53 protein-coding genes and 2 pseudogenes (2 of these 55 cut by a window edge) are annotated in these 56044 nt (G+C 65.1%); 34 read left to right on the plus strand and 21 right to left on the minus strand.

The features are described 5' to 3' along the window. A protein-coding gene (locus K410_RS0112750; protein WP_028135219.1) for an alpha/beta fold hydrolase crosses the window boundary here: on the minus strand, positions 1-645 show its 5' portion. 270 nt of this gene lie to the left of the window's left edge; only the first 645 of its 915 coding nucleotides appear in the window; the start codon lies at positions 643-645; its stop codon lies off the left edge, out of view. 160 nt (positions 646-805) lie between these two features. Here K410_RS0112750 and K410_RS0112755 point away from each other — a divergent pair, with 160 nt between their 5' ends. The 16 genes from K410_RS0112755 to K410_RS0112830 all read left to right on the plus strand — a co-directional run bounded on the left by K410_RS0112755 (position 806) and on the right by K410_RS0112830 (position 14960). Continuing rightward, positions 806-1189, plus strand: a complete 384-nt coding sequence (locus K410_RS0112755; RefSeq protein WP_028135220.1) for a hypothetical protein — start codon at positions 806-808, stop codon at positions 1187-1189. Next, positions 1186-2268 (plus strand): PHA/PHB synthase family protein, encoded by a 1083-nt coding sequence (locus K410_RS0112760; RefSeq protein WP_028135221.1) that lies wholly within the window; start codon positions 1186-1188, stop codon positions 2266-2268. The genes K410_RS0112755 and K410_RS0112760 overlap by 4 nt, the downstream gene beginning before the upstream one ends. Then, a complete protein-coding gene (locus tag K410_RS0112765) occupies positions 2265-2858 on the plus strand; it encodes a GNAT family N-acetyltransferase (RefSeq protein ID WP_028135222.1) in 594 nt (197 codons plus the stop codon). Before K410_RS0112760 ends, K410_RS0112765 begins: the two co-directional genes overlap by 4 nt. A gap of 203 nt (positions 2859-3061) precedes the next feature. Next, positions 3062-3517 (plus strand): phasin, encoded by a 456-nt coding sequence (locus tag K410_RS0112770; protein WP_028135223.1) that lies wholly within the window; start codon positions 3062-3064, stop codon positions 3515-3517. 187 nt (positions 3518-3704) lie between these two features. Beyond that, the gene (locus K410_RS0112775; RefSeq protein WP_028135224.1) at positions 3705-4991 is read left to right on the plus strand and encodes a DUF445 domain-containing protein; all 1287 of its coding nucleotides are present in this window, start codon (positions 3705-3707) and stop codon (positions 4989-4991) included. A gap of 199 nt (positions 4992-5190) precedes the next feature. Beyond that, positions 5191-5961: a lipase family alpha/beta hydrolase gene (locus K410_RS0112780; protein WP_028135225.1), complete on the plus strand. Its 771-nt coding sequence runs from the start codon at positions 5191-5193 to the stop codon at positions 5959-5961. Between the two features lie 194 nt (positions 5962-6155). Beyond that, positions 6156-7022: a phenylacetic acid degradation operon negative regulatory protein PaaX gene (paaX, locus tag K410_RS0112785; RefSeq protein WP_028135226.1), complete on the plus strand. Its 867-nt coding sequence runs from the start codon at positions 6156-6158 to the stop codon at positions 7020-7022. Positions 7023-7098: 76 nt separating this feature from the next. Next, complete coding sequence (paaA, locus tag K410_RS0112790) at positions 7099-8091, plus strand: 1,2-phenylacetyl-CoA epoxidase subunit PaaA (RefSeq protein WP_028135227.1); 993 nt, start codon at positions 7099-7101, stop codon at positions 8089-8091. Between the two features lie 10 nt (positions 8092-8101). Then, positions 8102-8389, plus strand: coding sequence for a 1,2-phenylacetyl-CoA epoxidase subunit PaaB (gene paaB / locus K410_RS0112795; protein WP_028135228.1), 288 nt, complete (start codon positions 8102-8104; stop codon positions 8387-8389). Then, positions 8389-9165, plus strand: coding sequence for a 1,2-phenylacetyl-CoA epoxidase subunit PaaC (paaC, locus tag K410_RS0112800; protein ID WP_028135229.1), 777 nt, complete (start codon positions 8389-8391; stop codon positions 9163-9165). The genes paaB and paaC overlap by 1 nt, the downstream gene beginning before the upstream one ends. Beyond that, a complete protein-coding gene (gene paaD, locus K410_RS0112805) occupies positions 9159-9662 on the plus strand; it encodes a 1,2-phenylacetyl-CoA epoxidase subunit PaaD (protein ID WP_028135230.1) in 504 nt (167 codons plus the stop codon). Before paaC ends, paaD begins: the two co-directional genes overlap by 7 nt. A gap of 137 nt (positions 9663-9799) precedes the next feature. After that, positions 9800-10882 (plus strand): 1,2-phenylacetyl-CoA epoxidase subunit PaaE, encoded by a 1083-nt coding sequence (gene paaE / locus K410_RS0112810; RefSeq protein WP_028135231.1) that lies wholly within the window; start codon positions 9800-9802, stop codon positions 10880-10882. Between the two features lie 101 nt (positions 10883-10983). After that, on the plus strand, positions 10984-11433 hold the full coding sequence (paaI, locus tag K410_RS0112815; protein ID WP_028135232.1) for a hydroxyphenylacetyl-CoA thioesterase PaaI: 450 nt from the start codon (positions 10984-10986) through the stop codon (positions 11431-11433). Between the two features lie 47 nt (positions 11434-11480). Beyond that, positions 11481-12812 (plus strand): phenylacetate--CoA ligase PaaK, encoded by a 1332-nt coding sequence (gene paaK, locus K410_RS0112820; protein WP_028135233.1) that lies wholly within the window; start codon positions 11481-11483, stop codon positions 12810-12812. Positions 12813-12876: 64 nt separating this feature from the next. After that, positions 12877-13881, plus strand: a complete 1005-nt coding sequence (locus tag K410_RS0112825) for a quinone oxidoreductase family protein (RefSeq protein ID WP_028135234.1) — start codon at positions 12877-12879, stop codon at positions 13879-13881. Between the two features lie 2 nt (positions 13882-13883). After that, on the plus strand, positions 13884-14960 hold the full coding sequence (locus tag K410_RS0112830; RefSeq protein ID WP_028135235.1) for a YeeE/YedE family protein: 1077 nt from the start codon (positions 13884-13886) through the stop codon (positions 14958-14960). A 1-nt stretch (position 14961) separates the two neighbouring features. Here K410_RS0112830 and K410_RS0112835 read toward each other — a convergent pair whose 3' ends face one another. Genes K410_RS0112835 through K410_RS0112850 form a run of 4 tightly spaced genes read right to left on the minus strand, consistent with a single transcriptional unit; the run spans position 14962 to position 18396 of the window. After that, a complete protein-coding gene (locus K410_RS0112835) occupies positions 14962-16185 on the minus strand; it encodes a bifunctional alpha/beta hydrolase/OsmC family protein (RefSeq protein WP_028135236.1) in 1224 nt (407 codons plus the stop codon). 26 nt (positions 16186-16211) lie between these two features. Continuing rightward, the gene (locus K410_RS0112840; protein ID WP_028135237.1) at positions 16212-16874 is read right to left on the minus strand and encodes a sulfite oxidase-like oxidoreductase; all 663 of its coding nucleotides are present in this window, start codon (positions 16872-16874) and stop codon (positions 16212-16214) included. A 36-nt stretch (positions 16875-16910) separates the two neighbouring features. Beyond that, positions 16911-18131, minus strand: a complete 1221-nt coding sequence (locus K410_RS0112845; RefSeq protein WP_028135238.1) for a cytochrome P450 — start codon at positions 18129-18131, stop codon at positions 16911-16913. Positions 18132-18186: 55 nt separating this feature from the next. After that, entirely contained in the window at positions 18187-18396 is a 210-nt protein-coding gene (locus tag K410_RS0112850; RefSeq protein ID WP_028135239.1) for a ferredoxin, read from the minus strand. Between the two features lie 158 nt (positions 18397-18554). On the opposite strand from K410_RS0112850, the gene K410_RS0112855 reads away from it, so the two are divergent. Next, complete coding sequence (locus tag K410_RS0112855) at positions 18555-19202, plus strand: TetR/AcrR family transcriptional regulator (RefSeq protein ID WP_028135240.1); 648 nt, start codon at positions 18555-18557, stop codon at positions 19200-19202. Here K410_RS0112855 and K410_RS0112860 read toward each other — a convergent pair. From K410_RS0112860 to K410_RS0112870, 3 genes are all read right to left on the minus strand, one after another. Continuing rightward, positions 19199-19849 (minus strand): aspartate/glutamate racemase family protein, encoded by a 651-nt coding sequence (locus K410_RS0112860; protein ID WP_028135241.1) that lies wholly within the window; start codon positions 19847-19849, stop codon positions 19199-19201. The two genes, K410_RS0112855 and K410_RS0112860, sit on opposite strands and share 4 nt — an antisense overlap. 164 nt (positions 19850-20013) lie before the next feature. Next, the gene (locus tag K410_RS0112865) at positions 20014-21432 is read right to left on the minus strand and encodes an amidase (RefSeq protein WP_028135242.1); all 1419 of its coding nucleotides are present in this window, start codon (positions 21430-21432) and stop codon (positions 20014-20016) included. A gap of 126 nt (positions 21433-21558) precedes the next feature. Continuing rightward, positions 21559-22335: an SDR family oxidoreductase gene (locus K410_RS0112870; protein ID WP_028135243.1), complete on the minus strand. Its 777-nt coding sequence runs from the start codon at positions 22333-22335 to the stop codon at positions 21559-21561. A gap of 155 nt (positions 22336-22490) precedes the next feature. On the opposite strand from K410_RS0112870, the gene K410_RS0112875 reads away from it, so the two are divergent. Then, complete coding sequence (locus K410_RS0112875) at positions 22491-23564, plus strand: tartrate dehydrogenase (protein ID WP_028135244.1); 1074 nt, start codon at positions 22491-22493, stop codon at positions 23562-23564. A 112-nt stretch (positions 23565-23676) separates the two neighbouring features. Here the strand turns inward: K410_RS0112875 and K410_RS0112880 are convergent, their stop codons facing one another. From K410_RS0112880 to K410_RS0112895, 4 genes are all read right to left on the minus strand, one after another. Next, a complete protein-coding gene (locus K410_RS0112880; protein WP_028135245.1) occupies positions 23677-24750 on the minus strand; it encodes a malate/lactate/ureidoglycolate dehydrogenase in 1074 nt (357 codons plus the stop codon). A 146-nt stretch (positions 24751-24896) separates the two neighbouring features. Continuing rightward, positions 24897-25808 carry an NAD(P)-dependent oxidoreductase gene (locus tag K410_RS0112885; protein WP_028135246.1) on the minus strand — a complete coding sequence of 304 codons (912 nt, stop codon included), beginning with the start codon at positions 25806-25808 and terminating at the stop codon, positions 24897-24899. 12 nt (positions 25809-25820) lie between these two features. Then, positions 25821-27071 (minus strand): Zn-dependent hydrolase, encoded by a 1251-nt coding sequence (locus K410_RS0112890; RefSeq protein WP_028135247.1) that lies wholly within the window; start codon positions 27069-27071, stop codon positions 25821-25823. A 122-nt stretch (positions 27072-27193) separates the two neighbouring features. Next, positions 27194-28111 carry a LysR family transcriptional regulator gene (locus K410_RS0112895; RefSeq protein WP_028135248.1) on the minus strand — a complete coding sequence of 306 codons (918 nt, stop codon included), beginning with the start codon at positions 28109-28111 and terminating at the stop codon, positions 27194-27196. Positions 28112-28230: 119 nt separating this feature from the next. Between K410_RS0112895 and K410_RS0112900 the strand changes: the two genes are divergently transcribed. The 6 genes from K410_RS0112900 to K410_RS0112925 all read left to right on the plus strand — a co-directional run bounded on the left by K410_RS0112900 (position 28231) and on the right by K410_RS0112925 (position 33823). Further along, on the plus strand, positions 28231-29046 hold the full coding sequence (locus tag K410_RS0112900) for a putative hydro-lyase (protein ID WP_028135249.1): 816 nt from the start codon (positions 28231-28233) through the stop codon (positions 29044-29046). 89 nt (positions 29047-29135) lie between these two features. Next, positions 29136-30380, plus strand: a complete 1245-nt coding sequence (locus K410_RS0112905; RefSeq protein WP_028135250.1) for an ABC transporter substrate-binding protein — start codon at positions 29136-29138, stop codon at positions 30378-30380. A gap of 165 nt (positions 30381-30545) precedes the next feature. Further along, positions 30546-31424, plus strand: a complete 879-nt coding sequence (locus K410_RS0112910) for a branched-chain amino acid ABC transporter permease (protein WP_028135251.1) — start codon at positions 30546-30548, stop codon at positions 31422-31424. Beyond that, on the plus strand, positions 31424-32407 hold the full coding sequence (locus tag K410_RS0112915) for a branched-chain amino acid ABC transporter permease (RefSeq protein WP_028135252.1): 984 nt from the start codon (positions 31424-31426) through the stop codon (positions 32405-32407). Before K410_RS0112910 ends, K410_RS0112915 begins: the two co-directional genes overlap by 1 nt. Further along, positions 32404-33135, plus strand: a complete 732-nt coding sequence (locus K410_RS0112920) for an ABC transporter ATP-binding protein (RefSeq protein WP_028135253.1) — start codon at positions 32404-32406, stop codon at positions 33133-33135. Before K410_RS0112915 ends, K410_RS0112920 begins: the two co-directional genes overlap by 4 nt. Further along, the gene (locus tag K410_RS0112925) at positions 33119-33823 is read left to right on the plus strand and encodes an ABC transporter ATP-binding protein (RefSeq protein WP_028135254.1); all 705 of its coding nucleotides are present in this window, start codon (positions 33119-33121) and stop codon (positions 33821-33823) included. The genes K410_RS0112920 and K410_RS0112925 overlap by 17 nt, the downstream gene beginning before the upstream one ends. Positions 33824-34111: 288 nt before the next feature. On the opposite strand, the pseudogene otnC reads toward K410_RS0112925, so the two are convergent. Beyond that, positions 34112-34795, minus strand: a pseudogene (gene otnC / locus K410_RS36800) (3-oxo-tetronate 4-phosphate decarboxylase); the annotation flags it as partial. A 105-nt stretch (positions 34796-34900) separates the two neighbouring features. On the opposite strand from otnC, the gene ltnD reads away from it, so the two are divergent. From ltnD to K410_RS0112965, 7 genes are all read left to right on the plus strand, one after another. Further along, complete coding sequence (gene ltnD, locus K410_RS0112935; protein ID WP_028135255.1) at positions 34901-35818, plus strand: L-threonate dehydrogenase; 918 nt, start codon at positions 34901-34903, stop codon at positions 35816-35818. A 17-nt stretch (positions 35819-35835) separates the two neighbouring features. Next, complete coding sequence (gene otnI, locus K410_RS0112940) at positions 35836-36618, plus strand: 2-oxo-tetronate isomerase (protein WP_028135256.1); 783 nt, start codon at positions 35836-35838, stop codon at positions 36616-36618. After that, the gene (gene otnK / locus K410_RS0112945; protein WP_028135257.1) at positions 36615-37904 is read left to right on the plus strand and encodes a 3-oxo-tetronate kinase; all 1290 of its coding nucleotides are present in this window, start codon (positions 36615-36617) and stop codon (positions 37902-37904) included. The genes otnI and otnK overlap by 4 nt, the downstream gene beginning before the upstream one ends. Before the next feature lie 171 nt (positions 37905-38075). Beyond that, a complete protein-coding gene (locus K410_RS0112950; protein WP_028135258.1) occupies positions 38076-39767 on the plus strand; it encodes a methyl-accepting chemotaxis protein in 1692 nt (563 codons plus the stop codon). A 291-nt stretch (positions 39768-40058) separates the two neighbouring features. Next, a complete protein-coding gene (locus K410_RS0112955) occupies positions 40059-41747 on the plus strand; it encodes a methyl-accepting chemotaxis protein (protein ID WP_028135259.1) in 1689 nt (562 codons plus the stop codon). 229 nt (positions 41748-41976) lie between these two features. Beyond that, positions 41977-43671 (plus strand): methyl-accepting chemotaxis protein, encoded by a 1695-nt coding sequence (locus K410_RS0112960; RefSeq protein ID WP_028135260.1) that lies wholly within the window; start codon positions 41977-41979, stop codon positions 43669-43671. Between the two features lie 245 nt (positions 43672-43916). Continuing rightward, entirely contained in the window at positions 43917-46013 is a 2097-nt protein-coding gene (locus tag K410_RS0112965; protein ID WP_028135261.1) for a methyl-accepting chemotaxis protein, read from the plus strand. Positions 46014-46021: 8 nt separating this feature from the next. Here K410_RS0112965 and K410_RS0112970 read toward each other — a convergent pair whose 3' ends face one another. Beyond that, positions 46022-47530 (minus strand): acetyl-CoA acetyltransferase, encoded by a 1509-nt coding sequence (locus tag K410_RS0112970; RefSeq protein WP_028135262.1) that lies wholly within the window; start codon positions 47528-47530, stop codon positions 46022-46024. 143 nt (positions 47531-47673) lie between these two features. Then, positions 47674-48807 (minus strand): nitronate monooxygenase, encoded by a 1134-nt coding sequence (locus K410_RS0112975; RefSeq protein WP_028135263.1) that lies wholly within the window; start codon positions 48805-48807, stop codon positions 47674-47676. 345 nt (positions 48808-49152) lie between these two features. On the opposite strand from K410_RS0112975, the gene yghU reads away from it, so the two are divergent. Then, positions 49153-50028 (plus strand): glutathione-dependent disulfide-bond oxidoreductase, encoded by an 876-nt coding sequence (yghU, locus tag K410_RS0112980; RefSeq protein WP_028135264.1) that lies wholly within the window; start codon positions 49153-49155, stop codon positions 50026-50028. 90 nt (positions 50029-50118) lie between these two features. On the opposite strand, the gene K410_RS0112985 is transcribed toward yghU, so the two are convergent. The 6 genes and pseudogenes from K410_RS0112985 to K410_RS0113005 all read right to left on the minus strand — a co-directional run bounded on the left by K410_RS0112985 (position 50119) and on the right by K410_RS0113005 (position 54407). Next, on the minus strand, positions 50119-50559 hold the full coding sequence (locus K410_RS0112985; RefSeq protein WP_028135265.1) for a GFA family protein: 441 nt from the start codon (positions 50557-50559) through the stop codon (positions 50119-50121). 30 nt (positions 50560-50589) lie between these two features. Continuing rightward, a pseudogene (locus K410_RS40995) lies at positions 50590-50847 on the minus strand (GNAT family N-acetyltransferase); the annotation flags it as partial. Further along, positions 50844-51482: a flavin reductase family protein gene (locus K410_RS0112990; RefSeq protein WP_028135266.1), complete on the minus strand. Its 639-nt coding sequence runs from the start codon at positions 51480-51482 to the stop codon at positions 50844-50846. The gene K410_RS0112990 and the pseudogene K410_RS40995, both read right to left, overlap by 4 nt. Positions 51483-51595: 113 nt before the next feature. After that, positions 51596-52873 carry an acyl-CoA dehydrogenase family protein gene (locus tag K410_RS0112995; protein WP_028135267.1) on the minus strand — a complete coding sequence of 426 codons (1278 nt, stop codon included), beginning with the start codon at positions 52871-52873 and terminating at the stop codon, positions 51596-51598. Positions 52874-53139: 266 nt separating this feature from the next. After that, positions 53140-53520 (minus strand): VOC family protein, encoded by a 381-nt coding sequence (locus K410_RS0113000; protein ID WP_028135268.1) that lies wholly within the window; start codon positions 53518-53520, stop codon positions 53140-53142. Between the two features lie 107 nt (positions 53521-53627). Further along, positions 53628-54407, minus strand: coding sequence for an SDR family NAD(P)-dependent oxidoreductase (locus tag K410_RS0113005; RefSeq protein WP_028135269.1), 780 nt, complete (start codon positions 54405-54407; stop codon positions 53628-53630). Positions 54408-54586: 179 nt separating this feature from the next. Between K410_RS0113005 and K410_RS0113010 the strand changes: the two genes are divergently transcribed. Next, positions 54587-55375 (plus strand): enoyl-CoA hydratase/isomerase, encoded by a 789-nt coding sequence (locus tag K410_RS0113010; protein WP_028135270.1) that lies wholly within the window; start codon positions 54587-54589, stop codon positions 55373-55375. Continuing rightward, positions 55372-56044, plus strand: partial view of a phosphotransferase family protein gene (locus K410_RS0113015; RefSeq protein WP_028135271.1) — the 5' portion only. Its footprint extends 314 nt past the window's final position; 673 of the gene's 987 nt are visible here — the first part of the coding sequence; it begins with the start codon at positions 55372-55374; its stop codon lies beyond the right edge, outside the window. The genes K410_RS0113010 and K410_RS0113015 overlap by 4 nt, the downstream gene beginning before the upstream one ends.

The raw sequence follows: 56044 nt of genomic DNA on the forward strand, positions 1-56044 counted from the left end.
CGGATTGAGTCCGCGCGCGAACACGCGCTCGGCACGCTCGAGATCGAGCGCTTCCTCCTCCGGAAAATGTCCGGCGCGCAACACTTTCCAGGTCTGGCCGTAGCGGACGATGAACTCCTCCTTGCTGCGCGGCGGCGGCGCCATCAGCATTGCGGCGGCCTCGCGCGAAGGCGGCGGAATGCGCGGATTGCCTGTGGTCGACATGATCGATGTCAGCGAACGCACGCGGTGCGGAAACGACAGCGCCACCTCCTGGGCGATCATGCCGCCCATGGACGCCCCGACCAGATGCGCCGATTTGATGCCGAGCGCATCCATCAGCCCGACCGTGTCCTTCGCCATGTCGATCAGCTTGTAGGTCGCGGCGACGGGAATCCTGAGGAAGCGCAGCTTCAGCAGCTCGAGCGGCGTCAGGCGCTTGCCGCCGGTGAGATGGCTGGACTTGCCGATATCGCGATTGTCGAAGCGGATCACGCGGAAACCCCGCGCGGCAAGCTGCTCGCAGAACGCATCGTCCCAGTGGATCATCTGCGCGCCGAGACCCATGATCAGCAGCAGCGGTTCGGCATTGTCGTTGCCAAAGATCTCGTAGCAGATGTCGATGCCGTTGGCGCGGACGGTCTGGGGCGGCTGATGGGTGGTCACGGGTCCCTCCTGCTGATCGGTGTTGTATCGCACGGTTTGTCGCCACAAAGAAGCGGCGTGCCGAGCAGCGCGTGCGCTTGCCGGTTGACCGGCACCGCGCAACGGTGTGGTATGGCGAGAAAAGAAGGGCATCGCAGCTCTCGTTTTCAGGAGGACGCCGATGACCGACAAGACCAACGACCCCGTTGCCATGTGGCAGAAGATGGTCGGCGAGATGGAGAAGGGGTTCAACTCTTTCGCCAACCAGGCCATGTCGTCGCCGGAATTTTCACAGGCGATGAACCGCGCCGGCGGAGTTGCTGCAGGTGCTCAGAAGCAGCTCGGCGAACTCATGGAGAAGTACCTCGTCTCGATGAACCTGCCGAGCCGGGAGCAGGTCACGGGTCTTGCGGAACGGCTTCAGTCGGTCGAGGCTCAGATCGGCGAGATCAAGACGATGCTGAGCCGGATGGCGGCGAATTCCGGCATCACGCAAGGCTTCGACAACACCCCGCGGCCGCCACGGACGAAGCGCCCGCCTTCCGAGCCCGGAGAGCAGACATGAACGGGCCGGCGGGACTCGATCTCGCGTCCATCCCGGAGCGGATCCAGACCGAGGTGCAGCGCGCCATCCAACGCAGCATCAAGGGCGTTGAATATTTCTCGACCTCGGGCCCTTCGCTCGGCTCGACGCCGAAGGACGTGCTGCATTCGCGCGGCACCATGAACCTTTATCATTATCGGCCGATGTCGGACGAGATCTACCGTGTGCCGGTGCTGATCGTGATGGCGACCACCAATCGCGGCTACATCCTCGACCTCGTCCCCGGGCAGAGCTTCATCGAGTTCCTGCTCAAGCGCGGATACGACGTCTACATGCTCGACTGGAGCGCGCCGCGGCCGGAGGAGAAGAGCCTGCGGATGGAGGACTATGTCCTCGACTTCATTCCGGATTGCGTCCGCCGCGTGCAGGCCGATTCCGGCGAGCAGGACGTCTCCGTCATCGGCTATTGCTTCGGCGGCGTGCTGTCGCTGCTGTACGGCTCGATCCACAAGGACGGGCCGATGAAGAACCTGATCTGCTTCACCACGCCGATCGACTTCCGCGAGATGAAGCTGTTCTCGAACTTTTCCGACTGCCGTTATTTCGACGTCGACCGTCTCGTCGACAGCGTCGGCAACGTGCCGCCGGAGATGATCCTGTCTTCGTTCGAGATGCTGCGCCCGGCCTCACGCACGGTGAGCCAGATCCAGCTCTGGGAGAACATCTGGAACGACGAGTTCGTCAAATCCTACCGCATGTTCGATCGCTGGGCGACCGACACGCTGCCGCTGGCCGGCGAATATTTCCGCACCATCACCAAGGACCTGATGTGGGACAACAAGCTGTTCAACGACACCATGTCGGTCGGCGGTCGCACGGCGAAGCTCGAGAACATCAAGGTGCCGATCCTCCATGCCGTCGCCGAGCACGACCACATCGTGCCGTATGAGGCCGCCAAGCACCTGATCGCGAAGATCGGATCTGCGGACAAGGAAGAGGTGATCCTGAAAGGCGGCCACGTCTCGCTGGTCGCGGGCGCCAACGCCGTGAAGCGGCTATGGCCGAAACTGGATTCCTGGCTGGGAAAGAGATCGACATGAGCAAGCAGCGTTCCTATCCGCGTCACGTCAAGACGGACGCCGGCGATATCGAGATTCGTCTGATGGCGCCTGCGGACGAGGCCGCGGTGCTCGCCTTCGGCAAGGGTCTGCCGACCCACGATTTGCTGTTCCTGCCGCGCAATATCAGCGAGCCGAAGGTACTGTCGGCCTGGGTCAAGGAGATCGAGCGGGGTGCGATCACGAGCCTGCTCGCGGTCAAGGACGGCAAGGTCGTCGGCTGCGGCACGCTGGTGCGCGATCCCCATTCGTGGTCGTCCCATGTCGGCGAGATCCGGATGGTGGTCTCGCTCGATGTGCGCGGGAAGGGGGTGGGGCGGGCGCTGTCGCAGGAGACCTTTGCCCTCGCGCTCGGGGCGGGCCTGGAAAAGCTCTCGGTTCAGATGACGGTCGACCAGCAGGCGGCAATCGCCGTGTTCGAAAGCCTTGGCTTCAAGGCGGAAGCGCTGCTGCGGGACCACGTCCGGGACGTCGACGGCAAGACCCATGACATCGTCGTGCTCGGTCACAACATCGCGCAGGTCCAGGCCCAGATGGAGGCCTACGGGCTCCCGGGCGCAGTGCAGCACTAGGGACCGCCAAAAAACGCGGTGGCGCTGTGAGGCCAAGGAGGCATCATGATGCCTCCTGTTCAAGCTAATCACGAGTTCGTGATATCGCAGTGCAATATCTATATTGCATCGCACAATTAACTATGCCATATAAGTGGTGCCCCGGGCCAACGCGGACGGGGTGAGCCCATAGCTCAGACCAATGAGGATGGAGAGAACCCCCCATGACCACTGAAACCAACAGCGCTTTCGAGGGCTTGAAGGACGCTTTCAAGAACATCCAGAATCTGGAAGTTCCCGAGGCCGCCCGCGAGTTCGTCAAGAAGACTGCCAACACTGCCAAGGACCGTGCTGCCGAGGCGTTCGCAGGCTCCGAGCGCGTGACCGCCGCCGTCGAGAACGCGGTGACCGAATCCGTCACGGAAGCCGGCAAGATCAGCCGCAACATCCAGCAGGCGATCTACGAGGACGCCGAGGCGTTCCTCTCGAGCATCGACAAGCTCGCCTCCGCCAAGTCGTTCAGCGAGGCCATCGAGATCCAGTCGGGCCTGCTCCGCTCGCGCGGCGAAGTGTTCGTCTCGCGTGCCAAGGCGACCGCCGACTATTTCGGCAAGCTCGCTGCCAACGGTGCGAAGTCCGCTCAGGACAATTTTGCCAAGGTCTACAACAAGACCGCCTGATCTGGCGCCCTGAGCAGAAACTGAATTTGAGGCCCGCTTCGGCGGGCCTTTTGTTCTTGCGCAGCAGCCGCCATCGTCTCCGCCGTCATTGCGAGGAGCCCCGGCGACGAAGCAATCTAGAGTCGTTCCGCGGAAAGATTCTGGATTGCTTCGCTTCGCTCGCAATGACGAGTATTGTGACGCAGTGATGACTCCACCCGCCACCTTCACCTTCGACACCCCTGGCGATGCCGAACGCGCGGCCGAGCTGCGCCGCGTCAAGGCGCTGGCGACGCTGGTGCTGGCCTCGACGCTTGCGCTTTTCATCGTGGCAAAATGGCTCCTGCCGGTGCACCCATTGTTCGGCTTCATCGCCGCCTTCGCGGAAGCCGCGACCATCGGCGGCCTCGCCGACTGGTATGCCGTGGTTGCGCTGTTCAAGCGGCCGCTCGGCCTGCCGATCCCGCATACCGCGATCATCCAGAGCAACCAGGCCCGCATCGCCGACAAGCTCGGCGAGTTCATCCAGGTGCATTTCCTCGAGGCCGGTCCCGTCGAGGCCAAGCTGAAGGAGATCGATTTCGGCTCCTTCATTGCCGACTGGCTGCGCGACCGTAAGCGCAGCGATGATCTGGCTCGCTTCGCGCTCCGCCTGTTGCCCGAAGCCTTCTCGGCGACGGAGACCTCCGGCTTGATGACCTTCATCATCCGCCGCATGTCATCGCAGCTCCAGGCGATCGACCTTGCGCCGCTTGCCGCCGGCACGCTGCGCGGCTTCGTGGCGGAAGGACGCCATCAGATCCTGTTCGACGATCTCCTGCGGGTGATGCACGAGACGCTGAATCAGAAAGAGACGATGGCGATGATCCGCGAGAAGGTGCGCGCGGAATTGCCGACCCTGCTCAGGCTCTATCGTGCCGACAAGTTTCTGGTGAACAAGATCGTGGCGTCCGCCACCGCGTTCTTCAACGAGGTGCGCAGCGATGCCACGCATCCGTTCCGCGGCGAGTTCGATCGCATGGTGCTGAGCTTCGTCGACCGGCTAGGCACCGATCAGGCCTATATCGACCGCATCGCCGGATTGAAGCGTGACCTGCTGGCGCGGCCCGAGCTCGCCGATCTTGCCCGCACGGTCTGGGCCAACACGCGCTCGTTCATCGAGCGCAGCGCGAGCGGCGAAACGCAAGTGCTGCAGCATCATCTCGCCGGCATGTTCGTCGCGGCAGGCGATGCGCTTGCCGGCGACGCCGAGCTGCGCGGCGAGATCAACAAGGGGCTGGTGACGGTGTTGCGCAGCTTCATTGCCGATCAGAAGAGCGGCGTGTCGATCTTCATCTCCGATCAGGTCAAGGCGTGGGATATGGCGCAGCTGATTTCGCTGATCGAAATCAATATCGGGCGCGACCTGCAATACATCCGCTTCAACGGCTCGCTAATCGGCGGCCTCGCCGGCCTGGCGCTCTACTCCGTAGAATTCCTGCTCAGATGGCTGTGACTTTTGCGTCACGACCTCCGCCATTAGCACACAGGCCTATTGTCGCCTCGGCTCGCCCCAGCTTGAATGCCGGGAACCGGCTGCGCAGCTGATTCATGCTGCAGTGCGGAACGATCAAGAAGCCGGAGCGTTGGAATTCAGATGCTTTGCCGGCCTTGTCCCGGCGTCCTTTATCCAGTTCTTCCCAGGGGAAACATTGATGACCGCTACTGCCCAGACGCTGCGTCCGCCGTCCCGCACCCTGATGTTTCTGGAGGGACGCGCGATCCACGAGTTCGGCGCATTCCTCGGCGCACTTCCGCTGCTGAGCCTCGCGCCGCGCGGCGATGGGCATCCCGTGCTGGTGCTGCCGGGCCTCGTGGCTTCGGACGCGTCCACACGTGCGCTGCGTTCGTTTCTGACCAGCAAGGGCTACGCGGTGAGCGGCTGGCGTCAGGGCCGCAATTATGGCCTGCGCGACGGCGTCCAGGATGCGATGGTCGATTTGGTCGACGAGCTCAGCGACAGGCATGGTCGCACGATCAGCCTGGTCGGCTGGAGTCTCGGCGGCCTCTATGCGCGCCAGCTCGCCAAGATGAGGCCGGAGCGCGTGCGTCAGGTCATCACGCTCGGAAGTCCTTTCGCCGGCACCCCCCATTCGACCAATGCCTGGCGCGTCTATGAATGGGCCAGCGGACGGAAGGCCGACGAGGTCGATCCGCAGTTCGGCGGCGACCTTGCCGTACCGCCACCGGTGCCGACCACCGCCATCTTCAGCCGCACCGACGGCGTCTGCGCCTGGCAGGGCTGCATGGAGAAAGCGGGAGCGCAGACCGAGAGCATCGAGGTCGAGAGCAGTCATTGCGGCATGGGCCATCATCCGGCCGTCGTCTATGCCGTGGCCGATCGCCTCGCGCAAAAGGAAGGCCAGTGGCGGCCGTTCGACCGCAGCGGCTGGCGCAGCCTGGCGTATCCCGATCCGCACAGGTGACGCTTCGCCGCTCCCCGCCTGCGGGAGAGGCCGACACGCGTCGAGCGATGCGAAGCATCGTCCGGACGTGGCAGGTGAGGAGACTCTCCGCGAGTCCATCGACCAGTGAGCTTGCGGTTGCAGCCCTCGCCCCGAGACCAAGAGCGTCGCCCCGTCCATTGTCGCGCCGCCACCAAACGCGCTATGCCTCGCGCATGGCGCATCCGCTCTCTCGCATCATCGACCAGCTCAAGCGCGAACCGTCGCGCACCGGCTCCATCGTCATCACCGTGTTCGGCGATGCCATCGTGCCGCGCGGCGGCGTGGTGTGGCTCGGCACGCTGCTCGAATTTTTCGAAGGTCTGGACATCGAGAGCGGCGTCGTCCGCACCGCGATGTCGCGCCTTGCAGCCGATGGCTGGCTCACCCGGGAGAAGGTCGGTCGCAATAGTTTCTATCGGCTTGCCGATAAGGGACGCCAGACATTCGAGGCTGCCACGCGCCACATCTACGATCCGCCGCCGTCGGACTGGACCGGGCGCTTCGAGCTGCTGCTGATCGGCAACGGCGAGGATCGTGACATCTCGCGCGAGGCGCTTCGCAACGCCGGCTTCGGCAGTCCTTTGCCGGGGGTGTGGGTCGCGCCGTCGGGCTTGCCCGTGCCGGAAGAAGCTGCGGGCGCCATCCGTCTCGAAGTCTCGGCGGAGGATGACAACGGGCGCCGCCTCCTCAGCGCGAGCTGGCCGCTGCAGCGCACCGCGGACGCCTATCTGAAATTCATGAAGACGTTCGAGCCGCTGCGCGCCGCAATCGCGCGTGGCACGGAGCTGTCCGAGGCCGACGCCTTCACCGCGCGCATCCTGCTGATCCACTATTATCGCCGTGTCGTGCTGCGCGATCCGCTGCTGCCCGAAAGCCTGTTGCCGGCGGACTGGCCGGGCAGGGCGGCGCGAGAGCTTTGCGGCGAAATCTATCGCGCGCTGCTCCCGCCGTCCGAGCAATGGCTCGATGGTCATGGAACCAATGAAAAGGGGCCATTGCCGCCGGCGCGGAAACTCCTGGAACGGAGGTTCGAGGCCTGAGTTTTATGTTACAGAAATATCTTGCATGAGATAATTCTTGTTATATATTGCCTCCCAATCAATCGGGAGGATGCGCATGTATACCCAGGCGCTGAACACGGCCGAGGCCGACGACCGCGGTCTTGAGGACGCGGCCAAGGCTGCGCAATTCCAGGCCCGCATCGACGCCGAGGAGCGCATCGAGCCGAACGACTGGATGCCGGCGGCCTACCGCAAGACGCTCACCCGCCAGATCTCCCAGCACGCCCATTCCGAAGTCGTCGGCATGCTGCCGGAAGGCAATTGGATCACGCGCGCGCCGACGCTGCGCCGCAAGGCCGCGCTGCTCGCCAAGGTGCAAGACGAGTGCGGCCACGGCCTTTATCTCTACGCCGCTGCCGAGACGCTTGGCGCCTCGCGCGAAGAGCTGGTCGACGCGATGCTCGCCGGCAAAGCCAAATACTCCTCGATCTTCAATTATCCGACGCTGACCTGGGCCGATATCGGGACCATCGGCTGGCTGGTCGACGGCGCCGCGATCATGAACCAGATTCCGCTGTGCCGCTGCTCCTATGGCCCCTATGCGCGCGCGATGATCAGGGTCTGCAAGGAGGAGTCCTTCCACCAGCGCCAGGGCTACGAGATCATGCTGACGCTGTGCCGGGGCTCGGACGAGCAGAAGGCGATGGCGCAGGACGCGCTGAATAGATGGTGGTGGCCGGTGCTGATGATGTTCGGCCCGCCCGATGCGGCCAGCCAGCACAGCGACACCTCGACGAAGTGGAAGATCAAACGCTTCTCCAACGACGAGCTGCGCCAGAAATTCGTCGATGCCACCGTGCCGCAGGCGCAATATCTCGGCCTCACCATTCCCGATCCCGGCATGACGCAGGATGCCGACGGACACTGGCGCTACAGCGACATCGACTGGGCCGAATTCAAGCAGGTGCTCGCCGGCAACGGCCCGTGCAATCGCGACCGTATGGCCGCGCGCCGCAAGGCCCATGCGGAGGGCGCCTGGGTTCGAGAGGCGGCCGCAGCCTATGCGGCGAAGCGCGCGCAACGCCAGACCGCGCAAGCCGCGGAATAGGGAGCTCAATATGACCACGCCGAACACGCCGCTGTGGGAAGTCTTCATTCGCAGCCGTAACGGGCTCGCGCACAAGCATGTGGGATCGTTGCATGCGAGCGATGCCACCATGGCCCTGCAAGCCGCCCGCGACATCTATACCCGCCGCGGCGAAGGCCTGTCGATCTGGGTCGTACCGTCCAGCGCGATCACCGCGAGCGATCCCGCCGAGAAGGGCATGATGTTCGAGCCGGCGGAATCGAAGATCTATCGCCACCCCACATTCTACGAGGTGCCCGAGGAAGTGGGGCATATGTGATGCCCGTCGCCAACATTGAAGTTTCCGAAACGCCGCTGGTGCTCTACACGCTGCGCCGCGCCGACGATGCACTGATCCTCGGCCACCGGCTGTCGGAATGGTGCGGGCATGCGCCGATGCTGGAAGAGGACATGGCGCTGTCCAACATCGCGCTCGATCTGATCGGCCAGGCGCGCGAGCTCTACAGCTACGCTGCCAAGGCCGAAGGCAAGGACAACGACGAGGACAAGCTCGCTTACTTGCGTGACGTCAGGCAGTATCGCAATTTGCTGCTGGTCGAGCAGCCCAACGGCGATTTTGCCCAGACTTTGGTGCGACAGTTGTTCTATTCCGCGTTCGCCGACCTCTACTGGCGCGCGATGATGACCTCGCGCGATACGACGCTGGCGGCGATTGCCGCCAAGTCGGAGAAGGAGAGCGCCTACCACCTGCGCCACGCTTCGGAGTGGCTCATCCGGCTCGGCGACGGCACCGATGAAAGCCACGCCCGCGCGCAGGCCGCGATCGATCATCTCTGGGCCTTCACCGGCGAGATGTTTGAGGTGGACGAAGGCGAGCGCGCCCTGATCCAGGCCGGTATCGCCATCGATCCCGGGCTGTTGCGCGATCGCTGGCTGCAGACGATCTCCGATGTCGTCAGCGAAGCCACGCTTGCCTTACCGCAGAATGACTGGATGCAGCAGGGCGGCCGTACCGGCCGGCACAGCGAGCATCTCGGCCATCTCCTGGCCGAGCTGCAATCGATGCAGCGCACCTTTCCGGGGCTGACATGGTGAGCGTGTTGGAGCGCGATAGCGAGCTGCACCGGCGCGCCTGGGACGCGGCGGCGAGCGTGGTCGACCCGGAAATTCCGGTCTTGACCATCGCCGATCTCGGCGTGCTCCGTGAGGTCGTTCTCGACGGCGACCAGGTCGAGGTCGAAATTACCCCGACTTACTCGGGTTGTCCGGCGATGAACATGATCGCGCTGGAAATCGAGCTGGCGCTGGAGCGCGCCGGTTTCCGTCATCCTAAGGTGCGAACCGTGCTGTCGCCGGCGTGGACCACCGATTGGATGAGCGAGGACGGGCGCCAGAAGCTGCGAGCCTACGGCATCGCGCCGCCGCAAGCGTCGAGCTCGCGCCGCGCGCTGTTCGGCGCGCAGGCCGTGGCCTGCCCGCAATGCGGCTCTGAGGACACCGAGCTGCTCTCCGAATTCGGCTCGACCTCTTGCAAGGCGCTGTGGCGCTGCAAGGCCTGCCGCGAACCCTTCGATTACTTCAAGTGTCATTGAGGCACACAAATGCCAACCCCATCGTCATTGCGAGGAGCTCTTGCGACGAAGCAATCCAGGCTGCTTCCGCGGAAGGATTCTGGATTGCTTCGCTTCGCTCGCAATGACGGCAGTGAGACCAATGTAGGGTGCCCGTGATGTCCGCCGCAGCACCACGCTTCCATCGCTTGGCCGTCAGCGACCTTCGCCGCGAGGCCTCCGACGCCGTATCGATGACCTTCGCCATTCCCGGCGAGCTCGCGCGGGACTACGCCTTCACGCCCGGCCAATATCTGACGCTCCGCACCATGCTGGACGGAGAGGAGGTGCGCCGCTCCTATTCGATCTGCTCCGGCCCTGACGACGGCGAGATCCGCATCGCCGTGAAGAAGGTCGATGGCGGCGCATTCTCGAGCTGGGCAGCCGAGGATCTCAAATGCGGCGACGAGCTCGACGTGATGACGCCGACCGGCCGCTTCGGCGTGGTCCCCCCGGCAGACCGGGCGCGCATTCATGTCGGCTTCGCCGCAGGCTCCGGCATCACCCCGATCCTGTCGATCGTGAAGGGCGTGCTCGCGCGCGAGCCGGACAGCCGCTTCTTCCTGTTCTACGGCAACCGCAGCACCGACAACATCATGTTCCTCGAAGCATTGGAGGAACTGAAGGACCGCTTCATCGATCGCCTCTCGCTGTTCCATGTCATCTCCGGCGAGGAGCAGGACATCCCGATCCTGCATGGCCGGCTCGACGGCGACAAGGTGAGGGTGTTGCTGCGCTCGCTGGTGCCGGCGGGAAGCGTCGATCATGTCTACATTTGCGGGCCGCTCGGCATGAGCGAGGACATCGAGGCCACCTGCCGCGCGCTCGGCATCGCGCAGGATTGCATCCACGTCGAGCGCTTCGTCTCCGAATTCGGCGGCAAGCCGCGGCCGAAGAAGGCGGTTGCCCCCGACGCGCCGCCGAAAGCGATCGCCTCGCTGATCATCGACGGCAAGCGCCGCGAGGTGCCGGTGGCCGAGGACGAGGCGATCCTCGACGCCGCGCTGCGCGCCGGCGTCGATCTGCCCTTTGCCTGCAAGGGCGGCATGTGCTCGACCTGCCGCGCCAAGCTGGTCGAAGGCGAAGCGCCCATGGACATCAACTATTCGCTGGAGCCGTGGGAGCTCAAGGCGGGCTTCGTCCTGACCTGCCAGGCCAAGCCGTCGTCGGAGCGCGTCGTGGTCGATTATGACCATGTCTGACAGGGCGTATCAGGGCCCGGCGATGCAAATGCGTCGCATTATTTGACAGTTTTGGCCAACCAGCAGAACATCATGTGCAAGCATTTGACCGGGAGAGGCGCGTGAACCTCAAAGCCGCTTTGTCGCCTGAGAATGTTGCTCGCGCCTGCGCCGAGGCGATGTGGGCGGAGGACGACGCCTCCAAGGGACTCGGCATGGAGATCGTCGAGATCGGTCCGGGCTTCGCGACGCTCGCGATGACGGTGCGGCCGGACATGGTCAACGGCCAGCGCATCGCCCATGGCGGCTTCATCTTCACGCTGGCCGATTCCGCGTTCGCCTTTGCCTGCAATTCGCACAACGACCGCGTCGTCGCGGCGCAGGGCCAGATCACCTTCATCAAGCCGGGCAGGCTCGGGGATCGCCTCGTCGCGAAGGCGCGTGAGGTCACGCGCGGCGGGCGCTCCGGCATCTATGACGTGCGGGTCACCGTCGGCGACGTCGTGATCGCGGAATTTCGCGGACATTCACGGGTCATTCCCGGAACCTGGCTGCCGACCCAGGAGCCCTAGAAAGAAAAAGACAACAAAAAGAAAACCGATGATGTGGGGAAACGAAGATGAATCTGACGAGGCTCGAGCAAGGCGGCAGCGCCTATAGCCCCGAGATGGACGCGCATGAGCGTGCCTCGCGCGACGAGATCATGGCGCTGCAGAAGCAGCGGCTGGCCTGGTCGCTGAAGCACGCCTACGACAACGTCACGCATTATCGCAAAGCCTTCGATGCGGCCGGGGTGCACCCGTCCGATTTTCGGGAACTATCCGATCTTGCGAAATTTCCGTTCACCGTGAAGACGGATCTGCGGGACAATTATCCTTTCAACATGTTCGCCGTGCCGCGCGAGAAGCTGGTGCGCGTGCATGCGTCCTCCGGCACGACGGGCAAGCCAATCGTCGTTGGTTATACGCAAGCCGACGTCGACACCTGGTCCGAGGTGATGGCGCGTTCGATACGCGCCGCCGGTGGCCGCACCGGCATGATCATCCACAACGCCTACGGCTATGGCCTCTTCACCGGGGGGTTAGGGGTGCACTACGGCGCCGAGAAGCTCGGCTGTACCGTGGTGCCGATCTCCGGCGGCATGACCGAGCGGCAGGTGCAGCTCATCAACGATTTCCGGCCCGACATCATCACGGTGACGCCGAGCTACATGCTGGCAATCCTCGACGAGTTCAAGCGCCAGAAGCTCGATCCGCGCCAGTGCTCGCTCAAGGTCGGCATCTTCGGCGCCGAGCCCTGGACCAACGCCATGCGCGGCGAGATCGAGGACGCCTTCGACATGGACGCGACCGACATCTATGGCCTGTCCGAGGTGATCGGTCCCGGCGTCGCGCAGGAATGCATCGAGACCAAGGACGGCCTGCATATCTGGGAGGATCATTTCTACCCCGAGGTGATCGATCCCGAGACCGGCGCGGTGCTGCCCGACGGCGAAAAGGGCGAATTGGTCTTCACCTCGCTCACCAAGGAGGCGTTCCCGGTGATCCGTTATCGCACCCGTGACCTGACGCGCCTGTTGCCGGGCACGGCACGGCCGGGCATGCGCCGCATGGAGAAGGTGACCGGCCGCTCCGACGACATGATCATCCTGCGCGGCGTCAATTTGTTCCCGACCCAGATCGAGGAGGTACTGCTCGCGACCGATTGGTGCGGCGGCCACTTCATTCTCGAGCTGACCCGCGAAGGCCGCATGGACGAACTGACCATCATCGCCGAGGCACGGCCTGAGAGCTGGGACGGCCGGGGCCTCGTCGACCACGCCGACCGGATCTCGACCCACATCAAGAACACGATCGGGATCAGCTCGAAGGTGAGGGTGGTCGCGCCCGACACGCTGGAACGCTCGCTCGGCAAGGCCAAGCGGCTCTACGACAAGCGGCCCAAGGACTGACCGGACGGATTGACTCGACCGGCTTCAGAGGCGACAAGGCCCGCGACAAATCGCGGGTCCTTTCATGTCGTCACTGGATGCCAAATCCGTCGAAGCGCGCTGCGTGCGCCTCGAGGCCAAGGCCGAAAATGCCGCCGCCCTTGCGCCGACGGTCGAGCGTCACGTGCTGACGCGGGGTCCGAACGATCTCCTGATCGAGGTGAAGGCTGCCGCCGTCAACCCATCGGATGTGAAGGCCGCGACCGGGCTGATGCCCTATGCCGTGTTCCCGCGCACGCCGGGCCGCGATTATGCCGGCATCGTCATCGACGGGCCGGCCGGTACGGTCGGCCGCGAGGTGTTCGGCTCCTCCGGCGATCTTGGCATCCGCCGCGACGGCACCCATGCCAGCCATCTCGTGGTCGAGGCCGATGCTGTGGTGGAGAAGCCGGAGACGGTGTCGTGGGAAGAGGCTGCCGGCATCGGCGTGCCCTTCGTCACCGCGATGGAAGGCTTTCGCCGCGCGGGCTTGCCGAAGAAGGGCGACACCGTGCTGGTGTTCGGCGTCAACGGCAAGGTCGGCCAGGCCGCGGTGCAGATCGCGACCTGGCAGGGCGCAAGCGTCATCGGCGTGGTCCGCAAGGCGGAGGCCTATCAAGGCCACAGCAACGCGTCGATCGAGGTGATCGATGCCTCCGCGACCGACGTCGCCGGGCGCGTGCGCGAAGTGACCGGCGGCAAGGGCGCCGACATCGTCTTCAACACGGTGGGCGATCCCTATTTCGAGGCAGCACACAAGTCGCTCGCCTTGCGCGGTCGCCAGATCCTGATCGCCGCGATCGACCGCATCGTGCAGTTCAACATCCTCGAATTCTACCGGGGACAGCACACCTATGTCGGCATCGATACGCTCGGCCTGTCCTCGACGGCGACCGGCGCAGTGCTGCGCGACCTCGGCCCGGGCTTTGCGAGCGGCCACCTCAAGCCGTTCCCGATCAAGGCGAATGCCGTCTATCCGCTGGAGCACGCCAAGGAGGCCTATGTCGCCGTCGCCGGCTCTTCGCGCGACCGGGTGATCCTGAAGCCGTAATCATGGAATCGCCCGAACTCGTCATCCTCGCCGGCCTCGGCATCGGTCTCGTCTACGGCGCGGTGGGTCTACTCAGCGGCTTCTGCCTGATGAGCAGCATGCGCGGCTGGCTGGCCGAGGGAGACGGGCGGCTGGTGCGGACCTATGCACTGGCGATCGCGGTGGCAATCACCGCGAGCCAATTCCTCGCCGGCAACGGTATCGTCGATCTCGGCAAGACCATCTACCTTCAACCATCCTTCTCGGCGCCGGTGCTGTTCCTCGGAGGCCTGCTGTTCGGTTACGGCATGGTGCTGTCGAACGGCTGCGGCTCGCGCGCGCTGGTGCTGCTCGGCCGCGGCAATCTCCGCTCGTTTCTCGTGGTGATCGTACTCGCCGTGGCTGCCCAGATGACGCTCAAGGGCCTGATCGCGCCGGCGCGCATCGCGCTGGTTCAGGCTTCGCAGACGACCGTCAATGCGAACTCGCTGCCGTCCTTGCTAGTGGCGCTCGGTCTGACGGAATCGCTCTCGCGCGTGGTCGCCGCTGCAGCGATGGTCGTCACGCTGATCTTGTTCGCTTTCGCGCACCCCGGGTTCCGCCGCTCGCCAGGCCAGATCGCAGCGGGGACCATCGTCGGCGTCCTCGTCGCCGGCGGCTGGGTCGTCACCGGCCATCTCGGCGCCGACGACTTCAATCCCATCCCCGTGACCTCCCTGACATTCATCGCGCCGATCGCCGACAGCCTGCAATACGCCATGCTCTCGACCGGCCTGACGCTGAACTTCGGCATTGCCACGGTCGCCGGCGTCTTCGCCGGCAGCCTGGCGACGGCGCTCGCAACCCGCCGCTTCAAGCTCGAAGGCTATTCCTCGCCACGCCACATGCTGCGCTCGGGCGGCGGCGCCGCACTGATGGGAATCGGCGGCGTGATGGCGTTCGGCTGTTCGATCGGGCAGGGGCTAACCGGCATGTCGACGCTCGCGCTGGGCTCGTTGGTCGCGCTCGCCGGAATCCTGCTCGGCACGACGGCGGGCCTGCGCGGCGCGCTACGGGTCCGGCCGGTCCAGGCGTCGGAAGCGGGCTCGACGATCGCCTGAGCTAATCCACCGCCTTCGTCACGATGCGGATCTCCGACGTCAGCGTCCGGTGCACCGGGCACTTGTCCGCGATCTCCATCAGCTTCTTGCGCTGCTCGGCATCGAGCGCGCCGTCGATCGTGATGTCCCGCTCGATCTGGTCGAGCATGCCCTCGCGCGTCTCGCACTCCGCACAATCCTTGGCATGGATCTTGGAGTGCTTCAGGGCGACGGTGACGCGCTCGAGCGGCAGCGATTTGCGGTCGGCATAGAGGCGCATGGTCATGGAGGTGCAGGCCCCCAAGCCCGCGAGGAGGAAATCGTATGGCCCGGGACCCGCATCCATACCGCCTGCCGCGGCCGGCTCGTCCGCCACCAGATGATGCGGACCGACTGTGATGATCTGGTTGAACTTGCTCTTGCGGGTCTCCTGGACCACGACCTGCCGCGGTGCCTCGGGCAGATCCATCGCCTTCGCAGGCTTCGCGGTGTCGATGTAGCGGCCCGCCCAGGCCGCGATCACGTCGGCCGAGTAGAGCGCGTCGGCTGGCTTGCTGAGCAGATGATCGGCGTGATCGAGCGAGACGAAGCTCTTGGGATGCCTGGCAGCAACGAAGAGCTTGGTGGCGTTGTCGATGCCGACGGTGTCGTCGACAGGCGAGTGCATCACCAGCAGCGCCTTGTGCAGGCCGGTGACATCGCTCATCAACTCGTGCTCCGCGATGTCCTCGAGGAATTCGCGCTTGATCCGGAACGGACGTCCCGCAAGCGAGACCTCAACCTCGCCCTGTGCGCGAATGTCGTCAAGATGCGCCTTGAAGAGGCCGGTTACGTGCGCCGGGTCGGATGGGGCCGCGATGGTCGCGACGGCCCTGGCTTCCGGAATCTGTCCGGCTGCCGCCAGGATCGCGGCGCCGCCGAGGCTGTGGCCGATCAGGATGGACGGCGCCTTGCGGATGCTACGCAGATGATCGGCCGCGTGCACGAGATCGGCGACGTTGGAGGAGAACGTCGAATTGGCGAAGTCGCCCTCGCTCGAGCCGAGCCCGGTGAAGTCGAAGCGCAGCACCGCGATGCCCTTGGCGGCGAGCGCGACCGCGATCCGCTTGGCTGCCAGCGTATCCTTGCCGCAGGTGAAGCAGTGCGCGAACAGCGCGTAGGCCGCGGGCTCGCCGTCCGGCAATTCCAGCGCGGCCGCCAGCTGATGGCCGCCTTCGCCCGCGAATTGAAAGCGTTCCGTCGGCATGGCTTTCCCTCGCTCCAATCTGAACCCTAATCGTCCGAATAGCGCTGCTCGGCCCAGGGATCGCCCCGGTTGTGATAGCCGCGGACCTCCCAGAAGCCCGGCGCGTCCTCGGTCCGGAATTCGATGGCCTGGAGCCATTTCGCGCTCTTCCAGAAATACAGATGCGGCACGACCAGCCGCACCGGGCCGCCATGCTCTTCCGCCAGCGGCCGGCCGGACCAGCTATGGGCGAGCAGGGCGTCCTCCGCAGCGAAGTCTTCCAGCGCGAGGTTGGTGGTGTAGCCGTCGTAGGAATGCAGCACAACGAAGCGCGCATCCTCGCGCGGCTGGCAGGCCGCCAACAATTCACGCGTGGCGAGCCCTTCCCACTCGTTGTCGTAGCGCGACCAGGTCGTGACGCAATGGATGTCAGAGGTGAATCGGGCCTGCTTTTGCGCCGCGAACTCCGCAAACGTCCAGAACACGGGGGTCTGGACTGCACCGTAGACGTCGAGCCGCCAGCGCTCGCGGGAAATCGGCGGGGTGACGCCGAGATCGAGCACCGGCCAATCCTTGGTGAGATGCTGGCCCGGCGGCAGGCGCTGGTCTTCCGGCCGCGTGATCCTGCCGGTGAGGAAGCGGCCCTCACGCGCCCATGCTTCCTTGGTGCGCGTCAATTTGCTGTCGGGCGGCTCGTTGTCGTCAGCCATGGCCGTCCAGCCTCTCCGTCCCCGTGTTGGAAAGGCTTACATCGCCTTTCCGAGCAGAAATGGCAACTGGCGGGGGCCTCGCACCGTGCCTTGCGACCAGGTCACGGTGCCTGCCGGATCGAGCCGGAAGTCCGGGATGCGCTTCAGCCATTCCTCCAGCGCAACCTGCATCTCCATACGCGCCAGGTTGGAACCGACGCAGCGGTGGATGCCGAGGCCGAAGGCGGCGTGGCGGTTCTCGCGGCGGTCGATCACGACTGTGTCGGCATCCGGAAACACGTTGGGATCACGATTGGCGGCTGGGAAGGACAACAGCACCATGTTGCCCGCCTTGACCGGACAGCCCGAGATCGTCGTGTCCTTGACCACCTCGCGGGCCATCGTCACCGGCGAATAGGCGCGCAGCAGCTCCTCCACCGCGATCGGCATCAGGCCGGGCTCGGCGATCAGCCGCTCGCGATCGGCCGGCGTCTTCGCCAAGTGCCAGAGCGAGGATCCGATCGCGCTCCAGGTGGTGTCGATGCCGGCGATCAGGAGCAGGCGCAGCGAGCCAAGGACGTGGGAGTCTTCGAGCGGATTGCCCTCCTTGTCCCTGGCGTTCATCAGGTACGAGATGAGATCGTCGGTCGGGTCGGTCTTGCGCTTCTCGATGTGCGCGGTGAAATAGGCGCTCATCTCCTGCACGGCCTGCAGCAGCTTGCTCTCGTCCTTGATGCCGAGCTCGAGGATCATGTGGATCCATTTGATGAAAAGATCGCTGTCGCTTTCGGGAATGCCCAGCATGTGCGCAATCGCGCGAACCGGAATGTACTTGCTGTAGCGCGCGGCGGCATCGACCTTGCCGTCGGCGATGAATCCGTCGATCAGCTCATTGCAGATCGCGCGCATCCGCGGTTCCAGCTTCTTCATCGCATCCGGCGTGAACGGCGGCAGCAGGAGCTGCTTGGCCGGCTTGTGCACGGGCGGGTCGGAGGTGATCGGCGGAGCTGCGTTCCTGGCGACTTCGGGCCGGACGTCGCGCACGATGATGCGGCGCGAGGAGAAATGCTCGGTGTCGTTGGCGATCTCGCGCACGGCCTCATAGGTCGTCGGCATGTAGCAGCCGAGGAAGCGATTGGTGTGCACGACCGGGCTCGCGGCGCGCATCTCCTCCCAGATCGAGAACGGGTCTTCCGTCCACTGCGGATCGGTGTGATCGAAATCGTTGACCCAGTCGGTGACGGGCGGATGGGCGACAGGTTGGCTGACGTCGGACATGACAGGGAATCCTCGGGCTGGCGGTCGAATCGCGCGGGCACACAGGGCGCCCGTGCTACTCCTCGATCACGTCGATTGCGATTTCCGGGCAATTGGCTTTGGCAAGCCAGGCCTTGTCTTCGAGCCCGGGCGGGACCGTGCCGTCGCCGGCTTCGTGCGCGTTGCCAAATTCGTCGAGCTCGAAGAGTTCCGGCGCCAGTGCTTTGCAGCGCGCGTGGCCCTGGCATTTGTCGGGATCGACGTGAACCCTCAGTCGCTCTGTCATGGCGGCATCCTTGGTCGTATCCGCGCGTGGCCCGCAGGGCGGCGCGTTCCTCATGTCAATTTATATCCACGGCATTTGCCGCGGGCTGTAAGTTATATGCTATTACATTCGCGGCAGGCTTTCCCTGTCAAGCGCAAACTTGTAGGCTTGGCCACAACATGCGCTCCCAACTCGCCCGCAAGCCCGAAAACACCTACCATCATGGCGATCTTCGCGATGCTTTGATCAAGGCCGCGCTACGCGAAGCGGAGCAGGGCGGCGCCGAGGCGATCAGCATCAAGGCGCTGGCCAGGCAGCTCGGTGTGTCTCAGCCGGCGCCGTATCGACACTTTGCCGATCGCGAGGCGCTGCTTGCGGCGGTGACGGCGGAGGCGTTCCGGCAGCTCTGCGCGATCCTGCGCGAGGCGATGGCCAGGCCGTCCAAGCAATCGAAATTGTCACGGCTGGCACAGGCGACCCTGGATTTCGGCCTGCGCCGCAACGGCATCTACCGCCTGATGTTCGCCTCGCGCACCGTCTCATGCGCGGCCAAGGGCAGCGAGCTGTACGAGGTCACGCGCGAGACCTTCGCGCTAGTGATCGAGGCGCTGGAAGCGCCTGCCGTCGGCTATTTGCGCGAGCGGCAAGCGCTCAAGATCTGGGCGGCGCTGCACGGCGTCGTGATGCTGGCCGAGCAGGGCCTGTTCACCGGCGAGGCGGCCCATGCCACGCGCGAGGAACTGGTCGAGGATTTCGTCAGCGAGACCAAGGCCGCGCTCGCGCTCGCAATCAGGGCCGCGCGGCGTCGAAAAGCGACGGGTGCCTAAGCCTTCGCTCCCAACAGCGTCATCAGTGTGTCGACGGCGCTTTCAGGCGTGGTCACGACGGGACGGCCGGTGGCGTCAGCGACCAGCGGTGCCGTCGCCGCGATGCTGAACTGCGCCAGCGCGATGACGTCGCAATCGCGCAGGTCCTGTGACGCTTCGACGACAAGCCGATCGTGCGTGGCGCGGTCGCCGCGGTCGAGCGCCGCCAGCGCGCCGTCGGCAAGTTTCGGAACGACCTGGACCGAGGCCGGAAACTCCGGCGGCATCGAGGCCAGCGTCGGCGGAAAGGTGGAGAGCAGGCCGATGCGCCTGCCCATCGTCACCGCGCGCTCGATCATCGCTTCGTTCGGCTTCAGCACCGGCATCGGCGCCTGCGCGCGCGCGACCGCTTCGATGCAGGGGCCGAAGGCCGAGCAGGTGAACAGGATTCCATCCGCGCCCGTCGCCGTCGCATAGTCGCCGAGTGCCAGGAAGCGCTCGGTCATGGCGTCGTTGAGCTGGCCGTCACGGGCCAGATCCGCCGACAAGCTGTCGTCAAGCAGGTTCATCAGCCGCGCCGCCGGCCACGCCTTCGCAAACGCGGCCTCGATCGGGGCGATGGAGTGCTTGAGGGCGTGGATCAGGGTGATGCGAGGGGGCGTCGTCATGGAGCGTGACTATCTGGGTTCTCGTGCCCCGGACGCAGCGCAATGCGAAGTATTGCGCTGCAGAGCCGGGGCCCATCTTTGGCATCAGAAGCCGTGGCCTCCTGGGCCCCGGCTCTGCAGCGCACCGCCGAAGAGGCGCTGCGCTGCGTCTGGGGCACGTCCGGCTACGTCTTCACCTTCGGATCGATCGGTGTCGTCCCGCGCAAGCCCAGAACATCCTCCAGCACCTTTGCGCCGGCGATCACCTGCGCGTCGGCGCGCGGTGCGCCGACCACCTGCACGCCGACCGGCAGGCCGGACGCCGTGAAGCCGCACGGCAGCGACAGCGAGGGGCAGCAGGCCAGCGTGATGGCGTAGACGATGCCGAGCCATTCGACGTAGTTCTCGAACGTCTTGCCGGCGCATTCGGCGACATAGCGGTGCTCGATCGGAAAGGGCGGCACGATCGTGGTCGGCGTCAGCAGCAGATCGTAGGTCTTGAAGAACTCGACCGCGCGCTCAGTCATGCCGACGCGCTGGGCCTCGGCGCGCGCGATCTGCTCCACCGTGAGCTTGAGCCCCTCCTCGATGTTCCAGATCACTTCGGGCTTGAGCAAATCGCGCTTGGTGCGCAGCAGATTGGCCTTGGTCATCGCGAAATCGAAGGCGCGCAGCACGTGGAAACATTCATGCGCCTCCCGCCAGTCGGGATGCGCCTCCTCGACGATGACGCCGGCCTCGGCGAAGCGTTCCGCCGCCTTCCGCGTGATCGCTTTTACTTCGGGATCAACAGGGGTGATGCCCAGATCGGGCGAGTAGGCGATGCGCTTCGGTTTCTTGCCCGCCTGCGCCGCCGACAGGAACGAGGTCGCAGGGGCGGGCAGCGACAGCGGATCGATGGCGTAGTCGCCGCTCATGGCATCCAGCAGCAGCGCGAGATCTTCGACGTTGCGCGCCATCGGGCCCTGCACGCCGAGATTGCGATCGATGCCCGCCTTCGGCGTATGCGCGACCCGGCCGATGCTCGGCCGCATGCCGACGATGCCGCAGAAAGCGGCGGGGCTGCGCAAGCTTCCGCCCATGTCCGAGCCCTGCGCCAGCCAGGCCATGCCAGTGGCCAAGGCCACCGCCGCGCCGCCGGAGGAGCCTGCCGCGGATTTCGTCGTATCCCAGGGATTGAGCGTCGCGCCGAACACCTCGTTGAAGGTGTTGGCACCGGCACCGAATTCCGGCGTGTTGGACTTGGCGTAGACGACCGCGCCGTTGGCCTCGAGGTTCTCGACCATGAGGTCGGACTTGGCGGGGACGTTATCCCTGAAGATCGGCGAGCCCTGCGTGTTCAACACGCCTGCAACGTCGGTCAGATCCTTGATCGGCACGGGCAGGCCCGCGAGCAACCCCCGCGCGCCCGCGGGCTTGTGCATCAAGGCCTTGGCGCTGTCCCGCGCGCGATCGAAACACAGGGTCGGCAGTGCATTGACCCTGCCATCGACTTCATTGATGCGCTTTTCCAGCACGTCCAGCAGTTCGAGCGGCGAGACGTCGCCGGAGCGCAGCTTGTCGACGACGGCGCATGCGGTTTGACGGATCAGGTCTTGGGACAATTGATTTACTCCTACCTCTAGCTTGTCATTCCGGGGCGCCCCGGAGGGCGAACCCGGAATCTCGAGGTTCCGGGGTCGATGCTTTGCCTCGCCCCGGAACGACGGTGTTAGAAAATTCTCGGGCAGCTAACCCCAACCCGCGCTGATGCCGCCGTCCACCGTGTAGATCACGCCCGACGTATAGCCGGCGCGGTCCGAGGCCAGGAATGCCATGAGGTCGCCGATCTCGCGCGCATGTGCGGGGCGGCCGAGCGGCAGGCCCTTCTGGAATTCCTTGTAGCGGCTTTCGTCGCCGAACTGGTGCTTTGCCCGCGTCTTGAGCTGGCTGATGTGGCGGTCAGTGCCGACAGGGCCCGGATTGATGCCGACAACGCGGATGTTGTCGGCGAGACTCTTGCTGCCGAGCGCGCGGGTGAAGGCCATCAGCGCGGCATTGCCGGCGCTGCCGCAGATGTAATTGGCGTCGAACTTCTCGCCGGCCGCGCCGATGTCGTTGACGATGACGCCGCCGCCCTTGGCCTTCATCTGCGCGTAGATATGCCGCGTCAGGTTGATATAGCCGAACACCTTCAATTCCCAGGCGTGGCGCCAGGCGGCCTCGTCGATCTTGTCGATCGAGCCGCCGGGAATGTCGCCGGCATTGTTGACGAGAATGTCGATGTCAGCAGCTTCCCTGGCGAGCCGCGCCACGTCCTCTTCCTTGCGCAGATCCACGATGCTCGTTGCGGCATCGATCTGGTGGGCGGCGCGCAGTCGGTCGGCCAGCGCCTTCAGCGCCTCGCCGCTGCGGGCGGCGAGCAGGAGATGTGCGCCTTCCTCGGCAAATGCCTCGGCGGCGGCAGCGCCAATGCCCTTGGACGCGCCCGTGATCAGGACGCGCTTGCCACGCAGATGCAGATCCATGAGGGGACTCGCAGGATAGGAACAGGATCAAATCAGTAGGCGCTTGGCCGCGCCACGGTCAACATTGCAGTGCAGCGTTGCACTGCCGACGCGTTTGGTCCATTGCAGTGCGGTCAAAAAGGCGGCGGCTGCCGGACCAACCAAGGACGTTCTCGATGAGCAAGAAACAATACCGGATCGCGGTCATTCCCGGCGACGGCATCGGCAAGGAAGTGATGCCCGAGGGCCTGCGTGTCCTGGAGGCGGCGGCGAAGAAGCACGGCGTCGCCCTGCATTTCGACCATTTCGACTTCTCGTCCTGGGACTATTACGAGAAGCACGGCCAGATGATGCCCGATGACTGGAAGGAGAAGATCGGCAAGCACGATGCGATCTATTTCGGTGCGGTCGGCTGGCCGGCTAAGATTCCGGACCACGTCTCGCTGTGGGGCTCGCTGATCAAGTTCCGCAGGGAGTTCGACCAATATGTGAACCTGCGCCCGGTGCGGCTGATGCCCGGCGTGCCGTCGCCGCTGGCGGGCCGTAAGCCCGGCGATATCGATTTCTGGGTGGTGCGCGAGAACACCGAAGGCGAATATTCCTCGGTCGGCGGCCGCATGTTCCCGGATACCGACCGCGAGTTCGTGACCCAGCAGACGGTAATGACCCGCACCGGCGTCGACCGCATCCTGAAATTCGCCTTCGAGCTCGCGCAGTCGCGGCCGAAGAAGCACCTGACCTCGGCGACCAAGTCCAACGGCATCTCGATCACCATGCCCTATTGGGACGAGCGCGTGGAGGCGATGGCCAAGAAATATCCGGGCGTAAAGTGGGACAAGTACCACATCGACATCCTGACCGCGAACTTCGTGCTGCATCCGGACTGGTTCGACGTCGTGGTCGGCTCCAACCTGTTCGGCGATATCCTGTCCGATCTCGGCCCGGCCTGCACCGGCACGATCGGCATCGCACCGTCAGGCAACATCAATCCCGAGGGGGACTTTCCCTCGGTGTTCGAGCCGGTGCACGGCTCGGCGCCCGATATTGCGGGGCAGGGGATTGCGAACCCGATCGGGGCGATCTGGTCCGGCGCAATGATGCTCGAGCATCTCGGTGAGAAGGAAGCCGGCAAGTCGATCGTCGAGGCGATCGAGCGCACGCTGGCCGAACGCACGCTGCGCACGAAGGATCTCGGCGGCAACGCCGACACCACGGCGTGCGGCAAGGCCGTTGCGGACATGGTGGATTAAGGCTGCGGAGCGAGGCAGGTAGCCGCGAGTCCTCGCCGAACCACGTCCTGTGATCATGGTCCCGGATCGGCGCGCCTGTCCGGGACGACAGCGGATAGATACCGGCTTCTACTTAGCCCGCGATCTTCTCGATCGCGGCCTGATCCAGGCCGAACTTTTTTCCGGCCTCCAGAATCTCCTGCCAGGTCGTTGGGTCGACCGGAATGCCTTCAGCGAGACGCTTTTTCTTGGTTTCGCGCTCGGGCTCGCCCGCGATTCTGACCTTGTCGACGCCGGGCGCGGGCGGCGAGCCGGTATGCCAGGCGACGAAACTCTCGACTTCGCGCGCGAGGTTCTCGCCGGTGCCAAGCTTGCCGGGATCGATGACGATCGAGAGCATGCCGTTGAGGACGTTGTGCTTGCCGTCCGACGAACCCTTCACCACCTGACCACCGGAGAGCGCGCCGCCGAGGATCTCGCACACAAGCGCGAGGCCCGAGCCCTTGTGCTCGCCGAAGGGGAGGATGGCGCCGTACGGCGGGACCACGGTGTAGCGCGGGTTGACGGTGGGTTTGCCCTCATGATCGATGATGGTGCCGGGCTCCAGCTCGACGCCCTTGTTGTGGGCGACGCGGGTCTTTCCCTGCGCGATCCTGCTGGTGGCGAAGTCCAGCACGATCGGGTCCTTGCCGCTTCGCGGAATGCCGACGCAGAACGGGTTGGTGCCATGGCGCGCATCGCTGCCGCCCCAGGGCGCCACGATCGGCCGCGAGATCACGTTGACGAAATGGATCGAGACCAGGCCGTGGTCGATGCACTGCTCGGCCCAATGGCCGATGCGGCCGATGTGATGCGCGTTGGAAAGGCCGACCAGGCACACGCCGTTGCGCTTGGCGCGCTCGGCCGCCAGCTCCATCGCTTCATGGCCGATCACCTGGCCGTAGCCGGTGAGGCCGTCGAGCGTGAGCAGCGGACCGGTATCGAGAACGATCTTGACGTGCTGGTTCACGGCGAGGCCGCCATTGGTGACGCTCTGGACATAGCGCGGAATCATGCCGACGCCGTGCGAGTCGTGGCCCTTGAGATTGGCTTCGACGAGATTGGTGGCGACCAGCTCGGCCTCGCGGTCGGATGAGCCGCCGGCCTTGACGATGGCGTGAATGGCACTGGTGAGCGGCTCAGCCTTGATGGTGCGGTAGTCGGCCATTGTTGTTGCTCTTGTCCTTTCACGATGTGGCGGGTTGTGTAGGGTGGGTTAGCGAAGCGTAACCCACCACTTCTTTCCCCACGGAAGCAGAAGAGGTGGGTTGCGCCGAGCCGATGCGCTTTGCGCATCTGCTCGGCTAACCCACCCTACGATTTTACGATGCGGCGGCAATGGACCAATGCCGCTTCGATCAGGTTCTCGCTCGCTTCCGGCGTGCGGAAGGCGGAATGCGCCGATAGCGTCACGTTCGGCAGCTTCGTCAGCGGATGATCGCCGGGCAAGGGCTCGGTGTTGAAGACGTCGAGGCCGGCATGGCGGATGTGGCCCGACTTCAGCGCCTCGATCATGGCGGCTTCGTCGACGATCGCGGCGCGCGCGGTGTTGACGAAGATGACGCCCGGCTTCATTTTGGCGATCTTCTCGCGCGTGATCATGCCGCGCGTCTCGTCGTTGAGCAGCAGATGCAGCGACACGACATCGCTCCTCGCCAGCACCGTGTCGAGATCGGTGAATTCGACGCCCGGATGGCTCTTCGGCGAGCGATTCCAGGCGATCACCTTCATGCCGCTGCCGGAGGCGATGCGCGCGACCTCCGCGGCGATGCCGCCGAAGCCGATCAGCCCGAGCGTCTTGCCGGTGAGCTGCATGCCGTCCTCGCGCAGCCAGTTGCCGACGCGCATCTCGCGGTCCATCATCGCGATGACGCGGGCGGAAGCCCACATCAGCGCAATCGCGGCTTCGGCGACCGCAGTGTCGCCGTAGCCCTTGATCAGATGCACGGAGATGCCGAGCTCGGCGAGCTCCTCCGGGTTCATGTAGCTGCGTGCGCCGGTGCCGAGGAACACGACGTGCTTGAGGCCGGTGCACTTCTTCGCAACCTCGGTCGGCAGCGCGGTGTGGTCGACGATCGCGATCTCGGCGCCGTCGAGGATTTCAGGGTATTGCTCCGGCTTGATGTCGGGGTCCCGGTGGATCCGCACCTTGGGATCGCCGGGCTTCCCCAGCCGCTCCATGATCACGGCAAGGGCTTCGTTGGCGTCGACGAAAACTCCGCGCATGGCTCTCTCCGATCAGGACGCGACGCCGGCGATCGCCAGCACGGTATGCATGAGGACGTTGGTACCTGCGGCGCAATCGCCCTGCGTGGCGTCCTCCAGCTCGTTGTGGCTGATGCCGTCCTTGCAGGGCACGAACACCATCGCCGCAGGCATCACGGTGTTGAGGTTGCAGGCGTCGTGGCCGGCGCCGGACGTGATGCGGCGCGAGGAATAGCCGAGCGTCTTCGCCGCGCTCTCCACCGCTGCGATCAGCTTGGGGTCGAAATGCGTCGGCGGCTTGCGCCAGACCAGATCGATCTTCACCTCGACCTTGCGGCGTGCGGCGATCTCGGCAATCGCGGCGCGCAAATCGCGGTCCAGCGCGTCCATGATCGCGCCATCCGCGCTGCGGCAATCCATGGTGAAGGCGATCTCGCCGGGAATGACGTTGCGCGAGGGGTTGGCGATCACGGCCTCGCCGATGGTGCCGACCGCCTTCGGCCCGTGCTTCTTCGCGATGGCCTCCATCGCCAGCACGATCTCCGACAATGTCGCGAGCGCATCGCGCCGCAGCGGCATCGGGGTCGAGCCGGCATGGCTCTCGAAGCCGGAGATCTTGCCGTCGTACCAAAGCACGCCCTGGCCGGAATCGACGACGCCGATGGTCTTGCCCTCGGCCTCCAGGATCGGGCCCTGCTCGATATGCAATTCGACGAAGCAGCCAAGCTTCTGGAAGCCGACCGGCCTGTCGCCGCGATAGCCGATGCTGTCGAGCGCCTGGCCGACGGTGGTGCCCTCGGCATCCTTGCGCGACAAAATGTCGTCGGTGGTGAAGTCGCCGACGTAAGCGGCGGAGGCCATCATTGCAGGTGCGAAGCGCGAGCCTTCCTCATTGGTCCAGTTGACGACGCAGATCGGCGCTTCGGTCTCGATCCCGGCATCGTTCAGGGTACGGATCACCTCCAGCGCGCCGAGCGTGCCCAGGATGCCGTCATACTTGCCGCCGGTCGGCTGGGTGTCGAGATGCGAGCCGATGCCGACCGGCAGTTTCGACATGTCGCGGCCCTTGCGCAGACCGAATTGCGAACCGAGCGCATCGGTGTGCACCTCGAGGCCAGCCTCCTCGCAGGCCTTGCGGAACCAGTCGCGCACCTGCTTGTCCTCGGCACTCAACGTCAGTCGCCGCACGCCGCCCTTGGCCGTCGCGCCGAATTGCGCGGTCTCGTGGATGGAGCCCCAGAGGCGGGCGGAATCGATCTGCAAATTGGTGGCGGCTCGGCTCATGCGGTCAGTCTCTCAGTTGTCATTCCGGGGCGGCCCGAAGAGTCGAACCCGGAATCTCGAGATTCCGGGTCTGGTGCTGCGCACCATCCCGGAATGACGTTGAAGGTTGTCCGGCGCCTTTTTCAATGACGCGCTTGCGCGGGCGCGTCAACCGCGAGGCTGCTCTGCGCAATCTGCCGTGCAAGCTCGGCGACGCGCTCCACGGCAACGACGTCGGGCGAGGCGAGCCAGCTCGCGGTGAAGGTCAGCGGCGCGATCGCCAGATCGGTGTCGAGCAGCTGCAGCCGCCCGTCGGCGAGCTCGCTCTCGACGATGGCGTCGGGGATCACGGCGACGCCCAGCCCCTCGACCGCCATGTGGATGACGGTGGCGAGCGAGGCGGACGCATGCAGGCGGATCGGCGGCAGCTCCGGCCGGTCGAACACCTCGCGCACCACCTCGTAGGGCTTGGTCTTGCGCGGGAAGGTGATGATCGGAAATCGCGCGAGGTCGGCCGGCGTCACCGGGCCCTTGCCGAGCCCGAGCGAAGGACTTGCGAGAAACCCGATCGGATAATCGGCGAGCACGCGGTTGTGCACGCCGGAGGCGGACAGCGGTCCCACCACGAACGCAAGCTCGATCTCCTGCGCGAGCAGGCGCGCGGTGAGGTTCGGCGTGATGTCGACCTCGATCTCCAGCGACAGGTTCGGATAGACTTGGTTGACGCTCTTCACGAGGCGCGGCAGCCAGGTGTGCACGATGGTCTCGGCGACGCCAAGCCGCATCACGCCGCGCATCGCCGAGGCATCGCTGATCTCCGCCATCATCTGTGCGCGCAGCCCGATGAGCTTCTCCGCATAGACCATCATCTGCCGGCCGCTCGGGGTCGGTGAGGCCACGCGATGATCGCGATTGAGCAGCTTCACCCCCATCTCGCGCTCGAGCTGGGCGATGCGCTGGGAGATCGCCGGCTGGGTGGTGTTGAGCCGTTGGGCGGCGCCGCGAAAGCTGCCGAGCTTCACCACCCACAGGAACGTCTCGATCGACCTGAAGTCCAGCATGGAAGGATTTTCCCATTCGATAAATCAGATTTATCGATATTGATTAGAAACGACGATTAGACTTTATAGCACGCGTGGTGTTGGCTTGTCTTTGTCGAGTTTATGGGCAGGTCAATCACATGACTGTTTTGGTGGCAGCGCAGCAAACTGAAACAACCGACACGCTGCCGAGCCGCAAGGCCCGGCTCGCTTACCGCGAGGGGCTGGTCGCCTCCACCGCCGGCGTCGCCCCGGGCTTCGTCCAGGGCAATCTGGCGATCCTGCCGGCGGACTATGCCGGCGCCTTTCACCGCTTCTGTCAGCTCAATCCCAAGCCGTGCCCGATCATCGGCATGTCCGATGTCGGCAGCCCTTTCATCCCGGCGCTCGGCGCCGACCTCGACATCCGCACCGACGTGCCGCGCTACCGCGTCTGGCGCGATGGCGAGATCGTCGACGAGCCGATCGACGTGACCAAGTACTGGCGCGACGATCTCGTCACCTTCGTGCTCGGCTGCTCGTTCTCGTTCGAGGAGGCGCTGCTCGACGAGGGCATGCCGATCCGTCACATCGAGCAGAACGTGCGCGTGCCGATGTACCGCACCAACATTCCTTGCGGCGAGGCCGGACCGTTCGCAGGTCCCATGGTGGTATCGATGCGCCCGTTCAAGCCGGCGGATGCGATCCGCGCGGTGCAGATCACCTCGCGCTATCCCGCCGTGCACGGCGCGCCCGTGCATCTCGGCCACCCGCATCTGATCGGCATCAAGGACATTTCCAAGCCCGACTACGGCGATCCGGTGACCGTCGCCGACGACGAGATCCCGGTGTTCTGGGCCTGCGGCGTCACCCCGCAATCGGTCATCAACGCCGCCAAGCTTCCGTTCGCGATCACGCATTCGCCCGGCCTGATGCTGGTCACGGATCTCAAGAACAGGACCCTGGCCGTGATTTAACGGGCAGCATCTGCTGCTTCTTCGAGCTTTACCGCATCCGTCAATCGCTTCATTCGATCATCTGAAATTCAGTCACAAAGGACTCTGCCATGACGATCACTCGCCGCGACGTGTTGTTAGGTGCCACCGCCACCGCTGCACTGGTGCCTCTCGCTGCACGCGCACAGACGTCGGAGGTCGTGATCGGCGTGATCTATCCGTTCTCCGGCGGCAGCGCGCAGCAGGGTGTCGATGCACAGAAGGCCTACGAGACCGCGCTCGAGGTCATCAACAAGGATACCGATTTCGGCCTGCCGCTGGCCAAGGGCGAAGGCCTGCCGGGCCTCGGCGGCGCGAAGATCCGTCTCGTCTTCGCCGACCACCAGGCCGATCCGCAGAAGGGCCGCGCCGAGGCCGAGCGCCTGATCACGCAGGAGAAGGTCTGCGCCATCATCGGCACCTACCAGAGCGCCGTCGCCGTCACCGTCAGCCAGATCTGCGAGCGCTATCAGGTCCCGTTCGTCTCCGCCGACAATTCCTCTCCGAGCCTGCATCGCCGCGGCCTGAAGTACTATTTCCGCGCCGCGCCGCACGACGAGATGTACTCGGCCGCCATGTTCGACTTCTTCGATGCCATGAAGAAGAAGGGCACCAAGATCGAGACGCTGTCGCTGTTCCACGAGGACACCATCTTCGGCACCGATTCCGGCAACGCCCAGGCCAAGATCGCGGGTGAGCGCGGCTACAAGATCGTCACCGACATCAAGTATCGCGCCAACTCGCCCTCGCTCTCGGCCGAGGTGCAGCAGCTCAAGTCGGCGAATGCCGACGTGCTGATGCCCTCGAGCTACACCACCGACGGCATCCTCCTGGTCAAGACCATGGCCGAGCTCGGCTACAAGCCGAATGCGATCGTGGCGCAGGACGCCGGCTTCTCCGAGAAGGCTCTCTATGATGCCGTCGGCGACAAGCTCGAAGGCGTGATCTCGCGCGGCACCTTCTCGCTCGACCTCGCGCAGAAGCGGCCGATGGTCGGCAAGATCAACGACATGTTCAAGGCGAAGTCGGGCAAGGACTTCAACGATCTCACCTCGCGCCAGTTCATGGGCCTGATCATCCTCGCCGACGCCATCAGTCGGGCCAAATCGACCGACGGCGAGAAGATCCGCGACGCGCTGGCGGCGACTGACATCCCGGGCGAGCAGACCATCATGCCCTGGAAGCGCGTCAAATTCGACGAGATGGGCCAGAACAACGACGCCGACCCCGTGCTGCTGCAATATATCGGCGGCAAGTTCGTCACCATCTTCCCGCCGCAGGCTGCGATCGCCGAGGCGGTCTGGCCGATGAAGTAAGCGCTGCGGGAGCAGGGGAGCACATCGCGATCGTCGCGCGAGCCTCGTCATTGCGAGGAGCGAAGCGACGAAGCAATCCAGACTGTCTACGTGGCGGGATGCTGGATTGCTTCGCTTTGCTCGCAATGACGGAGCAACGATGACGTTTCGAACGGGGGACGACTTTTGACAGCCCAAGCCATTATCCAAAGTCTCGCGAGCGGCCTGCTTATGGGCCTGCTCTACGGATTGATCGCAGTCGGCCTCGCGCTGATCTTCGGCCTGATGGACGTCACGAACTTCGCCCATGGCGAGTTCCTGATGATCGCGATGTATCTGTCCTTCTTCCTGTTCGCGTTCTTCGCCATCGACCCCTTGCTGTCCGCGCCATTGGTCGCTGCCGCGCTCTTCATCTTCGGAGCGGTGATCTACTTGCTGATTGTGCGCTTCGCCATGCGGGCCAAGGCCAATGCCGGCATGGTGCAGATCTTCACCACGTTCGGCCTCGCCATCGTGATGCGGGGCCTCGCGCAGTACTTCTTCACGCCTGATTATCGCAGCATTCCGCAATCCTGGCTCGGCGGCAAGACCATCTCGATTGCCGGCATCTTCCTGCCGGAGCCGCAGCTGGTCGGCGCGCTGGTCTCGATCGCCGCCTTCGCAGGTCTCTATGTCTTCATCCACCGCACCGATTTCGGCCGCGCGATCGAAGCCACCCGCGAAGATCCCGGTGCGGTCGCGCTGGTCGGCATCGACAAGAACCGTGTCTTCGCCTTCGGCTGGGGCCTCGGCGCCGCGCTGGTCGGTCTCGCCGGCGCGATCATGGCGAGCTTCTTCTACATCTATCCCGACGTTGGCGCGTCCTTTGCCCTGATCGCCTACGTCACCGTGGCGCTCGGCGGCTTCGGCAGCGTGTTCGGCGCCTTCGCCGGCGGCATCATCGTCGGGCTCGTCGAAGCCACCACCGCCCTGGTGCTGCCGCCGTCGCTGAAATCGGTCGGCATCTACGCGGTCTATCTGCTGGTCGTCTTCATCCGGCCGCGCGGCCTGTTCGGATCGATCTGATGGACAAGGAATTTGCAGCGCGGCGCCGCCGCGATCTCATCATCGCCGCGGCGCTCGCCATGATTGCGGCGCTGACGCCATTGTTCGTCAAGGACGTCGTCGTTCAGAACATCCTGATCCTCACGCTGATGTATGCGGGTCTGTCGCAGAGCTGGAACATCCTGTCCGGCTATTGCGGGCAGATTTCGCTCGGGCACGCGCTGTATTTCGGCCTGGGTGCCTACACCACCGAGCTGCTGTTCACCAAGTTCGGCGTGCTGCCCTGGTTCGGCATGCTGGCCGGCGGCGTGGTGTCGGCGCTGATCGCGATGGGGCTCGGCTATCCCTTCTTCCGCCTGCGCGGCCACTACTTCGTGATCGCCACAATCGTCATCGCCGAGATCGGATTGCTGCTGTTCCACAACTGGGAATGGGCCGGCGCTGCGATGGGCATCACCATTCCGATCCGCGGCGATAGCTGGTTGAAGTTCCAATTCCTCCGCACCAAGCTGCCGTATTTCTACTTCGCGCTCGCGCTGTGCTGCCTCGCCTGGTTCGTGACCTGGTGGCTGGAAAACTCCAAATGGGGATTCTGGTGGCGCGCGGTCAAGGACAACCCGGAGGCGGCCGAGAGCCTCGGTGTCGACGTGTTCAATTCCAAGATGGGCGCGGCGGCGGTCTCCGCCTTCCTGGTCGCCATCGGCGGCAGCTTCTATGCCCAGTTCGTCTCCTACATCGATCCCGAAAGCGTCATGGGCTTCCAGTTTTCGCTGCTGATGGCGCTGCCCGCCGTGCTCGGCGGCATCGGCACCCTGTGGGGGCCGGTGCTGGGGGCCGCCATCCTGATCCCGCTGACCGAACTGACGCGCTTCAAGTTCGGCGGCTCAGGGCGCGGCGTCGACCTCATCGTCTACGGCACGCTGATCGTCCTGATCTCGCTGGCCCTGCCGCGGGGGCTGCTCAGCCTGTTCTCACGGCCGAAGAAGACGGGAGCCGCCCGATGACCGCGCTCCTCGAAACCCGCGGCGTCTGGCAGCGCTTCGGCGGCCTCGTCGCCAACAGCGACGTCTCGATCTCGGTCGGCCGCGGCGAGATCGTCGGCCTGATCGGCCCTAACGGCGCCGGCAAGTCGACGCTGTTCAATCTCATCGCCGGCGTGCTGCCACCGACCCAAGGCTCGATCCTGTTCGATGGCGAGGACGTCACCCACATGCCGGCGGCGGCGCGCTGCCAGCGCGGCATCGGGCGCACCTTCCAGGTGGTGAAGAGCTTCGAGACCATGACCGTGATCGACAACGTCATCGTCGGGGCGTTGGTCCGCAACACGGTGATGCGCGAGGCGCGCCGCAAGGCGCACGAGGTCTTGGAGTTCACCGGCCTTGCCGCGCGCGCCGACGTGCTCGCCAGCGACCTCGTGCCGGCCGAGAAGCGCCGCCTCGAAGTCGCCCGCGCGCTCGCGACCGAGCCGAAGCTGCTGCTGCTCGACGAAGTCCTCACCGGCCTGACGCCGACCGAGGCGCAGACCGGCGTGGCGCTCGTGCGCAAGGTGCGCGATGCCGGCATCACCGTGCTGATGGTCGAGCACGTCATGGAGATCGTGATGCCGCTGGTCGACCGCGCCATCGTGCTCGACCTCGGCAAGGTGCTGGTCGAGGGCAAGCCTTCGGACGTCGTCCGCGATCCCAAGGTGATCAAGGCATATCTGGGAGATCGTCATGCTGTCGGTGCGTGAAGTCACGACCGCCTATCAGGGCCTGGTCGCGATCTCCGCGGTCTCGATCGAGGTCCAGAAGGGCGAGATCGTCTGCGTCGCCGGTGCCAACGGCGCCGGCAAGTCGACGCTGCTGAAATCGATCGCCGGGGCCGAGCGGCCGCGCTCGGGCAGCGTGACCTTCGACGGCAAGCAGATCAACGGCATGGCGCAGCACCACATCACGGCGGCCGGCATCGCCTATGTACCGGAGAACCGCCGCCTGTTTCCGCGCCTGTCGGTGCGGGACAATCTGCGCCTCGGCAGCTATCTCTATCGCGGCGAGGCCGACCGCGAGGGACCGCTCGAACTCGTCTTCAAGCTGTTCCCGCGCCTTCAGGAGCGTTTGGAGCAACGCGCCGAGACGCTCTCCGGCGGCGAGCAGCAGATGCTTGCGATTGGTCGCGCCCTGATGACACGCCCGCGGCTGTTGATGCTGGACGAGCCCTCGCAGGGCATCATGCCGAAGTTGGTGGATGAGATCTTCCAGGCGGTCAAGCGCATCCGCGACGCCGGCATGACCGTGCTGATCGTCGAGCAGCGCATGGCCGAGTGCCTGGAGATCGCCGACCGCGCCTACATCCTGCAAACCGGCCGCGTGCTGATGCAGGGCGCCGCAAGCGAGATCAAGGGCAATCCCGACGTGCGGAAGGCGTATCTGGGGCTGTAGCTCCGAGCGTGCTACCGTAGCCCGGATGAGCGCAGCGATATCCGGGGCAGGTGGTCCCGCATGTCGCTGCGCTCATGCGGGCTACGCTTTCTTCGCCGCGGAAGCGGCCTTCAACATTTGTTCGACGATTCCATCAAATTCGCTTTTGGCAATCGGGTCTGCCTTGCCGATCTCGTCATATGCCGGGCTTGTCTCTGGCCACCAACGATAGTGACGCCCGGCTCGATCAAGGACCCGGGCCGCTGCTTCAACCTCTGCGTCCGTCGGGCTCGTTGCCTGCATCGCGCCATGCTCGTGCCCATGCTCCGGCAGCGTCACCCCGAACACCTTCACCAGATCCTTCACCTGCTCCGGCGACAGACAGCGCGGGTTCATCCCGCGCAGCAGCAGGTACAGCTTCGCCGTTTCCTCCAATTCCTCCGTCGCGAACACCGCCGCTTCCAGCGTGTCGCCGGCGACCACCGGACCGTGATTGGCGAGCAGCACGGATGAGTACTTTCCCGCCAGTCCCTTGATCGCGTCCGCGACCGCGGGATCACCGGGGCGGTAATAGGGCACGAGCGCGGTGGCGCCGCATTTCATCAGGTAATAGGCCGTCATCGGCGGCAGCACGGCGCGCGGGTCGATCTCGGGCAGCATCGACAGCGCGACGGAGTGGGTGGAGTGCAGATGCACGATCGCGCGTGCATTGCCGCGCGTATCGTACAGCGCCGTATGCAGCGGAACTTCCTTGGTCGGCGCATCGCCAGAGACCAGCCGGCCCTGATCGTCCAGCCGCGACAGCTTTGCCGGATCGAGGAAGCCGAGCGAGGCGTTGGTCGGCGTCACCAGCCAGCCGCCGCCGTCCAGCCGGACGCTGATATTGCCGGAGGAGCCCGGCGTCAGCCCGCGCTCGAACAGGGACCGTCCGAAGCGGCAGATATCCTCGCGCAGCCGCGTCTCGTTGCTGTTTTCAGTCCTCATGGCCGTCATGTCCTTTTGTCTCACGCTTTGGCAGCGCGACCAAGCCGTGTTATCGGTTCGTCGAGCCCGCCGCAAAGGCCGGCCATCCGGGAAACGTTCGCAAGGGTTAGTTGCATGTCCGCCTCCACGCCACAAAATCAGCGCATCGCCGTCATCGGGCTCGGCTCGATGGGGTACGGCATGGCGACCTCGCTGAAGCGCGCCGGCCACGCGGTCACCGGCTGCGATGTTTCGGCTGACGCCGTGGCGCGTTTCGTGAAGGATGGCGGGACGGGGGCCAGGACCCCGGCCGAGGCCGCCAAGGATGCCGACATCGTCGTCAGCGTCGTCGTCAATGCTGCGCAGACTGAGACGATCCTGTTCGGCAAGGATGGTGCCGCCGAGACCTTGCCGAAGGGTAGCGTGTTCGTCTCCTCCGCCACCATGGATCCGGACGTGGCGCGGCGCCTTGCCAGGCAGCTGGAGGCGACGGGCCGGCTTTATCTGGACGCGCCGATCTCCGGCGGGGCGCAGCGTGCCGCGCAGGGCGAGTTGACGATCCTGGCCTCCGGCAGTCCCGCTGCATTTGCGAAAGCGCGGCCCGCGCTCGATGCCATGGCCGCAAAGCTGTACGAGCTCGGCGATGCCGCCGGGCAGGGCGCTGCCTTCAAGATGATCAACCAGCTGCTCGCCGGCGTGCACATCGCCGCCGCCTCGGAGGCGATGGCGTTCGCGGCCAAGCAGGGACTCGACATCCGCAAGGTCTATGAGGTGATCACGGCCTCCGCCGGCAATTCCTGGATGTTCGAGAACCGCATGCCGCACGTGCTGGACGGCGATTATACGCCGCGCAGCGCGGTCGAGATCTTCGTCAAGGATCTCGGCATCATCCAGGACATGGCGCGCAGTGCCCGATTTCCAGTGCCGGTCTCCGCCGCCGCGCTCCAGATGTTCCTGATGACATCAGCCGCCGGCATGGGCCGCGACGATGACGCGTCGGTGGCGCGCATGTATGCCCAGGTGACCGGCGTGAAGCTGCCCGGCGACAAGTAAGTTTGAGGGGATTTCCAATGCCGCGTTTTGCCGCCAATCTCTCGATGATGTTCACCGAGGTGCCGTTCCTCGATCGGTTCGATGCCGCTGCGCAAGCCGGCTTCACCGCGGTCGAGTTTCTCTTTCCTTACGAGCATCCCGCCGAGGCGGTCGGGGAGCGGCTGAAGCGCAACGGCCTGACCCAGGCGCTGTTCAACCTGCCGCCGGGCGACTGGAATGCCGGCGAGAAGGGCTTTGCGGCGCTCCCCTCACGATTCAACGACCTCAAGGCGAGCCTGGAGACGGCGCTGCCCTACGCCAAGGCGACCGGCGTCAAGCGCCTGCACCTGATGGCCGGCATTGCCAACCGCGGCGAACGCGTCGCGATCGAGGCGTTCTACAAATCGGTGGCCTGGGCTGCGGAGTTCTTCGCCCCTCACGGCATCGACGTCGTGATCGAGCCCATCAATGCGCGCAACGTGCCCGGCTACTTTCTCAACGATTTCGGCTTCGCTCGCGACCTGATCCAGGAGCTGAGGCTTGCGAACCTCAAGCTCCAGTTCGACATCTATCATTGCCAGATCATTCATGGCGACGTCACCATGCGGCTGCGCGAGATGATGCCGATCATCGGCCACATCCAGATCGCCAGCATCCCCTCGCGCAACGAGCCCGACGGCGAGGAGCTGAACTATCCGTTCCTGTTCGAGGAGCTCGACCGGCTCGGCTATGCCGGCTTCGTCGGCTGCGAGTACAATCCGCGCGGCAAGACCATTGATGGGCTCGCCTGGTTCAAGCCCTATGCTGGAGTGAAGCCGTGACACGTGCGGCAACGATCTCTCTCGGCTGCATCGCCGACGATTACACCGGCGCCTCCGATCTCGCCAACACGCTGACGCGCGCCGGCCTGCGCACCGTGCAGACCATCGGCGTGCCCTCGGACGATCTGGCGTTGCCCGAGGTCGACGCTGTCGTGGTGTCGCTGAAGAGCCGCTCGATCGAGGCCGGACTTGCCGTCTCGCGCTCACGCGCGGCGGACAAATGGCTGCGCAGCCGCGGCGCGGGCCACGTGCTGTTCAAGATCTGCTCGACCTTCGATTCCACCGATTTAGGCAATATCGGTCCGGTGATGGACGCGTTGCGCGCCGACAGCGGCGAGGGTGCCGTTCTGGTGACGCCGGCGTTCCCAGAGACCGGCCGCACCGTGTACCAGGGCAACCTCTTCGTCGGCGCCGTGCCGCTCAACGAAAGCCCGCTGAAGGATCATCCACTCAACCCGATGCACGATTCGAACCTGGTGCGCGTGCTGGCGCGCCAGAGCAGGACGCAGATCGGTCTCGTCGACCTCGCGACCGTCGCGCGCGGCGCGGATGCCGTGCGGGCGCGGCTGGCCGAGCTCGCCGGCAAGGGTATCGGCGCTGCCATCATCGACGCCGTGTTCGATCGCGACCTCGAAACCATCGGCCTCGTCGCCGCCGAACATCGCCTGTCGGTCGGTGCCTCCGGCATCGGCCTTGGGCTCGCGCGCGCGCTGGTCTCGACGGGCAAGGTCAAGCGCGGTGCCGCCAGCAGCGAGTGCGGAGCTGCCGTCGGCGGGTCGGCTGCCTGTCTTGCCGGAAGCTGCTCGCAGGCCACGCTTCAGCAGATCGCGAATGCCGAACGCATCATGCCGGTGCTCCGTCTCGACCAGGACCGTATTATTACGGGTGCGAACGAAGCCGAGCGCGCGCTCGACTGGGCGAGGCCGCGACTTGCCGACGGCCCGGTGCTGATCGCCTCGAGCGCGAAGCCCGAGGAAGTCGCCGCATTGCAGGCCCGCCACGGCCGCGATGCTGCAGGTCACGCCATCGAGCAGGCGATGGCCGATATCGCGGAAAGCCTCGTGAAAGCAGGGGTTCGACGGCTCATCGTGGCCGGCGGCGAGACATCCGGCGCGGTCGTCGACCGGCTCGAAATCCCGGGCTTCCTCGTCGGCGCGGAGATCGCCGCGGGCGTGCCGGTGCTGCGCGCCGTCGGCGCCGCAGCAGGCGAAATGCTGCTCGCGTTGAAGTCCGGAAACTTCGGCGGCCCGGAGTTCTTCGCGGATGCGCTTAGGCTCATGCGCTGAGCGCAGACCGTTTTTAGGTTCCTGTTCATCTCTTTCGACTTCCGTGCTCGCGCGGAGTCGCAGTCAACATCTTTCGCAGACGGTCTGCTGTCTGATGTCGGCGCTGCTCTCCTTTGGTTGATTCTTTAGAGCTCCCGACGCGCGCCCGCGCCAGCACAACGAGACCCGATTATGTTTGCCAAGTTTTCCATCCGGGCCAAGATTATCAGTGTCGTGGCGTTCCTGCTGGTTGCGATGACCGGCATGGGCCTGCTCGCCGTCACGAAGATGCGGACGATGAACGCCAACACCCTCGACATCTCGACGAATTGGATGCCGAGCGTCCGGGTGATCGGTGACCTGCGCGCAGCAGTGATCACGTATCGAAACGTGGTGCGTCAGCACATGCTGGCCGAAGCTCTGGACGACAAGCTGGCGGTGGAGAAAACCGCCGCCACCGTGACCGAGGCGCTCGCCAAGACGCGCAGCAAGTACGAGGCCATGATCAGCTCCGCGGAAGAGCGGGCACTCTACACCCAGTGGTCGAAGCTCTGGGACGAGTACAAGAAGGGCACCGAGGAGGTGATGGCCTTGTCGCGCAAGGAAGCGGGCAAGATCCCGCGCGAGGCGCAGGAGCTCAACTCCAAAACGGTCAACAAGATCGGGCTTCAGGCGGATGAGGTCCTGAACAAGGACATCGAGCTCAACATCAGGGGCGGCGATCAGGCCGCTCAGGACGCAGCCGACAGCTACGCCTACGCCTTCATGCTGGTTTCGGTCATTCTCGGCGCCGCCGTCCTGATCGGCATCGGTATCAGCTTCTATCTGGTCCGCGACGTCTCAAACGGCATCAATTCCATCACCGAGCCGATGCAGGCGCTGGGCCGGGGCGATCTTTCCGCCGAGGTCCCGCATCGCGGCGAGAAGACGGAGATCGGCGCCATGGCCGACGTTCTCCAGATTTTCAAGGAGGCGTTGATCGCGAAGAAAGCCGCGGACGAGGCGGCGGCGGCGGACGCCGAAGCCAAGATCGAGCGCGGCCGCCGCGTCGACGACATCACCCGCGAATTCGAAACCATGATCGGCGAGATCGTGCAGACCGTGTCATCGGCCTCGACTCAGCTGGAGGCCTCCGCCTCGACGCTCACTTCGACCGCCGACCGTTCCCAGCGGCTGGCGACCACCGTTGCCAGCGCTTCGGAGGAAGCCTCGACCAACGTGCAGTCGGTCGCCTCGGCGACCGAGGAGATGGCGTCGTCGGTCGGCGAGATCGGCCGTCAGGTGCAGGAATCGGCGCGGATGGCCGGCGATGCGGTCGGTCAGGCGCGTGCCACCACCGAGCGTGTCAGCGAGCTGTCGAAGGCGGCGGCCCGCATCGGCGACGTCGTCGAGCTGATCAACACCATCGCCGGCCAGACCAATCTGCTGGCGCTGAACGCGACCATCGAGGCCGCCCGTGCCGGTGAAGCCGGCCGTGGCTTTGCCGTGGTGGCCTCCGAGGTGAAGGCGCTCGCCGAGCAGACCGCGAAGGCCACCGGCGAGATCGGTCAGCAGATCTCCGGCATACAGGCGGCGACCAACGAATCGGTCGGTGCCATCAAGGAAATCTCCTCGACCATCGAGCGTCTGTCGGAAATCTCCTCGGCGATCGCAGCCGCGGTCGAAGAGCAGGGCGCCGCGACCCAGGAGATCGCCCGCAACGTGCAGCAGGCCGCACAGGGCACGCAGCAGGTTTCCTCCAACATCACCGACGTGCAGCGCGGCGCGACCGAGACCGGCACGGCCTCCTCGCAAGTGCTGTCGGCGGCACAGATGCTGTCGAACGATTCCGGACGGTTGAAGAACGAGGTCAGCAAGTTCCTGACCAACGTCCGCGCAGCCTGAACCTCCCCAACAGATTTGCTCTGCGCAAGGGCGGCGCCATTGGCGTCGTCCTTTTGCGTTGGACTTTTGCCCACCAGACGGTCCTGACGCAGATGAGCCGTACCGCAGCAGTACGGCGGGAGCTTCCTCCGTAAAAATGCGGCAGAGTTCCTGTCGGTATCTCAGTAGAAGTGCGTAGCGCCGCTAATACTTTCCAACGTCAACGGTGATACGACAAGGGGTCGAGATTCATACCGCCGCAAACCGGGCTGTTGATTCGACATGCAATTTTTGAATGCTATTGGGGAAATGATGTCCTGGATCAACAATGTTCGTGTCTCCGCCAAGGTGTCCGCCGTGTTCGCGGCAATCTGTCTCGTCGTGGCCGTCAGCAGCTGGGCGATTTACAACTCCCTCGGCGTGATGAATTCCACCGCGAAGATGACAGTCCATACCTACCAGGTGCTGGAGCAGCTCTCCGAGGTCGTCAGCGGTATGGTGAATTCGGAAACAGGTGTCCGCGGTTATCTCGTTTCGGCCGATACCGGCTTTCTAGGTCCCTATGAGTCCGGCCAGAAGCAGTTTCAAGCGGCAGTGGCAAAGGTTGCCAGCCTGACGTCGGATAACGCGGCTCAGCAGAAGCGCATTGATCGCGTCAAGGCGTTCGCCAGCGATTGGACGACGAATGTTGCGCAGCGCGAAATCGCGATGATGAAGGATCCCGCAACCCAGGCGAAGGCGCGCGAGTTCGAAGCATCTGGCGCCGGCAAGAAGGCTATGGATGGATTGAGGGCCGTTGTGCAGGAGATGGACGCGGAAGAGCGTTCGCTGCTGACCGTACGTGCCGCAGCCTCCGACGCGGCGTCGGCCAATGGAACGCTTGCCATGATGATCGGCGGCATCGTTACCTTGTTGCTCTCGCTGGCGGGAGCTTTCGGCGTCGCAGTTGTGGTCACCCGGCCCATTCAGCGTATAACCACCGAGATGGGTACCCTTGCCAAGGGTGATACCTCGGTGGCGATATCGGGCACCGAACGCAAGGACGAAATCGGCCGGATGGCCAATGCGGTCCAGGTCTTCAAGACCAATGCAATCGAAGTGGAACGCCTGAAGGCAGAGCAGGTCGAGGTCGAACGCCGGAACGCAGAGCAGCGCAAAGCTGACATGTTGAAGCTTGCCGACGATTTCGAAGGTGCGGTGGGTGAGATCATCGGAACGGTGTCGTCCGCTTCGACCCAGCTTGAGGCGTCGGCCACCACGCTCACAGGAACAGCCGAGCGCTCGCAGAGACTGGCGACCACCGTTGCCGGAGCTTCGGAGGAAGCCTCGACCAACGTGCAGTCGGTGGCCTCGGCGACCGAGGAGATGGCTTCGTCGGTCGGCGAGATCAGCCGTCAGGTGCAGGAATCGGCGCGGATGGCGGGCGATGCCGTCGGTCAGGCCCGCGCCACCACCGAGCGCGTCAGCGAGCTGTCGAAGGCGGCGGCCCGCATCGGCGACGTCGTCGAGCTGATCAACACCATCGCCGGCCAGACCAATCTGCTGGCGTTGAACGCGACCATCGAGGCGGCGCGCGCGGGTGAGGCCGGCCGCGGTTTCGCCGTCGTCGCCTCCGAGGTGAAGGCGCTCGCCGAGCAGACCGCGAAGGCCACCGGCGAGATCGGTCAGCAGATCTCCGGCATCCAGGCGGCGACCAACGAATCGGTCGGTGCGATCAAGGAGATCTCCTCGACCATCGAGCGTCTGTCGGAGATCTCGTCGGCGATTGCCGCGGCCGTGGAAGAACAGGGCGCGGCGACCCAGGAGATCGCCCGCAACGTGCAGCAGGCCGCGCAGGGCACGCAGCAGGTCTCGTCGAACATCACCGACGTGCAGCGCGGTGCGACCGAGACCGGATCCGCCTCCTCGCAGGTGCTGTCGGCGGCGCAGATGCTGTCGAACGACTCGGGCCGGCTGAAGACCGAAGTCAGCAAGTTCCTGACCACCGTCCGCGCGGCGTAGAGTCTCTGTCCGATCGAACGGCGAGCGGCGCCAGAAAGCGCCGCTCGTTCAGTCTTGCTGGTAGCATGATCTCGCTCGCAGTCGCACTTCCACGTGCCGTAGTTCTACGGTCGAGACGTTTCATCGATGGTTAAATCGAATTTACGAGAGTGATCGGAGGGCAAGCCCATGCAGGGCGGGGCCCGATTGGAACGACTTTTTTACTGATTCCGGTTCTTGGGGAGCGCCGATGCGCAAGAATTTTCCGGTCACCGATGTCGAATATCCCGTCAGTGACGAGACGCTGATCGTCTCGCGGACCGATCTCAAGGGCAAGCTCGCCTACTTCAACGAGGACTTCATTGCCGCCGCCGGTTTCACCTCGGCGGAACTGATGGGCCAGCCGCACAACATCGTTCGTCACCCCGACATGCCGCCGGAGGCGTTCGACAACCTCTGGGACACGCTGAAGGCCGGTAAGCCCTGGCTCGGTGCGGTGAAGAACCGCCGCAAGAACGGCGACTTCTACTGGGTGCTGGCGACGGCCTCTCCGATCCGCGAGAATGGCGAGGTCAAGGGTTACACGTCGATCCGCACCAAGCTGCCGGCCGACCAGCGCAAGCTCGCCGAACAGGTCTACGCCGCGATCCGCGAGAAGAAGCCGCATGGCTATCGCATCGATGCCGGCATCATCCGCCGCCGCTCGTGGCTGGACCGCTTCAGCGTCTTCACCGGGACGCTGAAGGCGCGCCTCGTCACGACGATGGTGCTCCAGGCGCTGTTCATGCTTGCGCTCGGCATCGGTGGCGCGCTCGCCGCCGGCGGTTCGACCAGCCTGATTCTGGCCGCGCTGGCCGTCGTCGGCGCCGCCATCGTCGGCTTCGCGGGCGTCGCGACCATGCGCGCGATCCGGGGGCCGATGCAGCAGCTCAACGAGACTCTGGTCAACATTGTGCAGGACAAGCTCGACAACCGCATCGTGATCGAGCGCGACGACGAGATCGGCGAGGCGCTGCGCAATCTCCAGACCGTGCAGACCATCGTCCGCTTCAGCCGCGACGAGGTGCAGGCGGTGCAGCGCCGTGCCGAGATACAGCGCAAATCCGACATGACCAAGCTCGCCGACGGCTTTGAGGCCGCGATCGGCGAGATCGTCGAGACCGTTTCGTCGGCCGCAACCGAGCTCGAGGCTTCGGCCTCGACGCTGTCCTCGACTGCAGGCCGGGCGCAGGAATTGGCCTCCGCGGTTGCAACCGGCTCGGAAGCAGCCTCGACCAATGTCCATTCGGTGGCGTCGGCTGCCGAAGAGATGTCGTCTTCGGTGCGCGAGATCGGCCGCCAGGTGCAGGACTCCTCCCGGATCGCGAACGAAGCGGTCAGCCAGGCTCATGCCACCACCGAGCGCGTCAGCGAATTGTCGCGTGCCGCAGCGCGGATCGGCGACGTCGTCGAGCTCATCAATGCGATCGCCGGCCAGACCAATCTGCTGGCCCTCAATGCCACGATCGAGGCGGCGCGGGCGGGCGAGGCCGGTCGCGGCTTCGCGGTGGTGGCCTCCGAGGTCAAGGCGCTCGCCGAGCAGACGGCCAAGGCCACCGGCGAGATCGGCCAGCAGGTCGGTGGCATTCAGGCGGCGACGCAGGATTCGGTCAGCGCGATCGGCGAGATCAGCGGCACCATCGGGCGTCTGTCGGAGATCGCTTCGGCGATTGCGGCAGCCGTGCAGCAGCAGGGTGCGGCAACCCAGGAGATCGCCCGCAACGTTCAACAGGCCGCCCAGGGCACCCAGCAGGTCTCGTCCAATGTCGGCGACGTCCAGCGCGGTGCTTCCGAAACCGGCTCGGCGTCCTCGCAGGTGCTGTCGGCGGCGCAGATGCTGTCGCGCGATTCCAATCGCCTCAAGCTCGAGGTCGGCAAGTTCCTGAACTCCGTCCGCGCCGCGTGAGCGGCGGATCAGCTGCGCTCGGGCATGACGGGCTGAAAGCTGCGATCTCTCCGATCGCAGCTTTTTCTGCGGCTTGCGTCGCATCCGGCAATCAATGATTCGATAATCATACGCTCTGAACAATCGCATGCAGAGGCGAGGTTCGCGACGATCTTTGATGTGAGACAATCCCAAGTTGCCAGAGCCGGCTATTGCTTTCGCAGAACTGCTCTTTTTCGGGCGGTGCTCACGAGAGGAAGCCAGCCGTGCACGCGCGAATTGGAACGATCCTGCCTTTGATTGTCTCGGCTCTCGCCCTGATGGGCGTGGCCGCCACCGGTTACACGGCCTATGGGGCCTATCACGACCGACAGGAGGCGCACGCCTTCGTCGAGCTCAATGGAATATCGCAGCAGCTGCTGCTGAGCGCCGGACAATGGGCTCTCGAGCGGGGAATGAGCAACGCGGCGCTGAACACGCCCGAGCCTGTCGGTGCAGACCGCCGCGCCGAAATTGACCGGATCCGTGCCGCTTCGGGACAGGCGTTCCGGGATGCCGCGCAGCGTCTGCGCAACCTGCCTGCGATGAAAGCCGCCGAGCCCCGGATTGCAGAAGCCGAGCGTGCGCTTCAGGGCGCCGAGAGCCTGCGCCGCAAGGTTGACGCGGATCTGGTCAAGCCGAGGGCCGAGCGCGATCCTGCAGTCGTCAACGCGGTCGTTCCGACCCTGACCGAACTCATCGAGATCGCTGCCAACCGGCTGCGGCTAACCTTGGAGACGTTGACCGATGCGCCGTCGCCGGCAATGACGCGGCTTGTCGGGCTTCGCCACCTCACGGCAGAGATGGCCGAGAATGCCGGCCGCGAGCGAGCCTTCCTCGCGGGCTTGATCAGCGCCCATGCGAAACTCACCGCGGACGGCATCGGCGTGGTCTCCGGATTCCGCGGTCATGTTGAACTGGCCTGGGAGACCATTTCACCTGTGGCCCAGCGCGCCGATGTCTCGGCGGATCTTGGCCAGGCGATCAAGGACGTGGAGGAGAAATACTTCCGCGCTTACGGTTCGCTGCGCGCAGATGTCATCGGGGACGGCAGGACGGGCGAATACAGGATCTCAGGGACCGACTATATGGCGCGTGCGACGAGCGCCATCAACGCGATCCTGCAGCTTGGTCAGGCCATGGCAGCGGATGCGGATCGGGAGGCGGCGGGACTGGCGGCAAGGAGCACGACAAATCTGGCCGTCAGCGGCGGCATTCTCCTTGCGAGCGTCGCGCTCGCGTTGCTCAGCTTCTGGGTCGCGTTCTCGCGGATCTTGCGCCCGCTGTCTGCCCTGACGAGCGCCATGGGCGAACTTGCCGCCGGCAATTTCTCCGTCGTCCTGCCCGGCCTCGGCCGTAAGGACGAGATCGGCGACATGGCGCAGGCGGTCGAGGTCTTCAAGGTCAAGGCCGAAGAGAAGGCTCGCATGGAGGCCGAGGCCAAGATCGTGCAGGATAGGATTGCCGCCGAGCAACGCAAGGCCGACATGCACCGGCTCGCCGGCGCATTCGAGACGGCCGTCGGCGAGATCATCGACACGGTGTCCTCCGCATCGACCGAGCTCGAAGCCTCGGCCGGCACGCTGAATACGACCGCCGAGCGCGCCCAGCAATTGGCGGTCGTGGTCGCGGCGGCGTCGGATGAAGCTTCCTCGAACGTTCAATCGGTCGCGTCGGCGACCGAGCAGCTCTCGTCGTCGGTCAACGAGATCAGCCGACGTGTCCAGGATCAGGCCCGGATGGCCAACGAAGCGGTTGGCCAGGCCGGAAGAACCAACGACAGGATCGGCGAATTGTCGCGAGCGGCCTCCAGAATCGGCGACGTCGTCGAGCTGATCGACCAGATCGCCGGACAGACCAATCTCCTGGCCCTCAACGCCACGATCGAGGCCGCGCGAGCGGGCGAGGCCGGCCGTGGCTTTGCGGTGGTCGCGTCCGAGGTGAAGGCCCTGGCCGAACAGACGGCGAAAGCCACCGGAGAAATCTCCCAGCAGATCACCGGTATTCAGGCGGCCACCCAGGATTCCGTCAGTGCAATCCGGGACATCGGCGGCTCGATCGGGCGCCTGTCGGAGATCGCCTCGGCCATCGCCGCGGCCGTCGAAGAGCAGGGCGCAGCGACGCAGGAGATCGCACGCAACGTGCAGAAAGCGGCCCAGGGAACGCAGCAAGTGTCGGCCAATGTCGGCAACGTCGAGCACGGCGCCACCGAGACCGGTTCGGCCTCGTCCCAGGTGTTGTCGGCGGCGCAGATGCTGTCGCGCGACTCCAATCGCCTCAAGCTCGAGGTCGGCAAGTTCCTGGATACGGTCCGCGCCGCCTGAGGTGCCGGTTACGCCACCCGCCACTCCGGCACCCCGTCGGCAGCCATCGCGATCTCGCCGAGCGAACCCACCGGCGTGCGATCCATGTTGAGCAGATGGGCCAGCGTCGCGCTGTCGCTCGCCGGAATCCGTGCCAGCGTACGGCGGTCGTGCTCGGTGCGCAGCATCACGACGCCGTGCTCGACCTCGCCGCTACGGCCATAGAGCACCGTAAAACTCTCCACCTTGCCTTTGCCGCTGGCTTCGGTGGCGAACTCCGGCACCGCGCGCTTGTTGCGGTCGGCCTCGTCCTGCACGCTGGTCTCCTGCGCCAGCGCCGCGCGCGTCGGCGCCTTGGAGACCACCAGCGCGTGATGCTTGGTGACGAAGCCGCCCTGGCCATAGAGCAAGCCGAGCCTGGCGCCGTCGCGCAGCCGCCGTACCATCGCGCAGGCCGCATGCGTCATGTAAGTGTTGAGCGGCGCGCCGAAAAAGGTGAGGCCGCCGGTCACGGTCGGCTGCACGTCGGCGGAGAGCCCGAGCGTCCGCCGCGCCATCTTGGGCACGCAGGGGAAGCAGCTATAGAGCTCGATCGCGTCGAGCTTTCGGCCGTCGCCGCCGGCGAGGTCCATCACCGCTTTCAGCACCGCGTTCTGCGGATGGCTTTCGTAGAACTGGTCGCGCAGCAGATAATCGCGCGGCTCCTCCGCCGAGGCGCCGCCGAGCGGATAGACCAGTCGGTCCTCCGCGATCCCGGCCGCGCGGGCCTTGGCAAGGCTGGTGAGCAGCAGCGCGCCGCCCATGTTGACGCTGGGATTGGCGACCATCAGCTTGTTGTAGGGCCACGCGATCAGGCGGTTGTCCGCGGTCGGCGTCGTGATCTCCTCGGGCGTGTAGCGCCGCTTCAGCCAGGCATTCGGATTCTGAGCGGCGGCTTCCGAATAGCGCGACCACAGCGTGCCGGATTCCGCCATCGCCTCGCGCGGCGTCTGGCCCCAATGCGCGGAGGAGGCAGCCTCGTAGAACGGATAGACCGTGACCGGTCGGAACACGCCGAGCTTGACCGCCAGCGGCTTCTGGAACGCCGCGCCGCGCTTGGGCTCCTCGACGTCATGGGCGAACGGCGTCCACGGCAGCTTGACGCCGGTGCGCTCCGCCTTGGTCGCGGTCGACTGCGCCTCGGCGCCGCAGACGGCGGCCACGGTGCACTCGCCGCGCGCGATCCGCTTGGCCGCTTCGTGAATGTAGCGGATCGGGCTCTCGCCTCCGACAGGACCGTAATAGCAATGCGCAGGCGTGACGCCGAGGCGCCGCGCCAACAGCTGCTCGGGATCGCGATAGCGCCAGCTCAGGAAGTTGACGACGTCGAGCGACTGCACCTCGCCGAGCAGCTTTGCACCGGCATCTGCCTCCGCGCGCCGCAGCGCCCGTTCGAGCAGATCGAGCGGTTCGAGGCCATCGCTAATTTCCTTCGGGCGGTCGACGATCTCGCCGACGCCGACGATGACGGGGATGCGGTCAGGGGAAACACTCGTCATTGTTCTTGCTTCTTCACTCTCTCTCAGACATCTCCGACCTCATCCTGAGGAGCCTGCGAAGCAGGCGTCTCGAAGGATGGGCCGCGGGCTCTCATGGTTCGAGACGGCGCTTGCGCGCCTCCTCACCATGAGGGTCTACACTATCACTCCGCCACCAGCGCACTCATGTGCTCGACGGCTTCGGCGAACTCTTCCTTGAACTCCTGCACCACGGCGCCGGCGGACTTCACGCTGTCGATCAGGCCGACGCCCTGGCCGACGAAATAGCTGACGAGATCGCGCGCCTTGGCGTTGCCGCCTGCCGCCGCGCGGTCGATCGAGGTGAAAGCGTCGCGGCTGATGATGCTTTGCAGCGGCATCGGCAGTGCGCCCGGGCTGTCCGGGGCGCGGTCCCAGGCGTCGGTCCAGACCGAGCGGAGCTGCCGCGCCGGCTTGCCGGTGCGGCCCTTCGAGCGCACCGCGTCGCGCGAGGACGCCGCGATCATCTTCTCGCGAAAAATCTCGCTGGTCTCGGACTCGACCGTCGCCAGCCACACCGAACCGGTCCAGACGCCCGCCGCGCCCATCGCCATGCAGGCCGCCATCTGCCGGCCCGTCATGATGCCGCCGGCCGCCAGCACCGGCACATCGCGAATGGGCTTGATCGCCTTGATCACCTCCGGCACCAGCACCATGGTCGAGACCTCGCCGCAATGGCCGCCGGCCTCGGTGCCCTGCACCACGAGAATGTCGACGCCGGCCGCGACCTGGCGTAGCGCGTGCTCCTTGGCCCCCACCAGCGCTGCGACCGGCACGCCGTGCGCCTTGCCCATCTCGATCATCGCCTTGGGCGGCACGCCCAGCGCATTGGCGATCAGGCGGATCGGATGGTTGAAGGAGACCTCGAGCAGCTGCAGCGCGGTCTTTCCGTCGAACGGCTGCGGCTGATCGGCTGCGACCTCCGTGCTCGTCAGCTCGATATCGTATTTCTTCAGGAGATCGCGCGTGTAGTTGCGATGCTCCTGCGGCACGCGCGCCTCCAGGCTCTTCCAGGTGACGTCCTTTTCGCCTGATGTAGAGATGTTCTCGGGGATCAGCACGTCGATGCCGTAGGGCCTGCCGTCGACGTGGTCGTCGATCCATTTCAGCTCGCGTTCGAGCGTATCGGGTGTGTGCACGGTGGCACCCAGCACGCCGAAGCCGCCGGCGCGGCTGACGGCGGCGACGACGTCGCGGCAATGGCTGAAGGCCAGCAGCGGGAACTCGATTCCCAGCATGTCGCAGATCGGCGATTTCATGGCTCTCTCCCGGCGGCCCCGGCGCTTTCGTTCTCTGCAAAAAGCGCCAGCCGGTCGATGACATGCCGGATTCGACCATGCATCTTGTGTGCAGGCGTTGCGTTCTGCCCTCAGGCGCCACCGTCATTCCGGGGCTCGCGTCGCGAGAACCCGGGATCCATTTTCAGAGCATTCCTGCGGAGCGATGGATTCCGGGTTCGCCCTGCGGGCGCCCCGGAATGACCGGGAAGGGGCCTGCCATGTCAAAACGTGACGTAGTCCGGCCCGGCAATGCGTTGCGATGCCCTTGCCATTCGGCATGCGCGGTCTAATTAATGCAGGCGCATCTTTCCGCCGGAGCCCCGCATGACCGACGCCCCCGCCTACGTGCCGCCCAAAGTCTGGACCTGGAACAAGGAGAATGGCGGGCAATTCGCCAACATCAACCGCCCCATTGCCGGTCCCACGCACGACAAGGAGGTGCCGGTCGGCAAGCATCCGCTTCAGCTCTATTCGCTGGCCACCCCGAACGGGGTGAAGGTCACGGTGATGCTGGAAGAGCTTTTGGCGCTCGGTCATAAGGCCGCCGAATACGATGCCTGGCTGATCAGGATCGGCAACGGCGACCAGTTCGGCAGCGGCTTCGTCGACATCAACCCGAATTCCAAGATTCCGGCGCTGATGGACCGCTCGGGTCCGGAGCCGATCCGGGTGTTCGAATCCGGCTCGATCCTGTTTTATCTCGCCGAGAAGTTCGGCGCCTTCCTGCCCAAGGACGTCAAGACCCGGACCGAGGCGATGTCCTGGCTGTTCTGGCAGATGGGCAGCGCGCCCTATCTCGGCGGCGGCTTCGGCCATTTCTACGCCTACGCGCCGACCAAGATCGAATATGCCATCGACCGTTTCGCGATGGAGACCAAGCGCCAGCTCGACGTGCTCGATCGGCGCCTTGCCGACAACGAATACCTCGCGGGCAAGGAGTACACGATCGCCGACATGGCGGTGTGGCCCTGGTACGGTGCGCTCGCCAAGGGGCTGGTCTATGGCGCCGGCGAATTCCTGTCGGTGCAGGACTACAAGAACGTCCAGCGCTGGACCGATGAGATCGCCAAGCGTCCGGCCGTGAAGCGCGGCCGCATGGTCAACCGCGTCTCGGGCGACCCCGCCAGCCAGCTCCACGAGCGGCACGACGCGAGTGATTTCGAGACCAAGACCCAGGACAAGGTCGCGCCGGCGACGTGAGGTGCGGAGGGCGGATTAGCCGAAGGCGTAATCCGCCCCTCTCGTCCAGTAGGCGTTCGGCGGATTACGCTTCGCTAATCCGCCCTACGATCAATCCGGCAGCATCTCGCCGGAGCCGCCAAGATCGGCCGGCAGGTCGACATATTTCGGCAGGCCATCCTGGATCGACACCATCTTGCTCGCGTAGTTCGCATGCAGGGTCGGCTGGTGCCGGTAGCCCTTCAGCAGATTGGCATAGACGTCGATCAGCCGCATCCGCGGATGCTCGGTCATGACGTGGCCGCCGCAGCGCTTGCAGAATTTTCGGTAGGAATGCTCGGTCCTGTTGAACGTCCCGAGCTCGGCCTCGCCCTTGGTGATGCGCACGCTGCCGGACTTCCACAGGCTGAACGCATTGATCGGCGCCGCTGACCAGGCCTGGCAGTCGGCGCAATGGCAATAGCCCGCAAACATCGGCTTGCCTGTTACCTCGACCTCGACCGCTCCGCAGAAGCAACCGGCGTGATAGCGCGTCTCAGGCTCGGCCTGCACATCTCCCCCATCCGCCAGGAGGTCGTTATAGCCGGGGTCCTTGCGCATGAAATTGCGGATGAAATCGCACTCGACCGAGAGCCTGCGCCCCTGCGACCGCACCGCGTCCAGCGTGGCGCGGCCGAGCTTCGAGCCAATGCCGCGGCCGCCGAGCTCCGGCGGCACCTCGGTGTGCACCAGCGTGATCGCGCCGTCGGTCTTGCGGTAGGTGACGAAGGCGATCGCCCCGTCGACGTCGAGCTCGAACCGCTCGCGTTTCTCGTTGTCGCGAAAGGATTCCGGCATCATCTTGCTCCCGGGTTCGACGATTTGGTCTTTGCGCCTTCCGCGGCGGGAAACACCACGCGGTCGTCGGTGCGGCAGTAGCGGTCGGCGAACATGCGGCCGATCGGGTGATAACGGTCCATGTGCACCCGCATCGCCTCGGGATCCCACAGCTCGTCGCGGATGTGGAAGTGGAGGCCTTCGCCCATGATCAGTTTGCGATCGTCGTTGACGTCGATCAGCTTCCAGAGCTTGCACTCCATCGCCCAGGGCGTGTCGGCGAGCCGCGGCACGGCGATCTCAGTCGAGGGCGCAAGCTTGAGGCCGAGATAGTCGGGCTCGCCGATATCAGGGGGAAAGTCGCCGCTGCTCTCGTGCATCGCCCGCGCCAGCGGTTCATCGGCGAGGTTGACCACGAATTCGCCGGTGCGCTGGATGTTGAGGAAGGTGTCCTTGTCCTCTCCGTTCGGCTTGCGGTTGGCCGCGAACATGCAAAGCGGCGGATCTTCGCAGAAGGCGTTGAAGAAGCTGAACGGGGCCGCGTTGACGATTCCGGTCGGTCCGATCGTCGTCACCCAGGCGATCGGCCGCGGCAGGATGAAGGAGGTCAGCACCTTGTAGCGCTCGCGTGGCGTCAGCTCGCTTGCGGCGTAGTCCATGGTGGCTCCTTGGCAAGTCGTCATTGCCGGGCTTGGCCCGGCAATCCATCAATTTCGAAGAAATGTTCTCTTCGATGGATGCGCGGGTCAAGCCCGCGCATGACGAGGAGAGATCACGCCATGCTCAGCTCGTGGCGTCCCACCACCATCCAATGCACCTCATCCGGGCCGTCGGCAAAGCGCAAATGGCGCACGTCCTGATACATCTCGGCGAGCGGGGTCCAGTGCGAGATGCCGGTGGCGCCGTGCATCTGGATCGCCTGGTCGATGATCCTGCAGGCGCGCTCCGGCACCATGGCCTTGACCATGGAGACCCAGACCCGGGCCTCCTTGTTGCCGAGCACGTCCATGGCCTTGGCGGCCTTCAGCACCATCAGCCGCATCGCCTCGATCTCGCAGCGCGCCTGGGCGATGATCTGCATGTTGCCGCCGAGATGGGCGATCTTCTTGCCGAACGCCTCGCGGGTGAGGCCCCGCTGCACCATCAGATCGAGCGCCTTCTCGGCCTTGCCGATGGTGCGCATGCAGTGATGGATGCGCCCCGGTCCGAGGCGGAGCTGCGAGATCTCGAAGCCGCGGCCCTCGCCGAGCAGCATGTTCTCCTTCGGTACCCGCACATTGTTGAAGCGCATGTGCATGTGGCCGCGCGGGGCGTGGTCCTGGCCGAACACGTACATCGGGCCGAGCACCTCGACGCCGGGCGTGTCGCGCGGCACCAGGATCTGCGACTGCTGCTTGCTCGGCGCTGCATCCGGATTGGTCTTCACCATCACGATGAGGATCTTGCAGCGGGGGTCGCCGACACCCGAGATGTAGTACTTCTCGCCGTTGATGACCCATTCGTCGCCGACCAGCTTCGCAGTCGTCGAGATGTTCTTGGCGTCGGAGGAGGCGACGTTCGGCTCGGTCATGACATAGGCCGAGCGGATCTCGCCGTTGAGCAGCGGCTTCAGCCACTTCTCCTTCTGCTCCTTGGTGCCGACGCGCTCCAGCACCTCCATGTTGCCGGTGTCCGGCGCCGAGCAGTTCATGGTCTCGGACGCCAGTGGGCTCTTGCCGAGCTCGGCCGCGATATAGGCGTAGTCGAGATTCTTCAGGCCCTGGCCGGTCTCGTCATCGGGCAGGAAGAAGTTCCAGAGGCCTTCCTGCTTGGCCTTGTTCTTGGCCTTCTCCAGCACTTCGAGCTGCTTCGGGGTGAAGCTCCAGCGATCTTCCTTGCCTTCGCCGGCCTTGGCGAACTCGATCGACATCGGCTCGACGGTGTCGCGGATGAATTTCTTGACATGATCGTAGAGCGGCCGGACCTGCTCCGACATCCTGAGGTCGTTGAGCTCGTCGCCGGGATTGAGGGTGTAGTTGGTGGTGCGGGGAATGTAGGTGTGTTTTGTCATTGTTCCTCCCGTTGCTGAGCCGCGTCGGCGCGACAATAAGCGCGACGAGCGCAAAGGGCGAGTGTGGTTTTTTTGGCGGGCGCAGATCAAACAATGTTTGAAGCACGATGCTGCGTCGGATCCAACTCTCGTGCCCCGGACGCGGCGCAGCGCCCTCGAGCGCTGCGCTGCAGAGCCGGGGCCCATGCGGCACCTTGCTCTGAGGTTTCCTGGGTCCCGGCTCGGCGCCGCAACACTGTCGCGTTGCAGCGCGTCCGGGACACCTGTCAGCTCGGCATCCGATGCATCGCGCAGATCTTGTTGCCGTCGAGATCGCGCATGTACGCGAGATAGAGCTTGCCGCCGGGGCCCTGGCGCACGCCGGGCGGATCCTCGATCGAGGTCCCGCCGGCTGCGACGCCCGCCGCGTGCCATTTGTCGACCTGCTCCGGCGAATTGCAGGCGAAGCCGATGGTGCCGCCGTTCGCGCAGGTTGCCGGCTCGCCGTTGATCGGCTTCGACACCGAGAACACGCCGGTCTTGGTGATGTAGAAGATGCGGTGGCCGTCGACCCTGGCCGGCCGGACCTCGAGCGTGCTCAGCAGATTGTCGTAGAACGTCTTGGCCTTGTCGAGATCGTTGGTGCCGATCATGATGTGCGAGAACATTTGCCCATTCCCTCAGAGTTTTGTAGCCCGGATGGAGCGTAGCGAAATCCGGGTCTTGCTTGCTTTTGCGGTCCCGGATTACGCCGCGCTCCATCCGGGCTACGAAATCAGAACGCCGTATAGCCGCCGTCGATCACGAAGGTATCGGCCGTGTGATACGACGAGGCCTTGCTCATCAGGTAGACCGCGATGCCGCCGAAATCGCTCGCTTCGCCGAAGCGCCGCATCGGTATGCGCGGCATCACGTTGGCGACGAATTTCTCATTGGCCATGAGACCTGACGTCATGTCGCTCTTGATCCAGCCGGGCAGGATCGCGTTGGCGGTGACGCCGTGGCGGGCGAGCTCGACGCCGAGGGCGCGCACCAGCGCGTTGATCGCGGCCTTGGTCGCGGCGTAATGCTCGTTGCGCGCGGTGCCGAAGATCGAGGCGAGACTCGAGGTCGCAACCAGCCGGCCGAAGGCGTCGCCGGAATTGGCGCGCTCGGTCATGTGCTTTGCCGCGGCCTGAAACGCGTGGAACACGCCGTCCAGATTGGTCGCGAACATCGTGCGCCACTCCTCCTCGGTGCGTTCGATGAAGGAGCGTCGGCCGCCGCCGCCGATGCCGGCATTGGCGAAGCAGCCGTCGACCCTGCCAAAGGTGTCAAGCGTCGCCTTCATCGCCGCGTTGACCGAGGCCGGATCGGTGACGTCGCAAACGCGGGTGTCGACCTTGCCGGAGACGCCGGCCATGCTGGCGGCCGCGGCCTTGTTCTTGTCGGGGTTGCGGCCCCAGATCGAGACGTTGCAGCCCTGGCCGGCGAGCGCTTGCGCGATGCCGAGGCCGATCCCGCCATTGCCGCCGGTGATCACGGCGACGCGGCCGCTGAGGTCGAAAATGTTCATGGCGCGTTTCCTTTTTTTGACAAGGCTGCTCAACATGCGGACGCTCAGCCGCTGCGCGCAAGATTGCTTGCCATGCTCTGATCACCATGGACAAGACCGCGCCAAAAATCAAATATGCGCCCCGGCAAAACAAATTCCGGTCTGCGAAACTGGCGCAGGCCGCAACTGGCGAGGACACCATGCAGTTCAAACACGTCACGCTCGATTTCGATGGCTCGGTCGCGGTCCTCAAGCTCGACCATCAGGAGGTGATGAACGCGGTCTCCGTGGACATGCTGGGCGGCCTTGCCGAAGCGCTCGATACGATCGAGGAGAAGAAGGACGAGGTGCGCTGCGTAGTGCTGACCGGCGCGGGTCGGGCGTTCTGCACCGGCGCCAACCTGCAAGGGCGCAACAACCAGTCGAAGAAGACCAAGGCCGGCCTGACGCTGGAGACCGGCTTCCACCCCTTCCTGCGCCGCATCCGCAATCTGCACTGCCCGATCGTCACCGCGGTCAACGGCCCCGCGGCCGGCGCCGGCATGAGCTTTGCGCTGCTCGGCGACATGATTCTGTGCGCGCGTTCCTCCTACTTTCTCCAGGCGTTCCGGCGCATCGGCCTCGTGCCGGATTGCGGCTCGACCTGGTTGTTGCCGCGCCTGATCGGCCGCGCGCGTTCGATCGAGTTGTCGCTGATGGGCGAGCGGCTGCCGGCCGAGAAGGCGCTGGAATGGGGCCTCGTCAACCGCGTCTACGACGACGGCGTGCTGATGGAGGAAGCGATGAAGCTCGCGCGCGAGCTCGCCAGCGGACCGACCGTGGCGCTGTCGCTGATCCGCAAGCTCTATTGGGACAGCCCCGAAAATTCCTTCGAGGACCAGCTCAATCTCGAGTTCCAGTGCCAGCTGCGCGCCGGCGACACCCAGGATTTCCGCGAGGGCGTCGGCGCGTTCCTGGAGAAGCGGCCCGCGCAGTTCAAAGGCAAATGATCGAGGCGGAACTTTCGCGCAGCGTCAAGCGCTGGTGCCCGGGCGCGACCGGCGTCACGGGCGCGGCAAAGTTGTCCGGTGGCGCCAGCCAGGAAACCTGGCGTTTCGACATCACGCATCCCGATGGCGAGATCGGCGCGATCCTTCGCCGTTCGCCGAAGGGCTATGGCGCGGCGCCGACCCGCGCGGCGGGCCTTGCCGCCGAGGCGCAGCTGATGCAGCTCGCTTTCGAGGCCGGCGTGCCGTCGCCGCGCGTGCTGCACGTGCTCGTGGTGGAGGACGACCTCGGCACCGGCTTCATCATGCAAAGGATCGAGGGCGAGACCATCGCGCGCAAGATTCTTCGTGATGACGAGTTCGCCACCGCGCGGCCGCTGCTGGCGCGTCAGATTGGCGGCATTCTCGCTGCCCTGCATCGATTGCCAAAGGACAAGCTGCCGGAGCTGCGCAGCCGCGGCGCGACGCAGGAGATCGCCGAGTTCGAGCGCGACTATCGCAGCCTGAACTGGCCCAAGCCCGTGTTCGAGCTGGCGCTGCGCTGGCTGCGCGACCACGATCCCGGCCCGTCCGGCGAGACCACGCTGGTGCACGGCGATTTCCGTAACGGCAATCTCATCATCGGCGCCGACGGCGTGCGAGCCGTGCTGGACTGGGAGCTCGCCCATCTCG

The sequence above is a fragment of the Bradyrhizobium sp. 22 genome, assembly GCF_000482425.1.
Taxonomy (GTDB): domain Bacteria; phylum Pseudomonadota; class Alphaproteobacteria; order Rhizobiales; family Xanthobacteraceae; genus Bradyrhizobium; species Bradyrhizobium japonicum_B.

Bases quoted from the DNA above. Each gene is read 5' to 3' on its own strand.
- K410_RS0112755 (WP_028135220.1), top strand. From the start codon at position 806: ATGACCGACAAGACCAACGACCCCGTTGCCATGTGGCAGAAGATGGTC.
- K410_RS0112760 (WP_028135221.1), top strand. From the start codon at position 1,186: ATGAACGGGCCGGCGGGACTCGATCTCGCGTCCATCCCGGAGCGGATC.
- K410_RS0112765 (WP_028135222.1), top strand. From the start codon at position 2,265: ATGAGCAAGCAGCGTTCCTATCCGCGTCACGTCAAGACGGACGCCGGC.
- K410_RS0112770 (WP_028135223.1), top strand. From the start codon at position 3,062: ATGACCACTGAAACCAACAGCGCTTTCGAGGGCTTGAAGGACGCTTTC.
- K410_RS0112775 (WP_028135224.1), top strand. From the start codon at position 3,705: ATGACTCCACCCGCCACCTTCACCTTCGACACCCCTGGCGATGCCGAA.
- K410_RS0112780 (WP_028135225.1), top strand. From the start codon at position 5,191: ATGACCGCTACTGCCCAGACGCTGCGTCCGCCGTCCCGCACCCTGATG.
- paaX (WP_028135226.1), top strand. From the start codon at position 6,156: ATGGCGCATCCGCTCTCTCGCATCATCGACCAGCTCAAGCGCGAACCG.
- paaA (WP_028135227.1), top strand. From the start codon at position 7,099: ATGTATACCCAGGCGCTGAACACGGCCGAGGCCGACGACCGCGGTCTT.
- paaB (WP_028135228.1), top strand. From the start codon at position 8,102: ATGACCACGCCGAACACGCCGCTGTGGGAAGTCTTCATTCGCAGCCGT.
- paaC (WP_028135229.1), top strand. From the start codon at position 8,389: ATGCCCGTCGCCAACATTGAAGTTTCCGAAACGCCGCTGGTGCTCTAC.
- paaD (WP_028135230.1), top strand. From the start codon at position 9,159: ATGGTGAGCGTGTTGGAGCGCGATAGCGAGCTGCACCGGCGCGCCTGG.
- paaE (WP_028135231.1), top strand. From the start codon at position 9,800: ATGTCCGCCGCAGCACCACGCTTCCATCGCTTGGCCGTCAGCGACCTT.
- paaK (WP_028135233.1), top strand. From the start codon at position 11,481: ATGAATCTGACGAGGCTCGAGCAAGGCGGCAGCGCCTATAGCCCCGAG.
- K410_RS0112825 (WP_028135234.1), top strand. From the start codon at position 12,877: ATGTCGTCACTGGATGCCAAATCCGTCGAAGCGCGCTGCGTGCGCCTC.
- K410_RS0112830 (WP_028135235.1), top strand. From the start codon at position 13,884: ATGGAATCGCCCGAACTCGTCATCCTCGCCGGCCTCGGCATCGGTCTC.
- K410_RS0112835 (WP_028135236.1), bottom strand. From the start codon at position 16,185: ATGCCGACGGAACGCTTTCAATTCGCGGGCGAAGGCGGCCATCAGCTG.
- K410_RS0112840 (WP_028135237.1), bottom strand. From the start codon at position 16,874: ATGGCTGACGACAACGAGCCGCCCGACAGCAAATTGACGCGCACCAAG.
- K410_RS0112845 (WP_028135238.1), bottom strand. From the start codon at position 18,131: ATGTCCGACGTCAGCCAACCTGTCGCCCATCCGCCCGTCACCGACTGG.
- K410_RS0112850 (WP_028135239.1), bottom strand. From the start codon at position 18,396: ATGACAGAGCGACTGAGGGTTCACGTCGATCCCGACAAATGCCAGGGC.
- K410_RS0112855 (WP_028135240.1), top strand. From the start codon at position 18,555: ATGCGCTCCCAACTCGCCCGCAAGCCCGAAAACACCTACCATCATGGC.
- K410_RS0112860 (WP_028135241.1), bottom strand. From the start codon at position 19,849: ATGACGACGCCCCCTCGCATCACCCTGATCCACGCCCTCAAGCACTCC.
- K410_RS0112870 (WP_028135243.1), bottom strand. From the start codon at position 22,335: ATGGATCTGCATCTGCGTGGCAAGCGCGTCCTGATCACGGGCGCGTCC.
- K410_RS0112875 (WP_028135244.1), top strand. From the start codon at position 22,491: ATGAGCAAGAAACAATACCGGATCGCGGTCATTCCCGGCGACGGCATC.
- K410_RS0112880 (WP_028135245.1), bottom strand. From the start codon at position 24,750: ATGGCCGACTACCGCACCATCAAGGCTGAGCCGCTCACCAGTGCCATT.
- K410_RS0112885 (WP_028135246.1), bottom strand. From the start codon at position 25,808: ATGCGCGGAGTTTTCGTCGACGCCAACGAAGCCCTTGCCGTGATCATG.
- K410_RS0112890 (WP_028135247.1), bottom strand. From the start codon at position 27,071: ATGAGCCGAGCCGCCACCAATTTGCAGATCGATTCCGCCCGCCTCTGG.
- K410_RS0112895 (WP_028135248.1), bottom strand. From the start codon at position 28,111: ATGCTGGACTTCAGGTCGATCGAGACGTTCCTGTGGGTGGTGAAGCTC.
- K410_RS0112900 (WP_028135249.1), top strand. From the start codon at position 28,231: ATGACTGTTTTGGTGGCAGCGCAGCAAACTGAAACAACCGACACGCTG.
- K410_RS0112905 (WP_028135250.1), top strand. From the start codon at position 29,136: ATGACGATCACTCGCCGCGACGTGTTGTTAGGTGCCACCGCCACCGCT.
- K410_RS0112915 (WP_028135252.1), top strand. From the start codon at position 31,424: ATGGACAAGGAATTTGCAGCGCGGCGCCGCCGCGATCTCATCATCGCC.
- K410_RS0112920 (WP_028135253.1), top strand. From the start codon at position 32,404: ATGACCGCGCTCCTCGAAACCCGCGGCGTCTGGCAGCGCTTCGGCGGC.
- K410_RS0112925 (WP_028135254.1), top strand. From the start codon at position 33,119: ATGCTGTCGGTGCGTGAAGTCACGACCGCCTATCAGGGCCTGGTCGCG.
- ltnD (WP_028135255.1), top strand. From the start codon at position 34,901: ATGTCCGCCTCCACGCCACAAAATCAGCGCATCGCCGTCATCGGGCTC.
- otnI (WP_028135256.1), top strand. From the start codon at position 35,836: ATGCCGCGTTTTGCCGCCAATCTCTCGATGATGTTCACCGAGGTGCCG.
- K410_RS0112950 (WP_028135258.1), top strand. From the start codon at position 38,076: ATGTTTGCCAAGTTTTCCATCCGGGCCAAGATTATCAGTGTCGTGGCG.
- K410_RS0112955 (WP_028135259.1), top strand. From the start codon at position 40,059: ATGTCCTGGATCAACAATGTTCGTGTCTCCGCCAAGGTGTCCGCCGTG.
- K410_RS0112960 (WP_028135260.1), top strand. From the start codon at position 41,977: ATGCGCAAGAATTTTCCGGTCACCGATGTCGAATATCCCGTCAGTGAC.
- K410_RS0112970 (WP_028135262.1), bottom strand. From the start codon at position 47,530: ATGACGAGTGTTTCCCCTGACCGCATCCCCGTCATCGTCGGCGTCGGC.
- K410_RS0112975 (WP_028135263.1), bottom strand. From the start codon at position 48,807: ATGAAATCGCCGATCTGCGACATGCTGGGAATCGAGTTCCCGCTGCTG.
- yghU (WP_028135264.1), top strand. From the start codon at position 49,153: ATGACCGACGCCCCCGCCTACGTGCCGCCCAAAGTCTGGACCTGGAAC.
- K410_RS0112990 (WP_028135266.1), bottom strand. From the start codon at position 51,482: ATGGACTACGCCGCAAGCGAGCTGACGCCACGCGAGCGCTACAAGGTG.
- K410_RS0112995 (WP_028135267.1), bottom strand. From the start codon at position 52,873: ATGACAAAACACACCTACATTCCCCGCACCACCAACTACACCCTCAAT.
- K410_RS0113000 (WP_028135268.1), bottom strand. From the start codon at position 53,520: ATGTTCTCGCACATCATGATCGGCACCAACGATCTCGACAAGGCCAAG.
- K410_RS0113005 (WP_028135269.1), bottom strand. From the start codon at position 54,407: ATGAACATTTTCGACCTCAGCGGCCGCGTCGCCGTGATCACCGGCGGC.
- K410_RS0113010 (WP_028135270.1), top strand. From the start codon at position 54,587: ATGCAGTTCAAACACGTCACGCTCGATTTCGATGGCTCGGTCGCGGTC.